General features: G+C 62.4%; 46 protein-coding genes and 1 pseudogene. 22 read left to right on the plus strand and 25 right to left on the minus strand.

Annotation, left to right across the window (positions count from 1 at the left end):
* Positions 1–882 (minus strand): oxygen-dependent tRNA uridine(34) hydroxylase TrhO (gene trhO, locus ACT3UQ_RS16295; protein ID WP_444637557.1); only part of this gene is annotated, 882 nt, incomplete at its 3' end.
* A 165-nt stretch (positions 883–1047) separates the two neighbouring features.
* Here trhO and ACT3UQ_RS16300 point away from each other — a divergent pair.
* Together ACT3UQ_RS16300 and ACT3UQ_RS16305 are read left to right on the plus strand one after the other, a co-directional pair.
* Complete coding sequence (locus ACT3UQ_RS16300; protein ID WP_096283380.1) at positions 1048–1704, plus strand: GNAT family N-acetyltransferase; 657 nt, start codon at positions 1048–1050, stop codon at positions 1702–1704.
* A 91-nt stretch (positions 1705–1795) separates the two neighbouring features.
* Complete coding sequence (locus tag ACT3UQ_RS16305) at positions 1796–4126, plus strand: DEAD/DEAH box helicase (protein WP_105650054.1); 2331 nt, start codon at positions 1796–1798, stop codon at positions 4124–4126.
* Here the strand turns inward: ACT3UQ_RS16305 and ACT3UQ_RS16310 are convergent.
* The 7 genes from ACT3UQ_RS16310 to ACT3UQ_RS16340 form a co-directional block, all read right to left on the minus strand.
* Complete coding sequence (locus ACT3UQ_RS16310; RefSeq protein WP_105553231.1) at positions 4117–4506, minus strand: Rv3654c family TadE-like protein; 390 nt, start codon at positions 4504–4506, stop codon at positions 4117–4119. The two genes, ACT3UQ_RS16305 and ACT3UQ_RS16310, sit on opposite strands and share 10 nt — an antisense overlap.
* The gene (locus ACT3UQ_RS16315) at positions 4503–4838 is read right to left on the minus strand and encodes a TadE family type IV pilus minor pilin (RefSeq protein ID WP_146114046.1); all 336 of its coding nucleotides are present in this window, start codon (positions 4836–4838) and stop codon (positions 4503–4505) included. Before ACT3UQ_RS16315 ends, ACT3UQ_RS16310 begins: the two co-directional genes overlap by 4 nt.
* Positions 4839–4841: 3 nt before the next feature.
* Positions 4842–5024, minus strand: a complete 183-nt coding sequence (locus tag ACT3UQ_RS16320) for a DUF4244 domain-containing protein (RefSeq protein ID WP_105553233.1) — start codon at positions 5022–5024, stop codon at positions 4842–4844.
* A 112-nt stretch (positions 5025–5136) separates the two neighbouring features.
* Complete coding sequence (locus ACT3UQ_RS16325; RefSeq protein WP_105553234.1) at positions 5137–5670, minus strand: type II secretion system F family protein; 534 nt, start codon at positions 5668–5670, stop codon at positions 5137–5139.
* Positions 5667–6218: a type II secretion system F family protein gene (locus ACT3UQ_RS16330; protein ID WP_181150393.1), complete on the minus strand. Its 552-nt coding sequence runs from the start codon at positions 6216–6218 to the stop codon at positions 5667–5669. The genes ACT3UQ_RS16325 and ACT3UQ_RS16330 overlap by 4 nt, the downstream gene beginning before the upstream one ends.
* 141 nt (positions 6219–6359) lie before the next feature.
* A complete protein-coding gene (locus ACT3UQ_RS16335; protein WP_105650058.1) occupies positions 6360–7592 on the minus strand; it encodes a TadA family conjugal transfer-associated ATPase in 1233 nt (410 codons plus the stop codon).
* On the minus strand, positions 7589–8707 hold the full coding sequence (locus ACT3UQ_RS16340; protein WP_444637542.1) for a hypothetical protein: 1119 nt from the start codon (positions 8705–8707) through the stop codon (positions 7589–7591). The genes ACT3UQ_RS16335 and ACT3UQ_RS16340 overlap by 4 nt, the downstream gene beginning before the upstream one ends.
* Positions 8708–8793: 86 nt before the next feature.
* Between ACT3UQ_RS16340 and ACT3UQ_RS16345 the strand changes: the two genes are divergently transcribed.
* The gene (locus ACT3UQ_RS16345; RefSeq protein WP_444637543.1) at positions 8794–10443 is read left to right on the plus strand and encodes a bifunctional 3'-5' exonuclease/DNA polymerase; all 1650 of its coding nucleotides are present in this window, start codon (positions 8794–8796) and stop codon (positions 10441–10443) included.
* 4 nt (positions 10444–10447) lie between these two features.
* On the opposite strand, the gene ACT3UQ_RS16350 is transcribed toward ACT3UQ_RS16345, so the two are convergent.
* Together ACT3UQ_RS16350 and nth are read right to left on the minus strand one after the other, a co-directional pair.
* Positions 10448–11125 carry an NUDIX hydrolase gene (locus ACT3UQ_RS16350; RefSeq protein WP_444637544.1) on the minus strand — a complete coding sequence of 226 codons (678 nt, stop codon included), beginning with the start codon at positions 11123–11125 and terminating at the stop codon, positions 10448–10450.
* The gene (gene nth, locus ACT3UQ_RS16355) at positions 11122–11916 is read right to left on the minus strand and encodes an endonuclease III (RefSeq protein ID WP_258138269.1); all 795 of its coding nucleotides are present in this window, start codon (positions 11914–11916) and stop codon (positions 11122–11124) included. The genes ACT3UQ_RS16350 and nth overlap by 4 nt, the downstream gene beginning before the upstream one ends.
* A 189-nt stretch (positions 11917–12105) precedes the next feature.
* Between nth and acs the strand changes: the two genes are divergently transcribed.
* Entirely contained in the window at positions 12106–14082 is a 1977-nt protein-coding gene (gene acs, locus ACT3UQ_RS16360) for an acetate--CoA ligase (protein ID WP_444637545.1), read from the plus strand.
* Positions 14083–14246: 164 nt separating this feature from the next.
* Positions 14247–14699, plus strand: a complete 453-nt coding sequence (aroQ, locus tag ACT3UQ_RS16365; RefSeq protein WP_105553241.1) for a type II 3-dehydroquinate dehydratase — start codon at positions 14247–14249, stop codon at positions 14697–14699.
* Here the strand turns inward: aroQ and ACT3UQ_RS16370 are convergent.
* Positions 14696–15886 carry a MarP family serine protease gene (locus tag ACT3UQ_RS16370; protein ID WP_444637546.1) on the minus strand — a complete coding sequence of 397 codons (1191 nt, stop codon included), beginning with the start codon at positions 15884–15886 and terminating at the stop codon, positions 14696–14698. The genes aroQ and ACT3UQ_RS16370 overlap by 4 nt on opposite strands.
* A 203-nt stretch (positions 15887–16089) precedes the next feature.
* On the opposite strand from ACT3UQ_RS16370, the gene ACT3UQ_RS16375 reads away from it, so the two are divergent.
* Positions 16090–16767, plus strand: coding sequence for a Crp/Fnr family transcriptional regulator (locus tag ACT3UQ_RS16375; protein ID WP_096257040.1), 678 nt, complete (start codon positions 16090–16092; stop codon positions 16765–16767).
* A 66-nt stretch (positions 16768–16833) separates the two neighbouring features.
* Here the strand turns inward: ACT3UQ_RS16375 and ACT3UQ_RS16380 are convergent, their stop codons facing one another.
* From ACT3UQ_RS16380 to ACT3UQ_RS16390, 3 genes are read right to left on the minus strand one after another with little or no spacing between them, the layout of a single operon-like run.
* Positions 16834–17790, minus strand: coding sequence for an NUDIX hydrolase (locus tag ACT3UQ_RS16380; RefSeq protein ID WP_105568706.1), 957 nt, complete (start codon positions 17788–17790; stop codon positions 16834–16836).
* Positions 17791–17809: 19 nt separating this feature from the next.
* Positions 17810–18286, minus strand: coding sequence for a RidA family protein (locus ACT3UQ_RS16385; RefSeq protein ID WP_105553244.1), 477 nt, complete (start codon positions 18284–18286; stop codon positions 17810–17812).
* A 22-nt stretch (positions 18287–18308) separates the two neighbouring features.
* On the minus strand, positions 18309–18464 hold the full coding sequence (locus tag ACT3UQ_RS16390) for a hypothetical protein (RefSeq protein ID WP_096283344.1): 156 nt from the start codon (positions 18462–18464) through the stop codon (positions 18309–18311).
* A 37-nt stretch (positions 18465–18501) separates the two neighbouring features.
* On the opposite strand from ACT3UQ_RS16390, the gene ACT3UQ_RS16395 reads away from it, so the two are divergent.
* The 5 genes from ACT3UQ_RS16395 to ACT3UQ_RS16415 all read left to right on the plus strand — a co-directional run bounded on the left by ACT3UQ_RS16395 (position 18502) and on the right by ACT3UQ_RS16415 (position 26450).
* Positions 18502–20838 carry a transglycosylase domain-containing protein gene (locus ACT3UQ_RS16395; RefSeq protein ID WP_444637547.1) on the plus strand — a complete coding sequence of 779 codons (2337 nt, stop codon included), beginning with the start codon at positions 18502–18504 and terminating at the stop codon, positions 20836–20838.
* A gap of 116 nt (positions 20839–20954) precedes the next feature.
* On the plus strand, positions 20955–21908 hold the full coding sequence (locus tag ACT3UQ_RS16400; RefSeq protein WP_444637548.1) for a metallophosphoesterase: 954 nt from the start codon (positions 20955–20957) through the stop codon (positions 21906–21908).
* Between the two features lie 170 nt (positions 21909–22078).
* Positions 22079–23899, plus strand: coding sequence for an ABC transporter ATP-binding protein (locus ACT3UQ_RS16405; RefSeq protein ID WP_444637549.1), 1821 nt, complete (start codon positions 22079–22081; stop codon positions 23897–23899).
* Complete coding sequence (locus tag ACT3UQ_RS16410) at positions 23896–25704, plus strand: ABC transporter ATP-binding protein (RefSeq protein ID WP_105568705.1); 1809 nt, start codon at positions 23896–23898, stop codon at positions 25702–25704. The genes ACT3UQ_RS16405 and ACT3UQ_RS16410 overlap by 4 nt, the downstream gene beginning before the upstream one ends.
* A 14-nt stretch (positions 25705–25718) precedes the next feature.
* Positions 25719–26450: a class I SAM-dependent methyltransferase gene (locus ACT3UQ_RS16415; RefSeq protein WP_444637550.1), complete on the plus strand. Its 732-nt coding sequence runs from the start codon at positions 25719–25721 to the stop codon at positions 26448–26450.
* 67 nt (positions 26451–26517) lie between these two features.
* On the opposite strand, the gene ACT3UQ_RS16420 is transcribed toward ACT3UQ_RS16415, so the two are convergent.
* Together ACT3UQ_RS16420 and purD are read right to left on the minus strand one after the other, a co-directional pair.
* Entirely contained in the window at positions 26518–27423 is a 906-nt protein-coding gene (locus tag ACT3UQ_RS16420) for a phosphoribosylaminoimidazolesuccinocarboxamide synthase (RefSeq protein ID WP_444637551.1), read from the minus strand.
* The gene (purD, locus tag ACT3UQ_RS16425; RefSeq protein ID WP_105650070.1) at positions 27423–28709 is read right to left on the minus strand and encodes a phosphoribosylamine--glycine ligase; all 1287 of its coding nucleotides are present in this window, start codon (positions 28707–28709) and stop codon (positions 27423–27425) included. The genes ACT3UQ_RS16420 and purD overlap by 1 nt, the downstream gene beginning before the upstream one ends.
* Positions 28710–28854: 145 nt before the next feature.
* Here purD and ACT3UQ_RS16430 point away from each other — a divergent pair, with 145 nt between their 5' ends.
* From ACT3UQ_RS16430 to ACT3UQ_RS16460, 7 genes are all read left to right on the plus strand, one after another.
* Positions 28855–29838, plus strand: coding sequence for an asparaginase (locus ACT3UQ_RS16430; protein WP_444637552.1), 984 nt, complete (start codon positions 28855–28857; stop codon positions 29836–29838).
* 71 nt (positions 29839–29909) lie between these two features.
* Entirely contained in the window at positions 29910–30290 is a 381-nt protein-coding gene (locus tag ACT3UQ_RS16435) for a sterol carrier family protein (protein WP_444637553.1), read from the plus strand.
* A gap of 4 nt (positions 30291–30294) precedes the next feature.
* Complete coding sequence (locus tag ACT3UQ_RS16440) at positions 30295–30618, plus strand: hypothetical protein (RefSeq protein WP_105553254.1); 324 nt, start codon at positions 30295–30297, stop codon at positions 30616–30618.
* 105 nt (positions 30619–30723) lie between these two features.
* On the plus strand, positions 30724–32247 hold the full coding sequence (gene purF, locus ACT3UQ_RS16445) for an amidophosphoribosyltransferase (protein WP_105553255.1): 1524 nt from the start codon (positions 30724–30726) through the stop codon (positions 32245–32247).
* A gap of 76 nt (positions 32248–32323) precedes the next feature.
* The gene (gene purM / locus ACT3UQ_RS16450; RefSeq protein ID WP_105553256.1) at positions 32324–33466 is read left to right on the plus strand and encodes a phosphoribosylformylglycinamidine cyclo-ligase; all 1143 of its coding nucleotides are present in this window, start codon (positions 32324–32326) and stop codon (positions 33464–33466) included.
* Positions 33467–33598: 132 nt separating this feature from the next.
* A complete protein-coding gene (locus tag ACT3UQ_RS16455) occupies positions 33599–35323 on the plus strand; it encodes a hypothetical protein (protein WP_444637554.1) in 1725 nt (574 codons plus the stop codon).
* A 110-nt stretch (positions 35324–35433) separates the two neighbouring features.
* Positions 35434–35979 carry a VanZ family protein gene (locus tag ACT3UQ_RS16460; RefSeq protein WP_105553258.1) on the plus strand — a complete coding sequence of 182 codons (546 nt, stop codon included), beginning with the start codon at positions 35434–35436 and terminating at the stop codon, positions 35977–35979.
* Between the two features lie 58 nt (positions 35980–36037).
* On the opposite strand, the gene ACT3UQ_RS16465 is transcribed toward ACT3UQ_RS16460, so the two are convergent.
* The gene (locus tag ACT3UQ_RS16465; RefSeq protein ID WP_105553360.1) at positions 36038–36928 is read right to left on the minus strand and encodes a Sir2 family NAD-dependent protein deacetylase; all 891 of its coding nucleotides are present in this window, start codon (positions 36926–36928) and stop codon (positions 36038–36040) included.
* A 193-nt stretch (positions 36929–37121) separates the two neighbouring features.
* On the minus strand, positions 37122–37340 hold the full coding sequence (locus ACT3UQ_RS16470; protein ID WP_096283320.1) for a DUF3073 domain-containing protein: 219 nt from the start codon (positions 37338–37340) through the stop codon (positions 37122–37124).
* Positions 37341–37865: 525 nt separating this feature from the next.
* Between ACT3UQ_RS16470 and ACT3UQ_RS16475 the strand changes: the two are divergent.
* A pseudogene (locus ACT3UQ_RS16475) lies at positions 37866–38021 on the plus strand (hypothetical protein); the annotation flags it as partial.
* On the opposite strand, the gene clpB reads toward ACT3UQ_RS16475, so the two are convergent.
* From clpB to ACT3UQ_RS16495, 4 genes are all read right to left on the minus strand, one after another.
* Positions 38010–40814, minus strand: a complete 2805-nt coding sequence (gene clpB / locus ACT3UQ_RS16480; RefSeq protein ID WP_444637555.1) for an ATP-dependent chaperone ClpB — start codon at positions 40812–40814, stop codon at positions 38010–38012. The pseudogene ACT3UQ_RS16475 and the gene clpB sit on opposite strands and share 12 nt — an antisense overlap.
* A gap of 379 nt (positions 40815–41193) precedes the next feature.
* On the minus strand, positions 41194–42864 hold the full coding sequence (locus tag ACT3UQ_RS16485; RefSeq protein WP_105553261.1) for an ABC transporter permease: 1671 nt from the start codon (positions 42862–42864) through the stop codon (positions 41194–41196).
* Positions 42861–43838, minus strand: coding sequence for an ABC transporter ATP-binding protein (locus tag ACT3UQ_RS16490; protein WP_105553262.1), 978 nt, complete (start codon positions 43836–43838; stop codon positions 42861–42863). Before ACT3UQ_RS16490 ends, ACT3UQ_RS16485 begins: the two co-directional genes overlap by 4 nt.
* A 104-nt stretch (positions 43839–43942) precedes the next feature.
* Complete coding sequence (locus ACT3UQ_RS16495; RefSeq protein ID WP_105553263.1) at positions 43943–44635, minus strand: TetR/AcrR family transcriptional regulator; 693 nt, start codon at positions 44633–44635, stop codon at positions 43943–43945.
* A gap of 219 nt (positions 44636–44854) precedes the next feature.
* Here ACT3UQ_RS16495 and ACT3UQ_RS16500 point away from each other — a divergent pair, with 219 nt between their 5' ends.
* Positions 44855–45391 carry a DinB family protein gene (locus ACT3UQ_RS16500; protein WP_105553264.1) on the plus strand — a complete coding sequence of 179 codons (537 nt, stop codon included), beginning with the start codon at positions 44855–44857 and terminating at the stop codon, positions 45389–45391.
* A gap of 35 nt (positions 45392–45426) precedes the next feature.
* Here the strand turns inward: ACT3UQ_RS16500 and ACT3UQ_RS16505 are convergent, their stop codons facing one another.
* Positions 45427–45837: a YccF domain-containing protein gene (locus ACT3UQ_RS16505; RefSeq protein WP_255248325.1), complete on the minus strand. Its 411-nt coding sequence runs from the start codon at positions 45835–45837 to the stop codon at positions 45427–45429.
* Between the two features lie 149 nt (positions 45838–45986).
* Here ACT3UQ_RS16505 and trmB point away from each other — a divergent pair, with 149 nt between their 5' ends.
* Positions 45987–46847 (plus strand): tRNA (guanosine(46)-N7)-methyltransferase TrmB, encoded by an 861-nt coding sequence (trmB, locus tag ACT3UQ_RS16510; protein WP_105553265.1) that lies wholly within the window; start codon positions 45987–45989, stop codon positions 46845–46847.
* Between the two features lie 42 nt (positions 46848–46889).
* Positions 46890–47492, plus strand: a complete 603-nt coding sequence (locus tag ACT3UQ_RS16515) for a GNAT family N-acetyltransferase (RefSeq protein ID WP_105553266.1) — start codon at positions 46890–46892, stop codon at positions 47490–47492.
* Positions 47493–47505: 13 nt separating this feature from the next.
* Here the strand turns inward: ACT3UQ_RS16515 and ACT3UQ_RS16520 are convergent, their stop codons facing one another.
* A complete protein-coding gene (locus tag ACT3UQ_RS16520; RefSeq protein ID WP_444637556.1) occupies positions 47506–49119 on the minus strand; it encodes an AMP-binding protein in 1614 nt (537 codons plus the stop codon).
* A 274-nt stretch (positions 49120–49393) separates the two neighbouring features.
* Positions 49394–49822 (minus strand): heat shock protein transcriptional repressor HspR, encoded by a 429-nt coding sequence (locus tag ACT3UQ_RS16525; protein WP_105553267.1) that lies wholly within the window; start codon positions 49820–49822, stop codon positions 49394–49396.
* Between the last annotated feature and the right edge of the window lie 72 nt (positions 49823–49894).

Genomic DNA, 49894 nt, shown 5'->3' on the forward strand with positions numbered 1-49894 from the left:
GCAGTCTGGGCACCGGCGCAATTCTTCATCCTTGGCGCAGTCTTCACAGAAGAGACGCAGGTTGCGGCATGTCGGGTTCGCGCAATTCTCGAACTTGTTCGTGGGCCCCTGGCAACCGACGCATTCGCCGATGGTCACCGCATCCTCGGAGAATTCGGTGTGCATGCGCTTGTCGAAGACATACAGGGAACCTTCCCACAGGCCCTTGTCACCGTACTGTTCGCCGTAGCGGACGATTCCGCCCTGCATCTGGTAAACCTCTTGGAAACCGCGCTTGACCATCAGCGCGGAGAGCACCTCGCAGCGAATACCACCGGTGCAGTAGGTGACGATCGGCTGATCTTTCAGGTGGTCGTACTTTCCCGAATCGAGTTCATCCATGAACTCGCGGGTGGTTTCCACCGCCGGAACGATCGCGTCCTTGAACTTGCCGATCTGGGCTTCGAACGCGTTTCGGCCATCGAAGAAGTGAATCTTCTCCCCAACCTTCTCCTTCGTTTCGACCAGTTCGTGGAGCTGCTCGGGACGCAGGTGGACCCCGCCGCCGACCACACCGTTCTCGTCGATCTCGATCTCGCCCGGGGCGCCGAACGTGACAATTTCGTCACGGACCTTGACGGATATACGCGGGAAGTCTTCGGCCGAGCCCACGGACCACTTAATATCCATCTTTGTGAATGGAGGGAACTCGCGGGTAGCCTTCACGTATTTCTTGACGGCAGAAATCTCGCCGCCAACGGTCCCGTTGATGCCGTCCTTGGAGATGATAATTCGACCGCGCAAGCCCCAGCGTTCCAGCAGCGAACGCTGCCACAAGCGGACGGCTTCCGGGTCGGGAAGCGGAGTAAATGCGTAATACAAAACGATGCGATGAATGGCCACCATATAAGGGTAGTAGCTTTTCGGCACAAATCGCCGCGCAAAAGAGCAAAGTCACATTCTCGGTCTCGACCATTGTCCGGGTATCAGCATTGACTATAGTTTCAAGTAAGCAACGATTAGCTCAACGTCAGCTAATTCCTAGGTGAGACAGGGTAGGGTCAAAACATGGCATCAAACGCAAGCGATGAACTGATTGGTACCTGGGTAGACGGCTGGGCAGGCGTCCGTGGATACGAGACCCGCCATGAGGGGCGAGTCCACGCGGCCCTCCGTCACGATACGACCGGGGACTGGGAATACGTTATTTATGAGCCTTCCAAGGAAGAGCTCGCAGCGGTCGCCGAGACGCTTAAAAAGCATCCAAAGCGCCGTCTCACCGCATTCGATGACTCGATCGAGGGACTGCTGCGCACCGCCAGCGAGGTTGGCCTTCAGGTGTCCGCAGACGATGAAGTCCTCATGGTCACCGAATTAGCCGTGCACGACGTCGAAGTACCTTTGCCCGCAGATGGCTTCGTCTTCCAGATCGAACGCGACGGCACCCATGCCTATGTTTCGCTGCATCCAGAAGACAATCAGGAGATCGTAGCCGCTTCCGGCCACGTCTCGGCAGTCGCCGGATTCGCGATCTTCGACCGCATCATTACCGGTACAGATTTCCGTCGTCAGGGTCTTGGAACTTTGATCATGCGCGCGCTTGCCTCACTGGCCCAAGAGCACGATGTGGACGAGGGCCTGCTCATCGCCTCCGTTGACGGCCAGCAGCTCTACGCTTCCTTGGGCTGGACCTCGCTAGGCAAGGTTGTCCTGTTCAAAGGCTAACCGCCACCATTTCTTCGCTGATCGCCGTCGGAATTATTTTCGACGGCGATAAGCTTTTAACTACCCACCGTTGCTCAGAGAGGCTCTAGACGTGAAGTCCGTGCGCGCGTTGCTGGATCCGTTCAATCGGCAAAACGATCCCGAAGCGGTCATCCATCGCAAGTCGGTGGCCGCGAAAGATGAGATCACCGCGCCATGGCCGACCTGGATCCACGACGCGGTCCGGCAAACCTTTGAGGAACTAGGCATTCAGCGGCCCTGGCTGCACCAGGTGCAAGCCGCGGAATCCGTTCATGCGGGAAACCACACGATCATTTCTACCGGCACGGCCTCCGGCAAATCTTTGGCATATCTCATGCCAAGTATTGACCTGCTCTACCGCACCCGAGAGACCGGCCCCAATGATGCCGAGGCCCAAGGGGCCGTCTTGTACATCTGCCCCACCAAGGCCTTGGCGGCAGACCAGTTGGCTTCGGTGCAGGCTTTGAAGGTGCCAGGCGTTCGGGCCTCTAGCTATGACGGCGACACCGACCAAGGAACCCGCAGCTGGGTCAGGCAACACGCGAACTTTGTCTTCACCAACCCGGATATGCTCCATCGTGGCATCCTGTCCAACCATCAGGCCTGGTCGCGTTTCTTCAAACGGTTGCGCTACGTGGTCATCGACGAGGCGCATTCATATCGCGGAGTTTTTGGTGCCCACGTCGCAAACTTGATGCGCCGGCTGCGGCGCATCTGCGCCCACTACGGAAACGACCCGGTCTTCATCGGCGCCTCGGCAACCAGCTCGGACCCGGAAGAATCCTTCTCGAGGCTCATCGGCGCCCCGGCGCAGGCTGTTACCCACGATTTCTCCGCTTCGGGGGAACTAGTCATCGGACTGTGGGAACCGCCCTTGACCGACCGGACTGGTGAAAATGGTGCCCCGCTACGTCGCACGGCGATCGCAGAGAGCGCCTCAATCCTTACCGACCTAATGGCGGACCATGTGCGCAGCATCGTGTTCATCAAATCCCGCCGCGGCGCAGAGACCATTGCGGCACTCACGCGCAAGCATTTGGAAAAGTTCGCTCCAGAACTCAGCGTCCGCTTGGCGGCCTATCGATCAGGATACCTGCCGGCCGAACGCCGCGAAGTTGAAAAACAATTGCGCTCCGGCCAATTATTGGGAGTGACCTCGACATCCGCATTGGAGCTTGGCATCGACATCGCCGGGTTGGACGCGGTGGTGGTCGCCGGATGGCCCGGAACGCGCGCTTCATTCTTCCAACAGATCGGCCGTGCCGGAAGAAGCGGACAAGATGCGCTTGCCATATTTGTCGCCGCCGAAGACCCGCTCGACACCTATCTGGTGCACCATCCCGAGGCAATATTTGAACTCGGAGTCGAAGCGACGGTCTTTGACCCGCATAATAAATACGTACTCAGCGGCCACCTGTGCGCAGCCGCCCAGGAACACCCGTTGCGGCCCGAAGAATTAGCTCTTTTTGGCCCGCAGACCGAAGAGTTGCTGGACTCCTTGGTGCAGCGCGGCTACTTGCGCCGTAGGCCGGCCGGATGGTTCTGGACCCATCCGCAACACGCCGCCTCGATGTTCTCCATTCGGGCAGACGGCGGTGGCCCGGTCGACATTATCGACGCCGAAACCGGAGCGCTGCTTGGAACCATGGATTCGCCGCAAACACATTATCAGGCACACCCCGGAGCCATTTACGTGCATCAAGGAGCCAGCTACCACGTTGAAGAACTCGACGAACAAAATCATGTGGTCGTGGTCAGTCGAGTCAATCCGGATTATTACACCAACGCCCGCGACCTGACAACGGTAGAGGTCCATTCCCAAGAGCGCAGTAGCAAACATCAGGAACTCGGTATATTTTTCGGCGAGGTCACCGTCACCACTCAGGTGGTCTCGTTCCAACGCAAATCGGTAGCCTCCAACGAGGTGCTCTCCGAGGAACCTCTGGAGCTGGAAGCTCGTGAACTCCATACAAAATCTGTGTGGTTCACGCTCACCGAACAGCGGCTACTGGGTGCCGGGCTCACCGTGGATCAGTTCCCGGGGGCATTGCATGCGGCCGAACATGCGATGATCGGGCTGCTTCCCCTGGTCGCGACCTCGGACCGCTGGGATATTGGCGGGGTGTCTACGGCCCTTCATATGGACACCGGCCACCCCTCCATCTTCGTTTATGACGCCCAGCCGGGGGGAGCCGGATTCGCCGAGCGTGGTTTCGAGCGTTTCCTAGATTGGGTGCGAGCTACCCGAGACGCCATCCAATCGTGCGAATGCGCCCACGGGTGCCCCAGCTGCGTGCAGTCACCGAAGTGCGGAAACCGCAATAACCCATTGGACAAAAGCGGTGCCATACTTCTGCTGAGCACCGTGCTGCAGGATATTGAGCCTGCCCATCATCGCTGATCTAAGGGCGGTGCACCGGCCCGGGCTCGCGCCGTAGCCGCGTGCAGCTTCACCTCAAGGGCGACGAAGGTCACCGGCACACTGACGGTTACACGCACAGAGGTTCCTCCGTCCTCCACGGCACATTGCTCAAGTTCGGCTTCGTTGGCCGCCGATACGCTTCGGGCGATCTCGCAGGGGTCCCCGGCGCGTAGACCTCTAGCGGTATCTGCGGCGGCTAGCGCCGCCAAATCGGCGGCAGCCGCCGCTCGCATCGATGCATGGGTCGCGGCCGTCCAAAGGAGCACCGCCGAGGCCAGGATCAGTGCCACCGCCACTAACGCGGTGGCCGTCACCGTTCCATTGCCGCGTTCGCCTCTTGCACTGGTTGGTAGTCTCATTCCAGCGCCACGCTCGCTTCGCCATGGACCTGTACGGGTCCAAGCAGTGGAATGCGCACAGACTTGCTGACATGAACTTCGGAGAATCCCCCACCCCGTGAAATCGCATATGTCGCGTCATCTCCGGCGAGCCTGACCCCGCTTGAATGCACTACCGAGCTTTCTTCTCCGCGTGCCAGTTCTCTGGCCATGGCAGCGGCAGCCTGCTGCACTTGGATCTGCTTCATACCCAACACTCCAAAGCACAACAGTAAGGATAAAAACACGGCAACAGCCGGTAGCAGCACCGCGAATTCCGCCGTGCTGCTACCTCTCTCATCGTTGAAGTTCATTGCCTACAGCGACAGGGCCTTGCTGATAAGTCCCATCAGCATGCCACGCACATCCCCACTGGACAGGATGCTGATCAGCAATCCGGCGAAGGCTACGGCGGCCAGAGTGACCATAGCGAATTCTGCGGTGGTTGAGCCCTCTTCGTCAGCAAGACGCTCGGAAATCATAGCTTCCATACGTTTCATGATTTTTCCTTTCGTTGTTTCCCAAATGCGAAATAATTTGGGCTGGTGCCTTCAGCTTGAGCCACCTGAACGTTTCACGGATTAGGTTCCTTTCAAGCTGGGGATTACTCGTTCAGAGCCCCGGCAACAAGGCAATAATCAGCGGCACCACGCCTAAGGCAATGAATGCTGGCAAGGCGCAGGCGCCCAAGGGAAGCACCAGCCTGGTACCGAATTGCGCGCCCAGCCTTGCGACTCTTTGGCTGCGTTCGCGACGTTGCAGCGCTGCCGCATTGCGCAGCAAGCTCGCCGCCGGGGCTCCGGTGACATGAGCGAAGCGCAAAGCCTTTTCAAGTGGCCGCAACCAATCCGGTGCCGAGTGCCAGGCTTTATCCCACTCCATGTTCATTTCCAAGCATCGTGCGACGGTGCAGAGCTGTGCGCCTTGCGGGACGCCGCGACCCAGCGTGTCCAAAATGTCTTTAATGGGCATCCCCGAATCCAACAAGCTTGCGCTGACATCCAGAATCAGCTCGACAGGCTGAATCTGGATGTCGACGGCCTTGGCTTGCGGACGCTTGATGCTCAGCGTTCTTTCGTGCCTCTCGTGGCTAGAAATAGCCAGCAAGACCGCGGCAACCGCACAGCACAACGCGAAGAACGTCATTGCAGCGCCTGCCGAGTAGTGGTGCGCAGCAGGTACCTGCACCACAGCCGATTGAGCAGCCACAACGCCATCCCGAGGACCACGCTTAGCTGCGCCGCCCACGAGGTGGCTAGGGCACCTGGCACGTCAATGCCTAGAAGAATCCCGGCGCCGAACCCAACCAGTGGCAGCCAGGTCAGCAACTTGGCCGTTGCCTTGGGGCCGGCCATGGCGGCGTCGAATGCTTGCGTTGCGACCAGGTCGGCTTCCAAATCATCGGCCAACCGTTCCAGCACCTCCGCAAGGCTTGCGCCGCTGCGCTCGGAAACCCGCAAGCACCAATGCATTCGATGCACCGACGAGGGATGCGCGCTGTTCGCCGTCGGTTCGGTTGGCGAAGGGCTCCTAGCACCCAGCCGGTGCGTGGCGCGTAATTGGTGAAGCGCCTGGTGCACCGGACACTGGCTGTGTTCGGCGGCCAGCAATGCATCAACGGCGGGGTAGAAAGTGAGTCCGCTGCGCACCAAGGCGGCAAGTTCGCGAATCGTGCGGGCATCTTCGGCCAACATATGCTTCGGCTCATCCGGCCGTCGCGTGGACCCGAAAATACCGTGCTTCTGCCAGGGACGAGCGCCCGTTTCGTTTTTAGCCGTGCCAGGGAACCAAAGCCAGAGTGCCACTGCGCTTAACAGGAGAATCAACATCGCCGTTCAGCCTTCGCTTTGGGCCATCTGCTCGGCGAGCGCCCTGATAGTTGCATGACCGAGTTTCTGTTCAAGAATCGGCAACGAAGCCCGGTCCAGGGGTGCGTGCCGATTGCTGTCGATCGCCGTGATCACGCTCATTTGCCCGTCTCCCGCGGAGTTCAGGATGCCTAGGGCCACCGGACCGCGTTGCCCCTGCTCTCCGCGCGCCATGTGAATAATAAGGTCAAGCGCGCTGGTCGCCTGCAGGGCTGTCGCTTGGAGGTTCCATCCGGCTAGCGCGCCGAGAGCTGCCAGGCGGGCGGGAACCGCTTCGGGGCTATTGGCGTGCAGAGTTCCGGCAGCACCTTGATGGCCGGTATTCATTGCGGCCAAGAAATCTCGGATCTCTGCCCCTCGGCACTCCCCGACGATCAACCGATCCGGTCGCATCCGAAGTGCTTGAACCACCAGATCGCGCAGTTCGATGTTGCCGGCCGCTTCAACATTAGCCGCACGGGTCTGCATGCCGACCACATGTTGGTGGGTGACGTGGAGCTCCTGGGAGTCTTCCACGACAATGATGCGTTGACCCTCGTGAGCCAGCGAGAGCATTGCCTGAAGCAGGGTGGTCTTGCCGCTGCCGGTGCCTCCGGTGACGAGAAAATTCAGTTCCCTTTCCATGATCTCTGCAAGCAACGGATGCCACCAGCACGCGGCGTGTTCCAGTACCCCGGCGAGGTCCAAGGGCTTGGTTTTCTTAACACGGATCGAGATCAGCGGCCCCTGCGTTGCAATCGGCGGGAGCACCGCGTGGACTCGGTAGTGTTTCAAGCTCATGTCCATAAATGGGCTTGCATCGTCTAATCTTCGTCCAGCTAGCGAGGCTAGGTGGACGGCCAGCCTGCGGACCTGTTCGGCCGACCCGAAGACGTATTCGGTGGGTTCCAATCCGCGAGGCGAGTCGGTCCACACCCTGCCCTGCCCGTCAACCAGGACATCGGTCACCTCGGGTTGTTGGGCGAATGGTTCGAGTACCGATAGTCCGGCGACTTCGTCTTGCAGTGCTTTTAATGATTCGGCGGCTCCCGAGGCGCCTAAGGCGGCCCCAGAATCCTGTACGGCCCCGGCGAGGGCTACCGCGTCGAGTTGCCCACCGGTGGCCATCGCCCGCTGACGCACCGATTCGAGGATGCGTTCATCGACTTCGCGACGCGTTGTGTGCCCCACACCTTGCGCACTGTGTTTGCCCGTGCTCATCTCTTGTTCCCCTCGGATTCTGGCAGGAGCCGCAGGTCCGCTAGCGCATGGCGGACTTTTCGAGAGCGCAGCGCGTCAAAGAGCACGCCGCGTTGTATCGCCCGGGAGATCCTCGGCAAGCTCGGAAAATGCCCTAGATACTGTCCCGTCGCAGTATTCGAATTTCGCAGGTTCCTTGGACCGCAGCGGATATGCGCTTCGACCGGTGGCTTGCCGGTATCTTCACAGGTCAAGACCTGCCGGTCAACGAATTGCTCAAGCACCGCACGCTGCGGGTGCACCGCGCGTCCGGTATCGACCACTAGCAGGTCGAAGCCTTGCCTGGCCGCCGCCAATAATCGCACCACCAGTTGTTCATCCAGCTCGCTGGGTGCGGCGCTGGGCGACCAAGTCAAAACCGCGGTGTCTCGCACCGTTGGCAAGGTATCCACCAGCTGGTGCGGTGCCAATGCGCCGCCGGAGCGGCACAGCTCTTCCCAGCCGATTCCCGTGGGCGGATCGAGCGTCACCCGCGGCCACAATCCGGTGGAATGGGGATCCAGATCGATCAGCAGGCTCTTCAATCCGCACAGCGTGCCCGCGTGGGCAACGAGCGCCGCCAAGGTACTGGTACCCAAGCCGCCGGCGAGGGAGCCTAGGGAAAGACAATGCGCCTGGCCTGCGCGCATTCCCCAAAGTCCGAGGTACTCCCCCAACCATTGCTGCGCCCTGGGCAAGATGGCCACTCTGGCACGCGGGATCTGGCTGGCCACCGACCACAGCTGCTGGTCGTCTTCTTCAAAGCCGAGGACAACGTCGCAGAGTCCGGGGAATGCCAGTGCTTCGCCCGCCATATCCGCGCCCCAGAGCACCGGGCCGTTCCCGGGAGCCGGCAGATCCTTGAGCTCGGCACATTGGTGTATGCGCACGGCCGCCCCCAAGGCGATGAGCGCACAGCTTTCGACAAGCCGCTCGTCGTTGCTGACCAGGGTGCAGGCTAGTTCGCCAGCGCCCCAGAGGCGCTCAGGGCCTACCGCGGCCGAGCTCGGCGCATCGCAGGCTTGTTCGGTTGCCACAAACCGCCCATCGATCTTCACCGGCGGTGAGCCGGAGCTGGGAAAAGATAACCAATTCATAGTTGAACGGTGCCATCGTTTCGCTGCTGCCGAGCCGATGCTTGGCAAGCTGGGGATATTGTCCGTCTTCAATGCACAATAGAACAATGAGCATGCTTGCCTTTATCGCCGCTGACCCCGAAGGCTACGCCATCCTCGAACTTCGCCACGCACTAAGTGGCAAGCCAGTATTCCCGGGCCGCCCGGTGTCCAAAGCCCAGTTCCCGGCGGCTGTTCGCACTATTGAAGACGAACATGCCCCACGCTGGGTCATGCTGCGCACCGCGGACTGGATGCCCTCCTTGCTGGCAGCGGGAGTCTTCATTGCCAAGGCGCACGTGCTTTCGCTCACGCAGCGAATCCTGCACCGCAGCCCACTGAGCGCGCAGCAACTGGATGACATCGATCTGGAAAACCCGCACAGCCCAATGGCCAGGCCCAATCAAGACGCCTTATTCGAGACACCCGTCAACGGGGAAAGCCTGGACGAAGTCGTGGCCATGTATGTGCGCCAACGCCAGGCTCTGCCCGAAGAGCCGGCAGCGCGCCGAAAGCTTGAATTGCTCATTCATGCCGAGTCGGTCGGTGCGCTCGTAGCCTGCGAAATGGAGCATGCCGGGCTTGCCTGGAACGAGGCAGATCACCGTGCGCTGCTGCGTGAGAAGCTTGGCCCTGCGGTCGGCGAAGGGGTGCGTCCGGCCAAACTCGCCCACCTCGCCGAGGCCCTCGGACAGGCCTTGCGGTGGCCCGGGCTGAACCCGGATTCCCCGCACGAACTCCTGCGTGCCCTGCACCGGGCAGGTTTTTCAGTCCAGTCGGTGCGGGCCTGGGAGCTGGAACAGCTCAAGGATCCGCTCATCGAGCAGGTCCTCGAATACAAGAAGCTTTCCCGGCTGGCCAGCACGCACGGGGACGCCTGGCTTGACCAATGGGTCAAGAACGGGCGGTTCCACCCGCATTACGTTTTGGGCACCGTCGCCTCCGGGCGCTGGGCCGCCAGCGGCGGCGGAGCCCTGCAGCTGCCCCATTCGATCCGCCAGGTGGTGCGCACCGCCGCAGGACGCACCTTCGTCATTGCCGACGGCCGGCAGCTCGAGCCACGCATTCTCGCCGCGATCTCCCAAGATCGTCGGCTCCAAGAGGCGGGCCAGCAAGATGACCTTTATCAGTGGCTCATCGATGCCAGGCTCGTCTCGGACCGCAACGAGGCTAAATTGGGAATGCTCTCGGTCATCTACGGCGGCGGTGGCGGCACCTCCGGTGCGGTGGGCGTGGCCTTGAAGAAAAACTTCCCGCAGGCCATGGCGTATGTGGATCAGGCTGCGAAAGCAGGCGAGCGCGGCGAAGGAGTTCAAAGCTGGCTAGGCCGCGGCTGCCCACCGGCAGATGAAGGTTGGGTGCAAGCCCAGCGAGCTACCCAAGATGAGGCCGGGCAACGAGCCGCCGATGCCGCGGCACGGTCGCGTGGCAGGTTCACCCGAAATTTCGTGGTGCAGTCAACCGCCGCCGAGTGGGCGTTGGTGTGGATGGGCCATGCCCGTCACCTGATTCGCCAGGCCGGATGGGCCCAGTCCTGCCAGCAGGTGTTTTTCGTTCACGACGAGGTCGTTTTCGAGTGCCCGGTAGAACTGGCCGATCGCCTCGGTGAGTTGGTGCGCCACGCGGCGCTGCTCGCCGGACGCACGCTCTTTGGCGAGCACAGCCCAAATTTTCCGGTCAGCGTCGCTATCTCGCAGAACTATTCCGAAGGCAAATAGCCGCTTACTTCAGCTTGATTTCGCGTTGCGCGTTCCAAGGTTTGTTCCAGCCCAACTCGGCAAATAAACGATCGATCACAATCGCGGTGAATCCCCAGATCAGGTGTCCCTCGTATTCGAAGGCCGGGGATTTGAAGCGTTGCGCACCGCGCTGCACCACCGCGGTCAGCCGGTTATGCGGATCGAGCAGGTGCGTTACCGGCGCCCGAAAGACATCCGAGCTTTCGCGCAGATCCGCCGCATAGAACCTGGATTCGGTGTGCCACCAGCCCACCACGGGGGTGACCAAGAAGCTAGAGACCGGAAGCTCGGTTTCGGTCAATTGGCCAAGTACTTCAATCCCTGAAATATCAACCCCGGTTTCTTCCCACGCCTCACGCAGTGCCGCAGCGCTCGCCGAACCATCGTCGGGGTCTATCCCGCCGCCGGGGAAGGCGATCTGCCCGGCATGTTTGCGCAGCGTGGAGGCGCGCTCCACAAAAAGCAGGTCTAGCTCCTCGGGCTTGGCCGCCTCGTGCACGCCCCGCCCGGTGGCCGACCCGAATAAGATGAGCACCGCCGCCTTGCGCACGCTGTTGGCGTCCATCTGGTTGAAAACCCAGTGTTTCGGAAGTTTTACCGTAGAGCCCATTTTTTGGGCATGCGTGGCGATGACTTTTTCCAGCTCGGCACGTGCACTCATGCGTCCAGTCCGTATCCTTCGGCACGCAGTTCCCGGCGGGTGGACCCCTCGAGCATTTTCTGCAGCAATTCTTCGCGTCCCGGAGCGAGCTCATACTTCAGCAATTTCTGTGCCTTCGCCGGAATCTCCTCGCCAATCCCGGAGGACGGGCAGAGCTTTGCCAAGACGCAGGCGCCACAGGCCGGCTTGCGGGCATGGCAGACTCGGCGCCCGTGAAAGACCACGCGATGGCTGAGCATGGTCCAGTCGCGCTTTTCGAATAATTCGCCCACGGCGTGCTCAACTTTAACCGGGTCGGTTTCCGCGGTCCAGCCAAAGCGGTTGGCGAGCCGGCCGAAGTGCGTGTCCACGGTGATGCCCGGGACGCCGAAGGCGTTTCCCAACACCACATTCGCGGTCTTCCGCCCCACCCCGGCAAGTTTAACCAGATCTTCGAGCCGTGCAGGGACCTGGCCGCCGTGGCGTTCCACCAGCGCTGCCGAAAGCCCCAGCAGGGAATCTGTCTTGGCGCGGAAAAATCCGGTGGGCCGGATCAGTTCTTCAAGTGCCCCGCGTTCGGCCTGGCTCATCGCCAGCGCGTCGGGATACCTTGCGAAGAGCCGTGGGGTGATCGAATTGACTCGGACGTCGGTGGTTTGCGCGGAGAGCACCGTTGCCACCAGCAGCTCGAAGGGATTCTCGAAATCCAATTCGGCCACCGCATAGGGGTATGCCTCGGCCAACAGGCGGTGCATCTTCCGTGCCCGCCGTTTGAGTCCGATCTCTGATTCAACTTTCACTTTTGCTGCCACGAGATGATCGTGTCATGAGCCGGGGAAAATATCACTGTTTGCCTGCATTTCACCGCGTCGAAATGACCGCTCGGCGCACAAAATGCCCGTTACTGGCCCCGTCAGTGACACAAACCACAGGCTCGGCGTTCGAGCGTGTAACTTTGATCACAGAGTAATTTTTGTTTAACCGAAAGGACGCGATCACCGGTGAGTGACTCCAAGACCCTGGACAACCTATCGCATGAGACTCGTGCGTTTGCCCCTAGCAAAGACTTCAGCGACCAAGCCATCGGCTCGGCGAGCCAGTACGCGGCAGTAAGCGAAGACCGGTTGGGCTACTGGGCGCAACAGGCACGGAGCGTGTTGACTTGGGACACCGATTTCACCGAGACCTTGGATTGGTCCGAAGCACCGGTGGCCAAGTGGTTCGTCGGCGGCAAACTCAACGCGGCCTATAACGCATTGGACCGCCACGTGGAGAACGGCCTGGGCGAACGGGTTGCCATTCATTTCGAAGGCGAGCCGGGAGACACCCGCAGCTACACCTACGCGCAGCTGACCGAAGAGGTGAAGAAGGCGGCCAACGCCTTCGAATCCTTGGGCGTCGCCAAGGGCGACCGGGTGGCCGTCTACCTGCCGATGATCCCCGAAGCGGTGATCACCATGCTCGCCTGCGCGCGCATCGGCGCGATCCATTCGGTGGTCTTCGGCGGTTTCTCCGCCGACGCGCTGCGCTCCCGCATCGATGACGCGGACGCCAAGCTCGTGGTCACCGCGGACGGCACCTGGCGCCGCGGAAAGCCGTCGCCGCTGAAGCCTGCGGTGGACGCCGCCCTTGAAAAGCCCGGCCACACCGTGGAAAACGTGCTGGTGGTCAAGCGCAACGGCGAGCCAACCGAATTCGGTGCACTGGACAAGTGGTGGGATGACGTAGTCGGCACCGCCGCCACCGAGCACACCGCGGTAGCCCACGATTCCGAGCACCCGCTGTTCGTGCTCTACACCTCGGGCACCACCGGCAAGCCGAAGGGCATCGTGCACACCACCGGCGGCTTCCTGGCCCAGGGCGCGGTCACCCACCGCGACACCTTCGACCTGCACCCGGAAACCGATGTGTACTGGTGCACCGCGGATATCGGCTGGGTCACCGGGCATTCCTACGTCACCTACGCCCCGCTGATCAACGGCGCCACCCAGGTGATGTACGAAGGCACCCCGGACACCCCGCATCAGGGTCGCTGGTGGGAACTGATCGAGAAGTACAAGGTCTCCATCCTCTACACCGCGCCGACCGCGATCCGCACCTTCATGAAATGGGGACGCGAGATCCCCGACGGCTACGACCTCTCCAGCCTGCGCGTGCTCGGCTCGGTCGGCGAACCGATCAACCCGGAAGCCTGGATGTGGTACCGCGATGTCATCGGCACCAACGACGGCAAGAACGGCGAGCGCAAGGAGCACCCAACCCCGATCGTGGACACCTGGTGGCAGACCGAAACCGGGGCGCATATGATCACCCCGATGCCTGGGGTGACCGCCACCAAGCCGGGCTCTGCGCAGGTCGCCGTGCCGGGGATCAGCATCGACGTGGTCGACGAGGCCGGCGTTTCGGTGGCCGACGGCGAGGGCGGCTTCCTGGTCATCCGCGACCCGTGGCCAGCCATGCTGCGCGGCATCTGGGGCGACATGGAGCGCTACAAGGAGACCTACTGGTCCCGCTTCGAGGGCATGTACTTCGCCGGCGACGGCGCCAAGAAAGACGAGGACGGCGACATCTGGCTGCTGGGCCGGGTGGATGACGTGATGAACGTGTCCGGGCACCGGCTGTCCACCACCGAGATCGAGTCTTCGCTGGTCGCCCACCCGTACGTGGCCGAGGCCGCGGTGGTCGGCGCCAAGGACGAGACCACCGGCGAGGCGGTTGTCGCGTTCGTGATCCTGCAGACCGAACCGCCCGAAGGCGAGGATGTGGTCGCCACGCTGCGCGCCCACGTGGGCAAGGACATCGGCCCGATCGCCAAGCCGCGCCACATCCTGGTGGTCCCCGAGCTGCCCAAGACCCGCTCGGGCAAGATCATGCGCCGCCTGCTCAAGGACGTGGCCGAGGGCCGCGAGGTCGGAGACGCGACCACGCTGTCCGACGCGACCGTGATGACGCAGATCGCGCAGTCGATGAAGAAGTAGCGAGCTCCGGCCCCCAGGCCGGGATCCACGGGCCGCCGCCTGCGCCACCGCCAACCGGTTCAACCGGCAACGGAGTGCGCCAGCGGCGGCCCGTTTCGTTTTTAGCTGGCGCATAAACGTTCATGAAGCGCCGGAGCAAACGCGAGGTGTATTAGATTGTTTCCATGTCTGAAAACGCTTCGCGCACCATCTTGTTACTCAACGGACCGAACCTGAACCTGCTAGGAACCCGCGAACCCGAAATCTATGGCCATGAAACGCTCGCCGATGTCGAGGCGCTGGCGCAGCGCACCGCGGCGGGATACGACCTCACCGTGGAGGCCTTCCAGTCGAACCACGAGGGCGTGCTCATCGATGCGATTCACGAAGCGCGGCTGACCAAAGCCGGCATCATCATCAACCCGGGCGCCTACACGCACACCTCGGTGGCCATCGCCGATGCGCTCAGCGGGGTGTCGCTGCCGGTGATAGAGGTCCATATTTCCAACGTGCACCGGCGTGAGGCATTCCGCCATCACTCCTACGTCTCCCCCGTGGCCGCCTCGATCATCATCGGCGCCGGGACCAATGGCTACCGGCTCGCGGTCCAGCAGCTGGCGCATATCCTCGGCCGCTAGCCGCCGATGCATTCACCGGTCTTGATCGAGGTGGTGCGGTCCCCGGCCGCCTTGAGCGCGCGTTCGATCTCCTCGAGGCTCAGCGCGAAGCCCACCTCGTCATTGCCTCGCGACTTGGCGAAGATCATGCCTACCGCTTCGCCGGAATCGTTGACCATGGGACCGCCGGAGTTGCCTTGGGCCACCTTGGCCGTCAGCTGGTAAACCGAGAGTGCGGCGGGGTTCTCGCCATAGATATTGGCGATGGACACCGTGGCGCGTGAGGCGACTACCGCGCCGCGCACCTGCAGCGGCCCGCCGGAAGGATAGCCGATGAAGGCAGCCTGCTCGCCGCGGCCCAGGTTCTCGTCGGCGAGCTCCAGAGGCTGCGCTTCCATCCCGTCGACACGCAGCACCGCGATATCGGCTTCCGGATCAAAATAAACTACTTTTCCGCGGTGAAGTTGATCACCCTCGACCTCCACCGTAGCCGCGCTCAAACCTGCCACCACGTGGGCATTGGTCATCACCAATTGGTCGTCGATGACGAAGCCGGAACCGGTGAGGTTCACACCGCATTGAACGGCCGTCCCGGAGATCTTTGCCACCGAACTCACCGAGGCCCGCTGCAGGTCGTTGGCGGACCATTCGCCTTCCTCGACCGGCTGCACCGGCGGGGCGAAGGGATCGAGCAGGGCGGGGATGGTTTCGGCCATGACCGCCGAACGCGCCGAGGAGATTGCCGAGTTCACGAATTCGGGTGTCATCCCACGGATCGAGGCGATCATTTTCGACTTGTCGATCTCGCTCGAAAGCCGCGGAATACCCATGCTTGACGTGGAAAATGCCAGTGCGCCGATGATTGTGGCGGTAATGAAAACCGAAAGCACGCCACCGGCCAAACCGTCTGCGGCACGCAGGAAATCGAAGTTCATCCAGCGCCTGATGCGGGTGGCGATTACCCTGCCCAGGGCCTGGCCCAAAATGATCAGCACGGCGGCCGTGGCGACCATCAGAGCGACCCGCCACCAGGGGTTTGAGGCGAAGGTCGAGACCAGCGGAATGGCGAAGAATGCGGCAATGCCTCCGGCGATGAGCCCGAGCATGTCGCCGACCGTATAGAGGAAGCCGCGACGGATTCCGGCAATAAAAAATGAAAGTAAAACTACACAGATGGCAACGTCTAGCCAACTGAATACTCCGAGCACCGAGACCCCACTTCATTCACAAACTTACTATTAACCCAAGGTACCCTTAGAAGCTGATGGATTTCTGCGAGAATATTCGCGAGTTTTTGTATGACGAGCGTGATTCTCAACATTTCTTGGTTAAACCACGTGTGGAAACTGTCACATTGTTACCGAATACGGCACAATGAAGTGAGCGCTTACTACTGTTGACAGGAGATTTAATGGATATCGAGGTACTGCGCCGCGCGCCGCTTTTCGCGTCGCTTGGTGATGAAGTATTCGCCACGCTAACCGAAGAATTGACCGAGGTCGATCTGTCTCGCGGTGCATCAGTGTTCCGCGAAGGCGATCAGGGTGACCGTCTCTACTTCATCGTCTCGGGCAAGATCAAGCTTGGACGCACTTCCGCCGACGGACGTGAAAACCTGATTGCCGTGCTCGGCCCAGGTGAACTGTTCGGCGAAATGGCGCTGTTCGATCCACACCCGCGCAACGCAACCGCAACCGCCGTGTCGGAGACCCGACTAGCTGGTCTGAGCCATGAAAACATGCGCAAGGCGATCCTGAACTCCCCGGAGGTCTCGATCCAGTTGCTGCAGGCTTTGGCTGCGCGTCTGCGTCGCACTAATGAATCCCTAGCCGATCTGGTGTTCTCCGATGTTCCTGGCCGTGTGGCTAAGGCGCTATTGGACCTCGCTGACCGTTTCGGTCGCCCAGCCACCGATGGCATCCTGGTCGCTCACGAGCTGACCCAGGAAGAGCTAGCCCAGCTGGTCGGTGCCTCCCGCGAAACCGTGAACAAGGCCCTGGCCGAGTTCGTGCAGCGCGGCTGGCTCCGTCTGGAAGCCCGCGCCGTCGTGATCCTGGACATCCAGCGTCTGCGTCAGCGTTCGCGCTAAGCACCGCTGAGCAAAAGGCCGGACAACCCTCGCGGGTTGTCCGGCCTTTTGCTTTTGACCGTTGGACTAGTGGCCCGGTTCCGCCTGCCAAGGACGCGTCGATTCGACCCCGAGCGCGCTAAGCACTTCGAGATAATAGGTTCCGTCACGCACCAGCAGGTCCGGATGCTGCACATCCAAGGTGCGCGCTCGCGACAGGTAGGCGACCGCACCGTGGGCATCGGCCATCCGCTCCAGCATCTGCTCGACCGCTGGGCTGGTTATCTGCGACAACCTCAGGCCAACGGTGCTCGGCTGGCCAATGCGGTCTCCCAGCTCGCTGGTGGCTCGCTGGGCCATGATCTGCTCGGAGCTGCACCATTGCGCCCATTTGCCCTTCGCGCGCAGCAGGCGGGGCTCCTGGTGCACGGGAACCGTTGCGGTGAAGTACCAGGTGTCGAATCGCCGGAAGGCGAAGTTGGGACTCAGCCAGTGGCTGACCGGGCGCAGAAGGTCGGTGCGCAGGCCGAGCCCGCGTCGGCGAAGAAATTCCTCGAAGGCCAGGTCCTGTCCGGCGATGGCTTCGCGGGCGGACATCCATTCCTCGGGATCGTTCATTTCGACAACCGACTGTTCGTCGGTTCCGGCCAGCAGGATCCCGGTTTCTTCGAAAAGTTCGCGGATGGCGCACACCAGATGGGCTCGAACGAGCTGCTGGTCCAACACGTCCATGCGCTTGGACCACTGCGAAAGGTTCGGGCCGAACCACTTGTACTCCACGCGGTCTCCCGCTTCGACGCTGCCTCCGGGAAAAGCCACACTCCCGAGAGGGGACTCGCCGGGGCGGTAGCCCAGGAACGTTTCTACTCCATGCACCCCGTCTTGAACCAGGCAGACCGAGGAAGCACGGCGTGCGGTGCGCGGGGTCCGCGAACCGAAAGTGAACCAGTTTTCCGCCGCTGGAATTTGATGCGGCGGGAGTTCTACGAGGCGACGCGAAACTCCGGTGCGCGTCGCGGACGGACTTGACCGCCCTTGGCGCACACCGGAATCGCGTTGTGGACTACTCAAATTCGGCGATGACCTCAACCTCGACCGGAGCGTCCAACGGCAGAACCGCCACGCCTACGGCCGAACGTGCATGCACGCCAGCCTCGCCCAGGACATTTCCGAAGAATTCCGAGGCCCCGTTGATGACCCCAGGCTGGCCGGTGAAGGACGGGTCCGAGGACACGAATCCAACGACCTTCACGATACGCTTAATGCGATCTAGGTCACCAATTTCTGCCTTGATGGCAGCCAGTGCGTTCAGTGCGCAAGTCTGCGCCATGGCCTTGGCATCTTCGGCCGAAACCTCGGCGCCGACCTTGCCAAGAGCTGAGAGTTTTCCATTAATCAGCGGAAGCTGGCCGGAGGTGTAAACGTAGTTGCCGGTGGTGATTGCTGGCAGGTAGGCCGCGACCGGCTTTGCCACCGCTGGCAAGGTCAGATCGAGCTCTGCGAGGCGTGCTTCGACACGCGAGGAAGTAGCTTCTTGCATGGGGTTTTACTCCTTCTGAAAGTTAGGCTTTTGGACGCTTCATGTAGGCCACTGGATTGGTGCCGTTGGGGCCGGGAACGATCGCTACGAGCTCCCAACCATCGTCACCCCACTGGTCCAGAATCTGCTTGGTTGCGTGGATAACGAGCGGCAAAGTGGCGTATTCCCATTTAGTCATACTCGATACGTTAGCGCGTCCTTGTAAACTAGTAGGTATGGCAGCCAAGAAGTCACCCTTTTTTGATACAGCTACCACTTTGGGAAAGATCGTTGCGTTCTTCGGAATCAGTGCCCTTTGTGGCGTGCTGGCCGCGGGCATGCTCGTTCCCGTGGCAGCTATCGCAAAAACCGGTTTGACCACCGGAAATAATATTGTAAGCGCGCTTCCGAGCACATTCGAGAAGCTTCCCATTCCCGAGCCCTCGCAGGTCTTGGACTCCGATGGAAAGCTGATTGCGACGTTCTATGAACAGAACCGCGATCCGGTGGACCTCAAGGACATTTCTCCGTTCATGCGCAAAGCAATTGTTTCGGTGGAGGACGAGCGTTTCTACGAGCACAGCGGCATTGACCCCAAGGGCATTGCCCGTGCGGTCATCAGCAACGCCACCTCTTCTTCGCGTTCCGGTGCGTCCACGCTGACTCAGCAGTATGTGAACAACTTGCTGGTCAATAACCAGATCTTGACCGGAGCCGACGAGACGACGGTATCGGGCAACAAGGACTACTCGGACAAGATCCGCGAGCTGAAGTACGCGGTAGCCATTGAAAAGGAAATGTCCAAGGACGAAATCCTCGAAGGCTACCTGAACCTCGTGTTGTTCTCGGGTCGTGAGTATGGCGTGCAGGCCGCCGCGCAGCGCTTCTTCTCCGTGGATGCCAAGGACCTGAACCTGCAGCAGTCGGCGATGCTCGCCGGCATGGTGCAGTTGCCTAACGTCTACAACCCAATCAAGAACCCGGAACGCTCCTTGGATCGACGCAATAAGGTGCTGGGCAACATGTACCGCACCGGCGCGGTCACCAAGAAGGAATACGACAAGGCCGTGAAGTCCAAGTTGGGCGTGGATCCAAGCTCGTCGGCTTCGGGTTGCATGGCTGCCGACGACGCGGGCTACTTCTGCGACTACATCACCAACTTGGTTCTCAAAGACAAGAACTTCGGCAAGACCAAGGAAGACCGCGAAAACCTGCTGTTCCGCGGCGGCTTGGTTATCAAGACCACGTTGAACTCCGCGTTGAACAAGAAGGCCGCCAAGGACGCCCGCGAGGCCATTGATCCTGATGCCAAGTCGAATGATGATATCTACGCGTCGCTGGTTTCGGTTGAACCGGGTACCGGAAATATTCTGACCATGGCGCAGAACACCACCTACGCCCCAGAATCCAAAGAAACCGGCAGCCGGACTTTCTATAACTTCGCGGTAGAAAGTCGATTAGGTGGAGCGGGCGGATTCCAGGGTGGCTCGACAATGAAACCATTCACCACCCTTGCTTGGCTCCACGAGGGCAATCACATGTACGACAGGATCAACGCTAAGAAGGAACTCTTCACCGCTGGCGACAAATGGCGAGCCTCTTGCCTTCCAAGTGGACAGACCTACACTGCAAAGTGGGAACCAAAGAACGCTTCGCGTGGCTTCTATCGCACGATGACGGTGGATACCGGCCTGTACTGGTCAATTAACTCCGCCACCGTTCAAGAAGCCAAAAAGGTCGATCTCTGCACCATTGCTGACTACGCAACCAAAATCGGGCTGATCGATCAAAAGCCAGTGGGTGGCGAGGGACCTGCACCTATCAATCCTGCCAACCCTTCATTCGTTATTGGGACTGCATCGGTAACCCCGCTGGCGCAAGCGGCGGCCTTCGCCACATTCGCCAACAAGGGTGAATACTGTGAGCCACGGGCCATCACCTCGGTCGTCGATAAGGACGGCACCAAGTACAAGGTGCCTAAGCAAGATTGTTCCCAGCAAATCAACCCACAGTACGTGGCCGACCTGAACGGTACGTTGAAGAAGATTGCGACCAACCGTGTCTCCAAGGGCCAGGTTGCCGGACCGATCGCCGGCAAGACCGGCACAAATAACGGTGCTACTTCAACTTGGTTCGTCGGTTACAGCACGGGCATTTCGACTGCAGCTTGGGTTGGCCGCCTTAAGGGGCAGGGCGAAGAACAAGAGAAGAATTGGCTGCACGGCAAGATGATCAACGACGAGCGTGCTCCGAAGATGGTTGACTCCTCGACCTATGCGGCTCCATTGTGGGTTGACTTCATGTCCAAGGCAGTTCAGCAGTACGAGCGTAATTCCTTCGGTTCGGTCAGCAAGGCACCCAAGCCAAAGCCAGCTCCGAAGCCAAAGGAAGACGACGACGAGGACAAAAAAGAAGATTCGAAAAAGGAAGACTCCGAAAAAGAGGATTCCAAGGAGTCCGAAGACGACAAGTCTGAAGCCACCGGCAATGGAAACGGTAATGGCAACGGAAACGGCCAAAACAAGTCGAAGCCGACTACTCCGGCCAAGCCCGGAGGGGATTCGGACGACTAGGTAGTCGCCGAAAGGCCGCGTTCAACTTTGGTTGAACGCGGCCTTTCGGTTTAGATTGGCACTATCACCAGACCCGAACGGGTCTGTTCCCTTGAAAGGACAATGACGGACCGGTCATGGTTGAACACACTAATTTCTCTTCGGCATTCGGTCGAGCCACCGGCACGGCAGCACTGCTTGCCGGCGGCGCCGTCGCAGCAGGCGCGGCGGTGCTTGGCTACGGACTATACGAAACCCAGAAATTCGGGCTCCGTCGCGAAACCGTCAAGGTGCTTCCCCGCGGCGCGCGCGATATCCGCGTGCTCCACCTCTCGGACATCCACATGATCCCCGGCCAAGCCCTCAAGCGACGCTGGCTGCATCGGCTCGCCGACGAGCGCCCCGACTACGTGATCAACACCGGTGACAATCTCAGCCACCGCGATGGCGTTCCGGCGCTGATCGACGCGCTGAAGCCATTGATGGCATTCCCCGGCGCCTTCGTGCCGGGCTCGAATTGCTACTACGGGCCGCGCATGAAGAACCCCTTGCGCTACCTCAGCGCAAGCTCCGGCACGCCAAACCCTTCGAGCCGTGACAAGCTGCCCTTCGAAGAGATGCACCGGGCCTTCGGATCCGCCGGGTGGGTCAACATGACCAACCGGGCTTACTCCACCGTGCTCAACGGAATCCGGCTTGATCTGACCGGCATCGATGATCCGCACCTGGATCGCGACCAATTCGCTGGATGGCCGCAAGGTTCGGTCACCGGATACCAGGCTCCGCACGTACGCATCGCGCTGACCCATGCCCCCTACCAACGAGTGCTGGATCAGCTCACCGAGGCCGGGGCGGATATCATCTTCGCCGGCCACACCCACGGCGGACAGGTATGCATTCCGGGATACGGCGCCCTGGTGTCGAACTGCGATTTGCCGACGTGGCGAGCCCGCGGGCTGACCGAATGGGAATATGCCGGGCGCACCGTCCCGCTGAACGTTTCGGCGGGCCTGGGCCACTCCCGCTTCGCACCATTTCGCATTGCCTGCCCGCCCGAGGCAGTACTGCTCACGCTCACCGCAAGGGACTGATCATCCATTCCTTCAGGCCCCGCACTTGGTTCAAGTGCGGGGCCTGAAGCCGTCTCTGAGCCAGCAACAAATAATCTATCCACTAGTGATTATTTGATTGAATTTTCCCAACTACTGACTGTAGGCTGTAGTCCGGTCGATATTGTTATTGGTGATGGTGGGGAACTCTCATGGCGCGACAACAAAACTCAGAAGCAGCTGAAGCGGTGTCGTTGACAACCACCTTAAAACGGCTGGGGCCGTTCGTCCGCCCGATTCTTCCGCGGCTTATCGGCGGCTTCCTCTGCGCCTTGGGCGCAGGTATTGTCGCCCTCGTCATTCCACAGGTCCTCGCCTGGCTGGTGAACAACGTCCTGGACAGCGATGGAACGAACAACGCAATCTGGATCGCCATGGCGATTGTCGGCGCCTTGGGTTTCCTGGAAGCGTTGTTCATCTTCCTGCGCCGCCAATTCGTGCTCAACCCGGCGGCAGGGCTGGAAGCGCAGATGCGCATCCGCTTCTACAAGCATCTGCAGCGCCTGCCCGTGGCTTTCCACGAGCGCTGGGGCTCGGGCCAGCTGCTTTCCCGCTCGATGTCGGATCTGTCGCTGCTGCGCCGCTGGCTCGCCTTCGGCGCCATGATGCTCGTCGTGGACACGGTCACCGTGATCACCGGGCTGGCGCTGATGTTCTACCACTCGTGGATCCTCGGACTGCTCTACCTGCTAGGCGCCATCCCCATCTCGATCAAGGCCTACCACTTCCGCAACAACTACCGGGCCGCGAGCCGGCTGAGCCAAGACCAGGCCGGCGACCTGGCGACCGCCGTCGAAGAGTCCGTCCATGGCATTCGCGTCATCAAGGCCTTCGGCCGCGGCCCCCACGTGTACGCCGGATTCAGCGAGCAGGCCAAATCGCTGCAACAGACGGAAATCAGCAAGGCCAAAACCCTGGCCAGCTTCCTGATGGCCGTCGTCGCAATCCCCGAAACGATCTTGGGGCTGGGCGTCTTGATCGGCATCTCGCTGGTTGCCGGCGGGCAGCTGAGCATCGGCTCGCTCGTGGCCTACTTCGCCATCGCAGCGGTGATCGCAGGCCCGGTGGAAGGCATGGGGATGCTGCTGGGCATGACGCTGAGCACCAAAACCGCACTGGACCGCCACTTCGAAGTGATGGACGCTTCCAACGACATCGTCTCCCCCGCCCAGGCGAACTCCCCGGCCGAACGCAGCGGCGAAGTACAGCTCAAGCACGTTCGGTTTGCCTACCCCGATGCCTCCGGGCGCGGGCGCCCCATCCTTGCCGATATCGAGCTGACGATCCGCGCCGGGGAAACCATGGCGCTGGTCGGAATCACCGGCTCGGGCAAGTCGACACTGCTGAACCTGATCCCCCGACTGCATGAGGTGAGCGCCGGGCAGGTACTGGTGCACGGGCAAGACGTGCGCGAATGGGATCTGGAAGAGCTGCGCGAAGAAATAGCCGTGGCTTTCGAAGACACCACCCTATTCTCGAATTCGGTCCGCGAAAACGTGCTGCTCGGTGCCCCGGCGGATTACAGCCCCGCGCAGCGCGAAGCGCTCTTGGCGCAGTCCCTTGACGTGGCGCAGGCGCACTTTGCCTATCAGCTGCCGCAGGGGGTCGATACGCTCATCGGCGAGGAAGGCTTGTCCCTGTCCGGCGGCCAGCGCCAGCGTCTGGCCCTGGCCCGCGCCATCGCCGCCCGGCCCCGGATCCTGGTCCTGGACGATCCGCTCTCCGCCTTGGACGTGCGCACGGAGGAAGCCGTCACCACGAAGCTGCGCGAGGTCCTGGAGGGCACTACCACCTTGGTGGTGGCTCACCGGCCTTCCACCGTGATGCTCGCCGACCGGGTGGCCCTGCTGCGCGATGGGCGCATCGACGCGATCGGCAGCCACACGCACCTGCTGAGCACGAACGAACATTACCGATATGTGATTGCCAGCCTGGATGACGAAGCACCGATGAGCGAAGAGGTCGCCCGATGAGCCAACCACTAGGTGTCACCGAAGAGGACAACATCAACCTCTCCGGCGCCCAACGCAAACGAGTACGCCGCCGTTCCTTCAGGCTCCTGGCGACGCTCGCCATGCCGCAGAAGAAACTCTTCATTCTCACCGTGGTGCTGGTGCTGGTTTCCAATGCGGCCCGCGTCGTCCTGCCTATCCTCATTGCCTTGGCCATCGACTGGACGCTGCCGCAGGTCCGCGAGGGTAACTGGGGCGCGCTGGGAGTTTCGGGCGGCGCCTACATTGTTTGCGCCATTCTGGCCGGCGTCCTGCTGGCCTGGTACATCAATTGCGCCGCCCGCATTTCGCAGGCCATGCTCTTGGATCTGCGGCAGCAGGTCTTCCGCCACACCCAGCGGCTGAGCCTCGAGTTCCATGAGAACTACACCTCGGGCCGGATCATCTCGCGGCAGACCTCGGACTTGGAAACCCTGCGTGAACTGCTAGATCAAGGAGTATCCGAACTCGCCTCCTCGTGCGTCTTCGTAATTTTCACGCTGGCCACCATCTTTATCCTGGATTGGCGCAGCGCTTTGGTGCTGTGCATCGCGGCCATACCGGTGGCGATCCTCTTCTTCTGGTACCAGAGCCGTTCCGAGGTGCTCTACCGCGAGTCCCGCGTGGTTTCCGCGAAGGTGATCTCCATGTTCGTCGAAACGATGACCGGCATTCGCGCGGTCAAGGCGTTCCGCCGAGAAGCGGCAAATGACGAAAACTATGCTGAGATCGCCGAAAAATATCGGGTCAACTCGGTGCGCTCCTTCAACTTATTCGGCATTCTCCAGCCGGGCCTGGTGCTCATTGGAAACCTCACCGTCGCGGTATTGCTCGCCTACGGCGGCTTCCGCATTCTGGATGGGACGCTGGCCGTTGGCGTGATGGTGGCGCTGCTGCTTGCGGCTAAACGCGTCTTCCAGCCGGTCGAACAGATCGCCATGTTCTACTCCTCCTTGCAGTCGGCCACGGCAGCCCTCGAAAAGGTCTCCGGGCTCTTGGAAGAGGAACCTAGCGTCAGGGAACCGCTGGCACCGCGCAGTATCGAGCAGGTCAAGGGAGAGATCGTCTTCAGCGACGCGGTCTTCGGCTACGGGCAAGGGCCGATCATCATGGACCGCTTCGATCTGAAGCTTGAAGCCGGGCAAACGGTGGCGGTGGTTGGGCAGACCGGTGCCGGCAAATCCACGCTCGCAAAACTCATTTCCCGTTTCTACGATCTGCGCTCGGGCAGCCTGGAAATCGATTCGGTCCCGATCAATGAGCTCTCGAATCAGGAACTGCGCCGGCATGTGGTGATGGTCACCCAGGAAGCGTTCCTGTTCTCCGGGACGGTTGCCGAGAACATTGCGCTCGGCAAGCCCACCGCGACGCTCGCGGAGATCCAGGATGCGGCTAGGGCGGTGGGCGCCGATGAGTTCATCCGCGAACTTCCCGAAGGCTATGAGACCGACATGAATAAGCGTGGCGGTCGCGTCTCCGCCGGGCAACGCCAGCTCATCTCCTTCGCTCGCGCCTTCTTGGCCGACCCGGCCGTGCTGATCCTGGATGAGGCCACCAGCTCGCTGGACATTCCTTCGGAGCGCGCGGTGCAACGCGGCCTGCAGCAGCTGCTGGGGAACCGTACGGCGTTGATCATCGCCCACCGGTTGTCCACGGTGCAGATCGCCGACCGGGTGCTGGTGGTGCACGATGGGAGAATCATCGAGGACGGCTCCCCGCAACAGCTGATCGCGGACGAGGGACGTTTCGCTTCGCTGCACAAGGCGTGGAAGGACTCGCTGGTCTAACCGGCCGCAAGCACATGGCAAACGAATTGGGCGACTTCCTTCCGGCCCCGAACCAGGGGGCGGACCCGGAAGTCTACGAGATTGAAAATAGCGCGCTGGATCGAACCGGGGTGCTCTTTGCGCGCTTGTGCTCCCTGGCGCCCTGGGCGGGCAAGGTCCTGCTGGATTTGGGATGCGGCAGCGGCTATTGGCTCCCCAAATATCTCACCGAACATGGCACGGTCCTCGGGGTGGAACCGGATCTGCGCCTGCTGGACGCCGCACGGGCGCGTAGTTCGCGGGTTCAGGTGCTGCACGGTTCTGCCGAACATCTTCCGCTAGCGGATTCCAGCGTCGCGGTGGTGCACGCGCGCTTCGCCTATTTCTTCCCTTCCGCGAACTACGACTGCACCGCCGGGCTCCGCGAGGTCCTGCGTGTCCTGCGCCCCGGCGGGTCGCTGCTGGTGATCGACAACGACCACCAGCACGGAGAATTCGCTTCACTTTTGCGGCAGAGCCCTTGGGCGTCGGATCAGGGCGAGGACGACTACATCCGGCGGTGGTGGGCCGCGCAGGGAGCCCAACGCCATGAGGTGATGAGCAGTTGGAGCTTCGACTCGGCAGAGGATCTCGCCAAGGTACTTCACCTTGAATTTCCGGCGGATCTGGCTCGCGACTGGATCGCGCGGCATCCGTTGGCGACCGAGTTGAGCTACGGCTACGTGCTGTATCACGTACGCAAGGGCGCAGCCGAGCTGGGCGGCTAGTTCTCTGCTTAGCGAAAAGGCCGGGGCGAAGGAATTTCTCCTTCACCCCGGCCTTTCGTTTTTGCCCTTAGCCGGAGAATTTCTCCCCGGTCAAACGCTCATAGGCGTCGATGTACCGGGCGCGGGTCTTTTCCACGATCTCTGCGGGCAAGGCCGGCGGCTCTGCCCCGGAATTCTTGTCCCAACCGGCTTCCGCTGAGGTCAACCAGTCGCGCACGAACTGCTTGTCAAAACTCGCCTGGGCCTTGCCCGGTGCGTAGGACTGGGCATCCCAGAAACGCGAGGAGTCGGGGGTGAGCACCTCGTCGCCGAGCGTGATCTCGCCGTTGCTCGGATCGGCGCCGAATTCGACCTTGGTATCGGCAAGGATGATGCCGCGTTCACGGGCGATCTGCTCGGCACGTTCGTAGAGGGCGACGGTCTTCTCGCGCAAGGCCTCGGAGACCTGCGCGCCGACGCGTTCCACCGTCTGCGCAAAGGAGATGTTCTCGTCATGCTCGCCAACCTCGGCCTTGGCCGAAGGGGTGAACAGCGCCGGCTGCAGGCGTGAACCGTCAACCAGGCCCGCGGGCAACGGCAGCTCGCATACGGTCGAGGAGACCTTGTATTCGGCCAGACCCGAGCCGGTCAGATAACCGCGGGCAATGCACTCGATAGGGTACATCTCAAGCTTCTTGCAGACCATTGCCCGGCCGGCTACGGCCGCCGGCACCTCGGTGGAGATCACGTGGTTGGCGAATTCGCCCAGCTGCCCGAACCACCACAGGCTCAGCTGGGTCAGCACCTTGCCCTTATCCGGAATCTCGCTGGTCAGCACGAAGTCATAGGCGCTGATTCGATCCGAAGCGACCACCAGCACCCGGTCGGAGTCCGCGAAGCTCACCCCGGCCGGCAGGTACAGGTCGCGCACCTTGCCCGAATAGAAGTGGTCCCAACCGTCGAGGGAAAGCGTTTCGGTCTGGAATCCTGCCATTACTTGTTTTCCCCGTTCACTACGATTTCTCCGCGTTCGGCCTTCAAGGCGATATCGCTGCGTGATTGGGCGCCGCTCCAGCTGATCTTGGAGACACCCGCGTAGGCGTTCGCCCGGGCGGCGGCAAGGCCATCGCCCAACGCGACGACCGCCAAGACTCGGCCACCGGCTACGGTGATATTGCCCTCGGCGTCGGTGCTGGTGCCGGCATGCATCACATGCACCTCGTCAACCTGGTTGGCTGCTTCCAGCCCTTCGATCACCGCACCCTTGACCGGGGCATCCGGGTAATTCTCGGCGGCGATGACCACGTCCACGGCGGTTTTCGAGGACCAGCGCAGCTGCTCGGCGTCGTCGAGCTTGCCGTTCGCCGCGGCGAGCAGAATCGCGCCCAGCGGGGTCTTCAGCCGAGCCAGAACCGCTTGGGTCTCCGGGTCGCCGAAGCGGGCGTTGAATTCGATGACGCGGATGCCGCGCTTGGTGATGGCCAGGCCGCAGTACAGCACGCCGGTGAACGGGGTGCCGCGCTTTTCCATTTCGCGCAGTGTCGGGTAGGCGACGCGGTCCATAACCTCGTCGACAAAGCCTTCCGGAAGCCATTGAAGCGGTGAGTAGGCGCCCATGCCACCGGTGTTGGGGCCTTCGTCGTTGTCGAAGATGCGTTTGAAGTCCTGAGCTGGGGACAGCGGGACGGCGTGCTTGCCGTCGCAGATGACGAACAGCGAAACTTCCGGGCCATCGAGGAATTCTTCGATAACCACGGTGCCGCCGGCGGCAAAGCAGAGCTCTGCGTGGGCCAGTGCCTCGGCACGGTCTGCGGTCACCACAACCCCCTTGCCAGCGGCCAGCCCGTCGTCTTTGACCACATAGGGTGCGCCGAAATCGTCAAGGGCGGCTTCGGCTTCGGCAGTATTCGTTGCCACATGCGCCATGGCGGTGGGAACCTGCGCGGCGGCCATGACGTCCTTGGCGAATGCCTTGGAGGCTTCCAGCTGTGCCGCGGCGCGGGTTGGCCCGAAGACGGGAATCCCGGCTTCGATGAGCGCATCGGCAACGCCGGCGGCCAGTGGCGCTTCGGGCCCGACGATTACCAGCTCGCTGGCTAGCTCGCGGGCTAGCGCCAGGACCGCTTGCGGGTCCTGCGCGTTGATCTCATGGGTAGTGACGTCCTGTGCGATTCCGGCGTTGCCGGGAGCGCAATGAACCTCATTGACGTAGGGGTCTGCACTAAGTGCACGGACAATTGCATGCTCACGGCCGCCTGGGCCAATCACCAGTACCTTCACTGCACCGAGTTTACCGGAGAACCACGCACGATTAGTGGTCTGTGACCGGGCGATGAAAAGTTGCCCAGAGCGCCGCGCAAACCCCGGGGCGCCTTGCCTCCACTGGGAAAGCCCTCCGTGCGGGCCTGCGCCTAGACTTGGCCTCATGGGTTCGGCGATAGACATCACACAGTGCAGCGAGCTGCTGCGGATCACCCGCAATTCGGTGATCGAATCGCGGCATTATGGCGCAGCGGTAGTTCTGGATCCGGCCGGGCAGGTTCTGGAGGCCATCGGCGATCCCGAAGCCTTGGTCTTTCCGCGATCCGCGCTGAAGCCTTTTCAGGCGATCGGTTCGCTGCGCGCCGGGGCGGCGTTGGAATCCGCGCAACTGGCGCTTGCCTGCGCCAGCCATCTGGGAACCGAACAACATCAGCTGCTCGCGCGCAGCGTGCTCGACTCGGTGAAGCTGGGCCAAGAGCATCTGCAATGCCCGGCCTCGTGGCCCGGCGATTCGGCCACCCGCTCAGCGATGGCCGCGCGTGGCCAAGGCCAGAACAAGCTTGCATTCAATTGTTCGGGCAAACATGCCGCATTTCTCGCGGCGGCGGCGGCCAGCGGCGAACCGCTCGGCAGCTATCTGTCACCCGAGCATCCGGTGCAGCTTTCGGCCTCTCGGGCGATGGAAGAATTCTGCGGGCCGATCACTTTCCTGGGCGTCGATGGCTGCGGGGCTCCGGCACCGCAGATGTCGCTGCGGTCCCTGGCGGAGGGGTTTCGAAAGCTGGCGGCATCCCCCGACCCGGCTGCCCGGTCGGCGGCCAGCGCCATGCGCGAACACCCATGGGCGGTACGCGGTGCGGGCAGCCCCAATACGCTGGTCATCGAGTCCACCGGAATCATCGCCAAGCTCGGTGCCGAAGGGGTGCTGGGCATGTCCGCCCCCAACGGGGTCAGCGTGGCGGTAAAAATCCTTGATGGCGCTTCGCGCGGAATCGATGTGCTGGCGTTGGGCCTGCTGGCTGCCCATGGTGCGCTGAGCATGCGGAAGCTGGAAGAATTATCAGACCGGCTGAGCAGCGCGGCGCACACCGCCGGGGCGCGTGCTGCCGGGGTTCGCTACCTCGGCCGGGACTTCGCGGCCCGCTAGCCCCGCCGAAAACGAAATCCAGGGGCGGAATATGACATTTTTTCGTCATCCAAGGAAGGGAATTTAACGCCATGGCGATCAAGCGAAGAATCGACGAGCTCTCCGGTCGCGCCGCGCTGCGCGAATGGGCTGAAAACGCGGAAATCCAAGGGAAAACAGCCCGCCCAACGCTGGCCATGGCGGTACGTTTCGCCTTGGAAGAACTCGCTTCGCGGGCCGAGGGAAACTCGGTTGAGGTGCGGGTTCCGCCCTTTGGTGTGACCCAATGCATTGAGGGCCCCCGCCATACCCGTGGTACACCGCCAAATGTGGTCGAAATGCCCGCCGAATTATGGCTTTCACTGGTCACCGGGCGCACCGACTGGGCTGCGGCAGTGCAATCGGGGCAATTGCACGCCTCCGGACTAAGGGCAGACTTGTCGGCACACCTGCCGCTAATTGAGTACCCTTAAAGCTATGGAGCAACACCCCGCTACCCCGCCATCCGCCGACCAGCCAATCCAGGTGCAGGTTCATTCGGCACCGCGCTTCTGGCCAATAGTCCTCGCCGGCGCCGTACTCGGCGCCTTGGTAGGCGTAGTCATTGGCTTGATTGGCGAACCGTCCATGGATTACACCGTGGGATCGGCCGTCGGATTCTTCGCCATGTTCTGCGCGGGACTTGGCACCGGGCTAGGCGCGCTCGCATATGTAATTATCGATCGCGTCACTTCGCGCAAGACCACCCCAAAACTGGCGGTGCCCCTGGCCGGGGACACCGGCAGCGAGCGACAAGGCTAGGCGCCCTCCCCTTCCCAGGAAGGCAAGCGGTGGCCGCGCACCTGGTCGCCGTTCACCACATAAACGGTCGGTGTCGACCAATAGATACATGAGAGAATAATTGACATGGCGCGTGGCGATGGATTCCTGAATCATGACTTGCTTCCCAACGAAAAAGGGCCGCAGGACGAATGCGGCGTTTTTGGTGTCTGGGCACCTGGCGAAGAAGTTGCAAAACTAACCTATTACGGGCTGTACGCGTTGCAGCACCGCGGACAGGAGTCCGCGGGCATCGCAACCAGCGACGGCGCGCGAATCAACGTATACAAGGATATGGGCCTGGTCTCCCAGGTCTTCGACGAAAACACGTTGAACTCGATGACCGGCCACCTGGCCGTGGGGCACTGCCGCTATTCGACGACCGGCGCCAGCCACTGGGCCAATGCGCAGCCGACCCTGGGCCCGACCCAGACCGGCACCGTAGCCCTGGCGCATAACGGCAACCTCACCAACTCGGCGCAGCTCGCCGAAATGGTCGAGGCCAAGCAGGTCTCCGAGGGCGGCAAGCTGCGCGGCGAAATTGCCCAGGGCAATACCACCGATACCGCGCTGGTCACCGCCCTGCTTGCGGGCAAGGAGGGCCAGAGCCTCGAAGAGACCGCGCTCGAGCTGCTGCCCAAGATCGAGGGCGCCTTCTGCTTCGTGTTCATGGACGAAAACACCATGTACGCGGCCCGCGACCCGCACGGGGTGCGTCCCCTGGTCCTGGGACGGCTGAACCGCGGCTGGGTGGTTGCCTCCGAGCAGCCGGCCCTGGCCACCGTGGGCGCGTCCTTCATCCGCGAGATCGAACCGGGCGAACTGATCGCCATCGACGAGACCGGCATCCGCTCCACCCGCTTCGCCGAAGCCACCCCGAAGGGCTGCGTCTTCGAGTACGTCTACCTGGCCCGCCCGGATGCGACCATCGCCGGTCGCTCGGTATACGAAGCCCGCGTGGAGATGGGCCGCCAGCTGGCCCGCGAAAACAGCGCGGACGCGGACATCGTCATCCCGGTCCCGGAATCCGGCACCCCGGCGGCCATCGGCTACGCCGAGGAGTCCGGCATTCCGTTCACCCACGGCTTCGTGAAGAACGCCTATGTGGGCCGCACCTTCATCCAGCCCTCGCAGACGCTGCGCCAGCTGGGCATCAAGCTGAAGCTCAACGCGCTGGAGACAGTACTGCGCGGCAAGCGCGTGGTGGTCGTGGACGACTCGATCGTGCGCGGCAACACCCAGCGTGCGGTGGTGCGCATGCTGCGCGAGGCCGGAGCCGCCGAGGTGCATGTGAAGATCTCCTCGCCACCGGTGAAATGGCCTTGTTTCTACGGCATCGACTTCGCCACCCGCGCGGAGCTGATCGCCAATGGCGCGGCCGTGGACGAAATCGGAAAGTCCATCGGCGCCGATTCGCTGGCGTACATCTCCGAGGACGGCATGATCGGGGCCACCGCGCAGCCGCGCGAGAAGTTGTGCACCGCCTGCTTCACCGGCGACTACCCGATCCCGCTGCCCGGTGATGAGCGCCACGGGAAGAACCTGCTGGAGCAGGCAAATCAGAGCGGTTGCGAGCCCGGCCCGGATGCCGAGCTCGAAGCAACCCTCTAGTCACCAATCCATCACCCACCTCGTTGCAAGCGGCACCGGCTATCCGGTGTTCACGACAGAAAAGGATCCATCTGCCATGAGCGGCACGCAAGAGCAGCCAACCTCCATCACCTACGCCGGAGCGGGCGTCGACGTCGAGGCCGGTGACCGTGCCGTCGAGTTGATGAAGGGCGCGATCAAGGCCACCCACACCACCGGCGTGGTCGGCGGAGTCGGCGGATTCGCCGGCCTGTTCGACGTTTCCTTCCTCACCGGGTACAAGAAGCCCTACCTGGCCACCTCCACCGACGGGGTGGGCACCAAGGTTGCGATCGCGCAGAAGCTGGACATCCACGACACCATCGGCCAGGACCTGGTGGGCATGGTGGTCGATGACATCGTGGTGGTTGGCGCCAAGCCGCTGTTCATGACCGACTACATCGCCACCGGCAAGGTCGTTCCGGAGCGCATCGCGGATATCGTGCGCGGCATCGCCGAAGGCTGCAAGCTGGCCGGCACCGCCCTGGTGGGCGGCGAAACCGCCGAGCACCCGGGCCTGCTGGCCGAGGACGAGTACGATGTGGCCGGTGCCGCCACGGGCGTCATCGAAGCCGATCAGCTGCTCGGCCCGGAGCGGGTGCAGGCCGGGGATGTCGTCATCGGCATGGCCTCCTCGGGCATCCACTCCAACGGCTATTCGCTGGTGCGCCGCGTGATCGCGCACGCCAAGTGGGAGCTGGAGCGCGAGGTCGCCGAATTCGGCCGCACGCTGGGCGAGGAGCTGCTGGTTCCGACCCGCATCTACACCACCGCCTGCCTGGACCTGATCGGCGAGCTGAACGACGGGGAGAACTTCGGGGTGCACGGCTTCAGCCACGTCACCGGCGGCGGCCTGGCGGCCAACCTGGCCCGCGTGCTGCCCAAGGGCCTGATGGCGCGCGTGGACCGCTCCACCTGGTCACTGCCCGCGGTCTTCTCCACCATTGCGGCGCTGGGCAATGTGCCGCAGCCGGATCTTGAGCGCACCCTGAACCTGGGTGTGGGCATGGTCGCGGTGGTCGAGCAGAACGTCGCCGACCGCGCGGTGGCACTGCTGAACAAGGCCGGCATGGGCGCCTGGATCATGGGTTCGGTCGAAAACCTCGAGCCTTCCGCTAGCTCCGCCGGACTGGACTTCGTCCAGGGCGCCAAGGGCGTGGACGGCGGCGCGGTCCTGCTGACCGGCAACTACGCCAAGTAGCATTCGAAGCATCCCGCAAAAGGGGGCGAAACGGCACCAGCACGGTGCCGTTTCGCCCCCTTTTTTGCCCGCTTATCCACAGCTTGCCCGCCGCCTGCCGACACCGGCCCATCGTGGTGCATGCTGGGGCACATGAGTACGCATGCAGCCACCGCCCAGGCGCTGGACCTGCTGGCGAAAGGCGTCAGCCAGGTCGAGCGGGCCACGCGCGCGCTGGCCGGGATCGACCTCGCACCGGGCCACGCCGCGTACTTCGCCTGGCTGACCGAGCGCTGCGCGGCCGAGCTTGCCCGCAGCCAGATTCATGCGGCCGACGCGCTGCGCTCCAGCGGCGCGCATCAACTAGACGAGCGGTCCCTGCAAGCTGTTGCCGAGGCCGGCCCGGCCCCCACCCTCGAAACCCTTGAGCAGCTTTCCGGCCAGCGGGCCAGCGGGCGCGCTCACTTCACGGACTGCACCTCGATGTACACCTCATGGCTCCAGGTGCCGGTCTCCGCTGCCAACTACCGGCTCGCCCAGGCGGACGCGCTGATCGCGCGGGTCACCGAGGACGGGGTACGCCATGGTCCGGCCTACCCACGGCTGTCCGCCGAATTCAGCGGACGGGAAACCGATCCCCGCCTAGTGGCCCAGGCCGCCAGCAAACTCCGCGGCGTGCACAAGGACCTGCCCTCCGCCGCGCAACGCGACCAGCTCGAAGGGCAGGCGGCCACCCTGCTTCGCCAAGAGCCAGCTACCGCCCTGACGCACCTGGGCACGCTGGTCCAAGAGCAGGTCGGCACGCAGCGCCCGCCCCAGGCGCTCGTCGCCGAAGCCGGGATATTCCGCAAGGGCATGCGCAACGGCCTGGTGATCTATCAGCTCAAGGTGCTGCCCCATGAGGCGGAACTCATCGAATCCCTCCGCACGCAGATCGACAATCCGGCGACCATCGCCGGCAACCGGCAACAACTCGCGCAGCTGACCGCGCGGACCTACGCGCAGGCAGGCGGCGGCGCGTCGTCCAATTCCGCTCCCGAGCCCGGGGCGGTGCCCGCGCCACCCCCAGCAACCACGCCGTGGGACGATCCGGAAACCATGCCCCGCTGGGCGCAAGACGGTGCCCCCGAAGAGCAAGGGTCCCCGGCGGAGAATTCCGGCGACCAGTCCGCTGCCCACGCAGGGCCAGGAAACGCGGAATCCGAGGCTCCGGCTCCCGCGGATCATGCCGCGGCGCCGGCAGCCCTGCCCGGTGATTCCTTCTACCCACAGACCTTCGAAGACCTCACCCCGGCGATGCGGCACCTGACCGCACTGCTCAGCGCGCTTCGCTCCACCGGCGCCACGGGAAAGAAAACCACCGGCATCGTCACCCCGCAGGTCGTCGTGCATCTGGACTTCGCCAAAATGATCGCGGGCGACAAGAGCTACGCGATCACCGAAAACGGCATTCCGCTCTCCGATGCCGAGGCCCGCACGCAGATGTGCAATGCGGGGATCCTCCCGGTGGTTTTTAATGGCAAAGGACAGATACTCGATGTCGGCCGGTCCGAACGGCTCTTCCCGCCGCATATGAAACGAGCCCTGATTGCCCGCGACCGTGGCTGCCTGTATCCGGGATGCACCATGCCCGCGGGGCGCTGCGAAGCGGACCACCTCCTGCCGTGGGAGGAGGGCGGCGAGACGAGTGTTGAAAACGGGGCGATGTTCTGCCCCCGGCACCACCACGCGCGCCATGCCGGGCTCTTCAAAGTCATCATCCGCAAAGACCGGCCTCCCGCGGTGCTTTTGCCCCGGTCGCTGGACCCGCCGCAACTCCCCCGCCGGAATACCTACTGGCTCTCGCCCGCGGAGGTTCTCGATTCCCACCCCGGCTAGCCCTGGAGCGATGGTCCTACACCTCGCTCAAGCCACGGCACTAGTCCGGGGTGCCTCAGCTCGATTCCTCTAGAATCGGTACGACGGCGCCTACCGAAATGGAGCGTGGGATGCACGAACAGCACCCGGAGCCCGGATTGGCTCGGGCCAGCAAACGGCTGGTTCCGCTGTTCGCCATCTATCTGGTCTTGCTTGGTTGGATGGTGCTGTGGAAGCTGGAGATTCCGTTCGTCGGTTCCGGATCGCTGCGGCTCATTAAGCTCGTGCCGTTCGTCGCTTGGGCCGAGTCCGGCTCCAGTGCACCAGTCGAAGTTGGACTGAACCTTGTCCTGTTTATGCCCTTCGGCCTCTATCTGGGCCTCTTGGCTCGCGCTTGGCATTGGCTGCACGCAGTTGGCTTGATGGCCGGGGTCAGCCTGGCCTTCGAGATCATCCAGTACGTTCTCGCGCTGGGGAGTTCCGATGCCACCGATGTCATTGTCAATACCCTCGGTGGCCTGACCGGATACGTCCTCGCTGCACGACTGGCAAGGAGCGCACGACCGCGTATTTGGTGGAAGATATCGGTCCTCTGCACGGTTCTCACCGTGATTCTGGTGCTGCTCACTGCCCTCTTCATCCTGTCCCCTGTGCGTTATGCACCGTTGGGCGCGTAGCCAGGATCATCGACGACGAGTACGGATTATCCCCAGCCGCGAATTTTGCCTTCGGTGGCTAATCGAGCTGTCGCATCGCATGAGACAGCGGCACCCGCCAACGCCACGTGGCTTTCTCCTCGCCGCGCACGTGGCCATTGGTTACCAAGGCGACCGGTAATCCGCGTTTGACGAAGTTCAGCAGGATCTTGTACCCGCTCATCACCGCCAGCGATGAGCCGAGCACCAACAACCCGGTAGAAGCCTCCTCGAGCTGTGCCATCTGCTGCTTGCGCTCCACCGGCACGCTCTCGCCGAAGTACACCACATCGGGTTTCAACGCCAAGGAGCCGCAATTTTCACACCTAGCCATGATGAACCGGTCGACCCAATACTGCGGCAGTTCCACATCGCCATCCGGGTTGATCGCGCTGGGGTCGATTTCAACGGATTCGATGTAGCCGACATTGAGCTCCTGCAGGCGGATGTCGAAGTGTTGGCGGTCCTCGCTCTGGCCGCAGTCCAGGCAACGCACAATCGAAAGGTCGCCATGCACCGGGATCACCGTTTTTGATCCGGCCCGATGGTGCAGCCCGTCAACGTTTTGCGTAATGATTCCACTGATCCGGCCGGTATCTTCCCAGCCCACCAGCCGGCGGTGAATTCCATTCGGTTCGGCTTGGAACATGTGGCGCCAGCCCACGAACCCGCGGGCCCAATAGCGGTGGCGTGCCTCAGGACGGTATTTGAATTCCTGATAGGTCATCGGACGGTGGCGCTGCAGCGAGCCGTTTGGTCCCCGGTAGTCGGGGATCCCGGAGTCGGTGGAAACTCCGGCACCCGTCACCACCAGCACATTGCCTCGGTCGAGCATTGCCTGCACGCCGGCTCTGGCGTCTTCTTCCGGGGAAGGATCCGCTTGCTGCTCCACGATGCGTTGCATGGACCGGATGGCCGAGTGGTGGGCCATTTGGATGGAAAGCTCTTCGGGGGTGCTCACGTTCTGACCTTTCGGAGCATTCGGGGACGACAAAGGCCGCAACGACCTTGAAGCTAATTTAGCTTAGTCGCTGCGGCATGTCGCAAAAATGTACTGAAGAGCTGCACAACTTCATATGAAGGCAGGCACCCGAGCCAATGACTCTCGGTTGAGTAGCTGAGGATTAGTCAGCGTCGTCGTCTCCGGAGTACTTCTTAGTCAGCTCGTCGTAATCAGACTCTTCGTCGTCATGCGATGAATTATCAGGCTCCAGATTCTGGGCATGATAATCGGACCGGACACCAAGCTCACGCTCTAGTGCCGTAAGGTCAGTCGAGGGCGAGTAGTACTTAATATCTCGCGCTTGACGCTGTGCTTTAGCCTTTTGACGGCCGCGCCCCATGGCGTGACCCCCTCTTTTCAGTAGAGTCGGGAGGTGGTCCACCTAACAGGTGAAGGCCCCCGAATATGTGATCAGTTCTTTCGTAATTAAAGGTTAACACGATTCGACGGCGAGCGCTGAACGCAACACGTGTCAGACCCGTTAGACTGTCGATTAGTCCAACGACTATTTAGTGAGCTTGCTCCCTTTCAAACCAAGGCGAACCTTCAAGGAGCACTACAGGTGGTGGAAAAAGATCTACCCGAGCCGCAAGCGGCATTACCGCCATTGCAGCCCGAACCGGAGAAGCCCAAACGGCAAATCGGCCAGTGGGTTTTACTCGTCATCGCCGTTTTAGCCCTAAGCGCTGCGGTGGTATTCGTTGTACTTCGCTTTATTACGCCAGCTACGCCAGAGGCGAACAATGTGGAGCGGAATCCGAGCCCCGGCCTGGATGGAATTATCGCCGCGTCCATTCCACCGGAACAACTCATCCTCGGCGACTGCCTTCGCGGCTTCGAGTCTCCGCTTGCAGTGCAGACCGTAGTGACCTGTGATTCTGCACATAATGCTCAGCTCATCGGTTCCTTCGAGCTAGTCGGCGAAGAATACCCGGGCTCTAACGAGTTGCTGACCGAGTCCGAGTCGCTGTGCAAGTCGGTTTCCTTGGACCCCAGCGCCGGCCTCGATTCAACTTGGACGTATCACTTCTCCCGTCCGTCGGAAAGCACCTGGACGCAAGGAGACCGCCAGGTCTCCTGCTTCCTGAGCCTCTCCGAAGGCAATGTGCGCAACTCGCTGCTTCCAGAGAACGAAGAAAGCTAAGCCCCGCAGATTTTCAATAGCCGTGGCCGGTGGTTTACACCCGCCACCAATATATACGAATCCCTGGCAATAAGGTTGCGGCGCCACACCCCGAGCGACCCTGAGCCGGTCGCCCTCCGGATCGAGACCGACCTTGACGGTATCCCCATCCTGGATGCTTCCACCGAGAATCTCCCGCGCTAGCCGGTCACCGATTTCTCGCTGGACCAGCCGGCGCAGCGGACGGGCGCCGTAGGCCGGATCATAGCCAGTCAAGGCCAACCACTCTCCGGCGGATTCGTCCACATCGAGGCTGAGCCGGCGTTCGGACAGCCTTTCGGCCAGCAGGTCGATTTGCAGCTTCACGATATTGCCAAGCTGCTCGATGCTCAACGGATCGAAGATGATGACCTCGTCCAAACGGTTCAAGAACTCCGGCTTGAAGGACGCGTTGACCACGTTCATCACCGCAGACTTCTTGTCTTTGTCCTCCATGGTTGGATCCACCAGGAACTGGGAACCCAAATTTGAGGTCAGGATCAAGATCGTGTTCCTGAAATCCACGGTGCGTCCCTGCCCGTCGGTCAAGCGGCCGTCGTCCAGCACCTGCAGCAGGATGTCGAACACCTCCGGGTGCGCCTTCTCCACCTCGTCGAGCAGGATGACCGAGTATGGTCGACGGCGCACCGCTTCGGTGAGCTGCCCGCCCTCTTCGTATCCCACATATCCTGGAGGCGCTCCGACGAGTCGGGCGACCGAGTGCTTCTCGGAGTACTCGGACATGTCAATCCGCACCATGGCCCGTGGGTCGTCAAAGAGGAAATCGGCCAGCGACTTGGCCAGCTCGGTCTTGCCCACACCGGTAGGCCCAAGGAACAAGAAGGACCCGGTGGGGCGGTCCGGATCGGCAATCCCGGCACGTGTGCGGCGCACCGCGTCGGAGACCGCCGCAACCGCTTGCTGCTGGCCGATCAGCCGCTGTCCGATGCGCTCTTCCATCTGCAGCAGCTTCTGGCTTTCGCCCTGCAGCATCCGCCCAGCGGGGATGCCGGTCCAGGCCGAGATGACCTCGGCAATATCGTCCGCCGTGACTTCGTCAGCCACCATGGTGTGTTCCGCGGTGTTGCCGGCTTCGGCTTCGGCCGCTGCCTCAAGTTCGCCTTGCAGCGTCGGAATCTCCCCGTACAGCAGGCGCGAGGCGTTCTCCAGGTCCCCCTCACGCTGGAACTTTTCGGCCTGCGAGCGCAGGTCGTCCAGTTTCACCTTCAGGTCGCCGACGCGGTTCAGCCCAGCCTTCTCCGCGTCCCACTGAGCGTTGAGCGCGTCCAGCTTTTCCTGCTTGTCCGCCATGTCGAAGCGCAGTGCTTCCAGCCGTTCGATCGAGGCAGGGTCGCTCTCTCCGGAGAGCGCCAGCTCCTCCATGGTCAGCCTGTCGACTTCGCGGCGCAGCTCATCAATCTCTTCCGGTGCGGAATCGATCTCCATGCGCAGCCGGCTCGCGGCCTCGTCAACCAGGTCGATGGCCTTATCCGGCAGTTGCCGCCCGGAGATATAGCGGTTGGACAGCGTGGAGGCGGCGACCAACGCCGAGTCGGCGATGGAAACCTTGTGGTGCGCCTCGTAGCGCTCCTTCAGGCCGCGCAGGATCGCGATGGTGTCGTCCACGCTTGGCTCCCCCACGTAGACCTGGGCGAAGCGGCGCTCCAGGGCCGGGTCTTTCTCGATATTCTCGCGGTACTCATCCAGCGTGGTCGCGCCGATGAGCCGCAGCTCGCCACGGGCGAGCATCGGCTTGAGCATATTTCCGGCGTCCATGGCGCCTTCGGAGGCCCCGGCGCCGACCACCGTGTGGATTTCATCGATAAATGTGACGATCTGCCCGGCGGAGGACCTGATCTCTTCGAGTACCGACTTCAGCCGTTCTTCGAACTCGCCGCGGTATTTGGCGCCAGCGATCATGGACCCGAGGTCCAGGGAGATCAGCGTCTTGCCGCGAAGGGACTCCGGTACGTCACCGGCGATCATGCGCTGGGCGAGTCCTTCGACGACGGCGGTCTTGCCTACGCCGGGTTCACCGATCAGCACGGGGTTGTTTTTTGTGCGCCGCGAAAGCACCTGAACGACGCGTCGGATTTCCTTGTCGCGGCCGATGACCGGATCCAGTTTGCCCGCGCGTGCCAGCGCCGTCATATCGGTGCCGAACTTTTCCAGCGCTTGGAAGGTGTCTTCCGGGTTCGGATTGTCGACCTTGCGGTCCCCGCGGATGGTTGGCAGGGTTCCTACCAGCAGCTCGCGGGTGGCTCCGGCATTGCGCAGGGCTTCGCCGGCCTTGGTCTGGTCGGAGGCCAGCGCGATGAGCAGATGTTCGGTGGAGACATAGGTGTCCCCCATATTGTTCGCGATCTCCTGGGCGGTGCTGACCGCTTGGAGCAGCTGACGCGAAAATTGCGCTTGGGCCACCGAGGATCCGGAGTTGGCCGGCAGTGCATTGATGGCGCTGCTTGCCTCGACGGAGAGGGCGTCAACGTCCAGTCCTGCGGTTTTCAGCAGCGCCACGGCGACCGAGTCCCGTTGATCCAGCAGAGCCTTCAACAGGTGAGCCGGTTCGATCTGCGGATTGCCCGCGGTCGACGCATTCATCCCGGAAGCAGATAGTGCCTCTTGGCTTTTGGTAGTGAGCTTGGTGTCCACGCGCATCCTTTCTCTCTGAGGGTGAACCCATAAACTTGAGTGTACTTAACTCAACTCTACTCTTCATATCGATATTCCGCGGTTGCGAAATATTTTTCGAGAAATTCGCGTCGCGACGCAAATAGCTTGCCTCGAGGTATCGCCGGCAGCCCAGGCACGGGCAGACGGTGCGCGGCCCACCCCCAGCTCCGGTACACGCATCGGAGCACAATGCACTCCATGATTGTTCGGCCCCAGCACCGCGGCCTGGCGCGTGCCCCGCGAAAGCAGCCTCGCACGGCAACGGGCTGAGCCGCAGATTTTTAGCTCATGGCTCGTGGGCCGATGGGCAACCGATGCGGTTCAGCCGAGGCGAGCGCGCGACTCCGCGATACTGCACCTAGCCGGTCGGCACGTCACGCCGGCGGAATCCGGCGAAGCCAAGCGCGAACAAGAGGACGGCGACCCCCGCCAGCCCGAGCATGTGCCCGAGCTCCGGTTGCTCGGTGAACGCGGCCGGCAGCCAGTAGAAGGGCGAGATTCCGTGCACCCAGTCCGGCAGGTCCCGCAGTAGCCCGCCGAACATGCCGATCACGAAAGTGTAGATTAGCAGCACCCACCCGGCGCCCGACGCCCGCGGGATCCACGCATACAGGACCGTGGCGAATCCCAGATAGCTGGCCAGGGCCACAAGGTAGGGCCACAGCACCCCGGTATAGTCAGCGAACGTCTGTTCCGCGTAGCCAACGGATGCCGCGCCTAGCCACATGGCCCAGATGCTGACCGCGGCAAGCATGCCGGTACCCAGTGCCGCGACCAGCAGTTGGGCGCCGAACCAGCGATGCCGGGATATCGGCTTGGCCAGCGCGATTTCGGCACGGCCGGCGCCTTCCTCCACCTTGGCCCGCTGCCCCATCACGACGGCGTATGCGGCGCAACACAGCATGGCGAACATGATCATCACCCCGAGGAAGGCCGTGGTGAACTGGCTCGGATCCGCACCGAACACCGCGGCGAAGACCGGATTGCTCTCCGGGATTTCGGCGATCATGGAGGTGATGTCCGGCAGCAGGGTGCCCGAGGCGAACCACATGAGGCCCAACCCTATGGCGCTCCAGCTGAACGCGGTGCGCTGCTGGAGCCAGGCGAGGGTGGCCGGCCCGCGCAGCACCGCCCGGGCATCGGACCGGCCCGCGCGAACCGCAATCAGGCCCCCGCCGAAGTCGCGGCGTGATCCGAGGAAGGCGCCGACGAGGAGGAACACGAAGATGGCGACGAGGCACAGCGCGGCCGGCCACCACCGCACGTCGACGAAGGGCCGCATCTGCTGCGGCCAGGCGATCGGGGAGAACCACGACAACGCGCTGCCGTGCCGCTGCTGGATATCGCCCGCGGCGCGGAGCATGAAGGCAAGACCGAACGCCGCGAGGCTGATGCCCACCGCGCCCCGGCCGTGCTCGGTCACCTGCGCGGCCACCAAGGCGATCGCGCCGAACACCATGGCGCTCAGCCCGCTCCCGGCGGTCAGTGCGAACGAGTCGGCCAGAGCCAGTTCCGCCCCGCCCACGCCGGAGAGGACGAGCGCAGAGGCGAGCGCAATGACGGCGTTGACGGCGCACAGGGTGATTGCCGCCGCGACCGCGGGCGCGTGCCGCCCGACCGTCCGGGCGAGCACCAGCTCCGAGCGTCCGCTCTCCTCCTCGCCACGCGTGTGCCGCACGATGTGCAGGATGCTCATGATCGCGAGCCCCATGACCATCCAGGTGATGCCCTCGTTGGCGATGGCGACGCCCACCGTGTAGTTCTCGATGCCGTACCCCGGTCCGCCCATGGCGATGCCGCTCGGGGTCTGCATGATCAGCGCGCGCCCGGCTCGCGCCTGATCGCCCAAGGCGCCAAGCGCCACCACGAAGTACGCGTAGAAGAATACGATCGACGCCGTCCATACGCTCAGCCGCACGCGGTCCCGGCGCAGCATGAACCGCACCAGCGCTCCGGTTCCGGCCAAGGCCGATCCGCGGGCCGAACGCTCCGGCGCAGCGGCCGTTGCGGAGGCGAGGTGGGCATTCATCGCGCACCCGCGCCCTTGGCGCCCTCCGGCGATCCGCCCACCGCTGCGGTGCCAGGGTCGAGCACGTCGCCGTAGTGGCGCATGAACAGGTCCTCCAGCGACGGCGGGGTGGCGCTGAGGCTGCGCACCTCGAGCGCGGTGAGCGCCGTCAGCACGGCGCCGATCTGCGCGTTGTCGGCATCGAAGGTGACCCGGGTGGCGCCGGCGAAGGCCGTGGCGGCCAGGTCATGGACCCCGGGCAGCGCGGCGAGCGCCGACGGGTCCGCGCCGACCACCGCGCTCACGCTGGTGCGCGTGAGGTGCCGCAGCTCCTCCAGCGTGCCGGACTCGACGTCCTTCCCGTTGCGGATGATCGTGACGGTGTCGCAGACCTTCTCGACCTCGGAGAGGATGTGGCTGCTGAGCAGCACGGATTTGCCCGCGGCTCCGGCCTCGCGGACGTACCCGGTGAACACGGACTCCATCAGCGGGTCCAGCCCGGAGGTCGGCTCGTCGAGCACGTACAGCTCCGCGTCGGCCAGGAAGGCCGCAACCAAAGCGACCTTCTGCCGGTTGCCTTTGGAATAGGTGCGCGTCTTCTTGCGCGGGTCCAGTTCGAAGCGCTCCAGCAGCTCGGTCTTGCGGGCTTTGAGCCGGCGCTTGTCGGCGCGGCCACCGAGCCGGGCGAGGTAGTCGATGCACTCGCCTCCGGTCAGGTTGGGCCACAGGCTGACGTCTCCGGGCACGTAGGCGATGCGCTGGTGCAGCTTGACGGCGTCGCGCCACACCTCGCCGCCGAACAGTCGGGCGGAGCCCGCGTCGGCCCGCAGCAGCCCGAGCAGAACGCGCAGGGTGGTGGATTTGCCGGCCCCATTGGGCCCCAGGAAACCACGGATCTCCCCGGGCTGCACACTCAGGCTCAGCCCGTCCAGGGCCCGCACCCTGCCGAAGGACTTGGACAGTTCGTGGATCTCGATAGCTGGTGTCGTGCTCATGGCTCACTCACTTTCACATGCCTGTCGCAGTTGTTGCTACTCAGCGCGCCCGGGCCCGGTGCCACCGGCGGCCCAGGGCGCAACGCGGACGCTGCCGGCTCCCGCTAGGGCGGGGTGGACATGTAGCTGAGGCAGTCCTCCAACGCACGACGGGAGGTGAGATAGCCCTCGGTGAACAATTCCAGCATCGGCAGGTAGCTGCTGCTCAGGTAGCCGCGGACGATCGATGCGAGGTCGGATGGGTCCGCCGGTGGCTTGAGCGTCACCTCCAGCAGCAGCGCGCCGAGCGCGGAAAGCGTGAGGTAGCGCGCCCGCGCCGCTTCGTCCCGGCTGGGCACGATCACCCCCGCGGCGACGCCCTCGCGGCTGTAGCCCACCGCGTCGTCGACCATATGGTCGATGAACTCCCGGGCCAGCGGGCCGCCGTCCTGCATGGACCGCAGAACGTACCCGAGGACCGCCGCATTCTCCTCGGCGGCCGCGAACATGTGCATGAGGCTCTGGCCCGCGGCGGCCTCGGCGACGTGCTCGCGCTTGAGCCGGCGAATCGTGGCCAGCATGTTCTCATCGCAGGCGTCGCGGAGCTTGGCCTTCGAGCCGAAGTGGTGCATCACCAGGCCGGCGCTCACCCCGGCGTCGGAGGCGATGGCCCGCACCGAGGCGCCGAAGCCCTCTACCGCGAACCGGTAGGCCGCCGCATCGCGGATCCTGGCGCGCGCGGTCAGGTCGCTGCTACCCGGCGACGACGCGGACGACGTGCTTCCCGCAGGGTCTTGCCCACCCTTAGCTGAACGCATGTTCAAGATTCTAGTCCTGTGTTCAGCCCCGTGTACAGGTCCTGCTGGTCTTCGGCTCGCGGGGATGCCGAAGGGCCTGCGCGCGATCTTTGGCGTGGCTCGGTCTGCGGATGGCGAGGCCGTGCTCAGGCAAGGCGGGGCCTATCCACGTTGCCATTCCGCCAAGGTATCGCAGGCCACGGTCTTGACCTGGCTAGCAAAACTGGCACAGTATGTCGCATGACCAATCCAGATGCCCCAAATCACTACCGCCAAGACCCAGCCGAGCTGGTGGACGTGTTCATTGGGCAGCATCGCCAGATGCTGCTCGGATATCTCGATGGGCTGACCGAGTCCGAGGCAAGGACACATTTGGTTGCCTCGAAGACCACGCTGCTCGGGTTGCTGAAGCATGCGGTGTTTGTTGAACGGGTCTGGTTTGGCGAGGCAGCCACCGGGGCCTCGCGCGCTGAACTCGGTATTCCGCAGTCCCCGGATGAATCATTTGACCTGGCGCCAGGGGACACTATCGCCTCGGTAAGCCGGGCTTATCGACAAGCGGTAGCCCGCTCTCGCCAGATCCGCCAAGGCCTGGCGGATGATGCGGTGCTTTCCGGAAATCGGCGTGGTCCGCTCTCGCTCGCCTGGATACAGCTGCACCTGCTGCGCGAGCTCGCCCAACACTGCGGGCATGCGGAAATCCTTCGCGAACAGCTGCTCGGCGCACGCACCGAAAGTTGCAGAAGTCTCGTGAAGGCAGCAAGGCCGACTCCCTGAATAATGGGAATCGGCCTTGATATTGCTCTTGGATTTTAGCGGCGGACGTTGCCGATGAAGTAGTCGGAAGGAACGATTTCCTTGCCCAGCGGCATCAAGGATACCGGGATCATCTTCAGGTTGGCGATGCCCAGTGGGATGCCGATAATTGATACGAACATCGGGATCGCGGTGAGCACATGGCTGATGGCAATCCAGATACCGGCGAAGATCAACCAGATGACGTTGCCCAACGTCGAAAACGCGCCGACCGGCCCGCGGTCAACGACCGTGCGCCCAAATGGCCACAGCGCGTAACCGGCAATTCTGAATGACGCGATGCCGAAAGGAATCGTGACGATCAACAGGCAGCAGATGATACCGGCTAGGACATAGCCCAACGCCAGCCAAAGTCCTCCAAAAACAAGCCAAATGATGTTCAATAAACCGCGCACTAGATCTGTCATACTTCTAGGATGCCTGTTCGAGGCGGCTATTCGCCATAGGGGAACACCCGGAACGCCCCCTAGTATTTCTCGATGCCCGCTTCGCGGGTGTGCAACGCCCTATAAATTCCAAGTTTGTGCCGGCCGGTACTCGGCTAGGATTAATAATCATGAGCGAACGTAGCGAAGAGCAGCCTGCAGTCACCGGCAAGGCGGCCAAAGACCCATCTTATTTCCGTGCCGAACCGGTCTCTTTCGTACGCAGAGGCAATCGGCTGCAAGGACGCCGCGCAGCTGCTTGGGACCGCAACGCCGATCGCTACGTGATCGAGCCGCCGCGTAAAATTGCAGATACTTCGGTGGCAGACGACTTCCGCTTGGATCCCGAGCAGGCATTCGGACGCGTCGCCCCGCTGATCGTAGAAATCGGCACGGGCTTGGGCGAATGCATCGCCAATGCCGCCAAGGATGACCCCGAGCGCAATTACCTGGCCGTCGAGGTGTACCTTCCGGGATTGGCCCAGCTGATGCTGAAGGTTGAATCATTCGAGTTGGAAAACGTTCGCGCGGTGCAGGCCAACGCGCCAGAAGTACTCGAGGTCATGCTCGAAGAGAATAGCGCCGATGAGCTCTGGATCTTCTTCTCGGACCCTTGGCACAAGCCGCGTCATCACAAGCGCCGCCTCATTACCTCCTCATTCCTGGACAAGGTCGCGCGCGTGCTGAAACCCGGCGGGACACTGCGCTTGGCCACCGACTGGTCGAACTATGCCGAGCAAATGCGCGAGGTGCTGGAAGCTCACCAGGCTTTCGAAAACCAGTACCCCGGCAACGCTGCCGGGGAGGAAAGCAACCTGACCAAGGTGCGCCGGAACGGCATGGAGGGCTTCGACCCTGAACCGGAATTTGTCGATGACCGAGGTGGCTGGGCACCACGATTTGAGCGTCGCATCCTCACCAGCTTCGAAGGCAAGGCCTTGAAAGCGGGACGTTTGGTCTTCGACTTGGCCTTCACCCGAGCCGCCAAGTAGGTCTTAGTTTCGCAGGGCCATGATTGCAATAGACTTGCAGCCATGGCCCTTAGCGCATCCCCCACCCTAGAATTCGCCGGTGTCCGGCTCGAACAGCTCGACCCGAAGCATGCGGCAGATCTCAGCGCTCTGGTGGCCCGCGACGGGCTGGACCAGGCCTGGTTCGCTAAGACCCCTTCGGCGCAAGCCATGTACTCCGAGATTGAGCGGCGGCTGGCCCTGCAGGGCGAAGGCAAGATGGCCCCGTTCGCAATTCTCGATCTGCAAAGCAACAAAGCAGTGGGCGCGACGACCTACCTCAACATCGATGCGGTCAATCGTCGGGTGGAAATCGGTTCAACCTTCCTGGGACTTGCCCACCAAGGCACGGGCATCAATGCCGCCGCGAAGTACCTATTGCTTCAGCGCGCCTTCGAAGAGCTCGACTGCATCGCCGTGGCTTTCTGCACGCATTGGCATAACCGGCAGTCCCGGGAAGCTATCGCCCGGCTAGGCGCCAAGCAAGATGGGGTGTTGCGCAATCACATGTATGACGCTCGCACCGGCACCTTGCGAGATACCGTGGTTTTCTCGATTTTGCCGCACGAATGGCCCAGCGTGAAGCAGGGGCTCTTGGCGCGTTTAGCCAAGCACGACCGCATCTAGGCTCCCGCAGTCCTTAGCTGAGCAGGGATTTCGCCGCGTCTTCGCGCAGTTGCACCTTGCGAATCTTGCCGGTGACCGTAATCGGGAACTCATCGAGGATCATCACATAGGCCGGGATCTTGTAGTGCGCCAATTGCCCTTCGGCGAAGTTCTTGATGTCTTGGACCCCAAGGGGCGTTTTGCCAGCCTTCATCTTGATGCAGGCACAGATCTCTTCTCCATATTTTTCATTTGGCACGCCCACCACGGAGACATCTTCTATATCGGGATGCCCGAATAGGAACTCCTCGATCTCCCGCGGGTAGATGTTCTCTCCCCCGCGGATCACCATGTCCTTGATTCGCCCGACGATGGTGCAGTAGCCGTCCTCGCGCATCACCGCGAGGTCTCCGCTATGCAGCCAGTTCTCCGAGTCGATGGCTTCTTCGGTTTTCGCCGCGTCGTTCCAGTAGCCGAGCATTACCGAGTAGCCTCGGGTGCAGTACTCGCCGGGTTGCCCGCGCTCCACCGTCTCGCCGGTTGCCGGGTCCACGATCTTGACCTCAAGGTGCGGATGCACCCTGCCGATGGTTTCCGTGCGAGCCGCCAAATCGTCATCGGCACGCGTCTGGCAGGAGACCGGACTGGTTTCGGTCATCCCATAGGCGATGGAAATCTCGGTCATGTTCATCTCCTCGAGGCAGCGGCGCATCACCTCGACAGGACATACCGAACCTGCCATGATTCCGGTACGCAAGGTGCTCAGGTCATGGGTGCCGAAGCTGGGATGATTCTGCATGGCGATAAACATGGTGGGCACCCCATAAATCCCCGTGCATTTTTCCTCGGCGATGACTCGCAAGGTGGTTTCGGCATCGAAGCTCGGGGCGGGAATCACCATAGTGGTACCGTGCGCGGTGCATCCGAGATTACCCATCACCATGCCAAAGCAGTGATAAAACGGCACCGGGATGCAGAGCCGATCTTCCGGTCCAAGCCGAATGGTCTGGGTGACGAAGAACCCGTTGTTCAAGATATTTCGATGGCTGAGCGTTGCGCCTTTCGGATATCCGGTGGTCCCCGAGGTGTATTGAATATTAATCGCTTGATCCGGGGCCGTCTGCGCCAGGCGTTGCGCGACCTGCCCCGCTTCCACGCCCTGTCCGCCGTGGATTAGTTCGGTCCAGTCCTCGGTGTCGAGGTAAACCACCCGCTCAAGGGTTGGGGTGTCCACCGCGCAGCGTTCGACCATGTCTCGATAGTTGCTTGTCTTGAAGCGGGACATGGTGATCAGCATTCGCAGGCCACTGTGATTGACCGCGTAGGAGTATTCGTGGCTGCGATATGTCGGATTGACGTTCACCAGGATCACGCCGATTTTTGCGGTGGCATATTGCGTGAGCGTCCACTCGGCGCAGTTCGGCGCCCAAATGCCCAGCCGGTCGCCTTGCTGAAGGCCCGCCGCGAGCAGACCGCGTGCGAGGTCGTTGACCGCCTGGTCTAGCTCATTCCATGACCATCTTCTTCCGCTGGCGACCTCCACGAGCGCTTCACGTTCACCGTACTTGGCGACGGTACGCTCTAAATTTGCGCCGATGGTTTCGTCGAGAAGCTGTGCACCTGTTTCGCCCTGGGCATATGATTTCATGCGCGCACCGGCAAACCGGGGGTCGCGGAAACCGAAGGTGCCGGCTGAAAGTGCGCCGTTGCTGAAAGATGTTCCTGCACGAAGCTCTCCGTTCTCAAAACAGTCCTGCTGCACTATTTTCTGGTCCGGAACGGTGCTCCGGTGTGCAACTGCGCGATTCACGAAAGGTGAGGTGGATCACGTTATTCTGAGACTAATCCGGATGCTGGCAAATGGCCAGTTGAAATCGGTGAGAGGCGCCGTCGAGGGTGCGAGAGGTACGCGGAGCGCGGGACTAGCGGCCGATGGCGCGGCGGGTGGTAAATAGGGTGACGCTTGGCTCGCGGCGTGCCGGGCGCATGCCACGGGCCATGGACACCACATCTCCGGCGGCCGTACCCGCGGCGAAGACCCGGGTTTGGCCTTGCTGGACCGCGTGCAGCTCATCGCGCAGTTCGGCCACTTGGCCCTGGAGGTGGGCTACCTGGTTTTGCAGCTCGATGATGCGTTTAATGCCTTCGAGCGAAACGCCTTCCTTGCTCAGCAGCTGCACCTGGCGCAGCAGCGAAACATCACGTTGAGAGTAGCGACGCTGCTTGCCGGCTTGGCGGCTTGGAGAGACCAATCCGATGCGGTCATATTGCCGCAGCGTCTGCGGATGCATGTCGGCTAGTTGCGCGGCGACTGAAATGACGAATACAGGTCGCAAGAACTCGTGGGCCATGAAATTCAGTCTCCTTACTTCCGCTGCTGGGGATACATCCATTGTCCACCGCGGCGTGGCCCCGAAGGGGGG

The organism is Glutamicibacter sp. AOP12-B1-11 (assembly GCF_052379245.1).
Taxonomy (GTDB): Bacteria; Actinomycetota; Actinomycetes; order Actinomycetales; family Micrococcaceae; genus Glutamicibacter.

What these genes read in the sequence shown, in the direction of transcription:
- ACT3UQ_RS16375 (WP_096257040.1), top strand. Translation starts at nt 16,090, where the DNA reads ATGGATATCGAGGTACTGCGCCGCGCGCCGCTTTTCGCGTCGCTTGGT.
- ACT3UQ_RS16340 (WP_444637542.1), bottom strand. Translation starts at nt 8,707, where the DNA reads ATGAATTGGTTATCTTTTCCCAGCTCCGGCTCACCGCCGGTGAAGATC.
- ACT3UQ_RS16385 (WP_105553244.1), bottom strand. Translation starts at nt 18,286, where the DNA reads ATGCAAGAAGCTACTTCCTCGCGTGTCGAAGCACGCCTCGCAGAGCTC.
- ACT3UQ_RS16490 (WP_105553262.1), bottom strand. Translation starts at nt 43,838, where the DNA reads ATGAGCACGACACCAGCTATCGAGATCCACGAACTGTCCAAGTCCTTC.
- ACT3UQ_RS16300 (WP_096283380.1), top strand. Translation starts at nt 1,048, where the DNA reads ATGGCATCAAACGCAAGCGATGAACTGATTGGTACCTGGGTAGACGGC.
- trmB (WP_105553265.1), top strand. Translation starts at nt 45,987, where the DNA reads ATGAGCGAACGTAGCGAAGAGCAGCCTGCAGTCACCGGCAAGGCGGCC.
- ACT3UQ_RS16420 (WP_444637551.1), bottom strand. Translation starts at nt 27,423, where the DNA reads ATGGCAGGATTCCAGACCGAAACGCTTTCCCTCGACGGTTGGGACCAC.
- ACT3UQ_RS16410 (WP_105568705.1), top strand. Translation starts at nt 23,896, where the DNA reads ATGAGCCAACCACTAGGTGTCACCGAAGAGGACAACATCAACCTCTCC.
- ACT3UQ_RS16350 (WP_444637544.1), bottom strand. Translation starts at nt 11,125, where the DNA reads ATGAGTGCACGTGCCGAGCTGGAAAAAGTCATCGCCACGCATGCCCAA.
- ACT3UQ_RS16515 (WP_105553266.1), top strand. Translation starts at nt 46,890, where the DNA reads ATGGCCCTTAGCGCATCCCCCACCCTAGAATTCGCCGGTGTCCGGCTC.
- ACT3UQ_RS16335 (WP_105650058.1), bottom strand. Translation starts at nt 7,592, where the DNA reads ATGAGCACGGGCAAACACAGTGCGCAAGGTGTGGGGCACACAACGCGT.
- ACT3UQ_RS16495 (WP_105553263.1), bottom strand. Translation starts at nt 44,635, where the DNA reads ATGCGTTCAGCTAAGGGTGGGCAAGACCCTGCGGGAAGCACGTCGTCC.
- ACT3UQ_RS16525 (WP_105553267.1), bottom strand. Translation starts at nt 49,822, where the DNA reads ATGGCCCACGAGTTCTTGCGACCTGTATTCGTCATTTCAGTCGCCGCG.
- ACT3UQ_RS16320 (WP_105553233.1), bottom strand. Translation starts at nt 5,024, where the DNA reads ATGAAACGTATGGAAGCTATGATTTCCGAGCGTCTTGCTGACGAAGAG.
- ACT3UQ_RS16315 (WP_146114046.1), bottom strand. Translation starts at nt 4,838, where the DNA reads ATGAACTTCAACGATGAGAGAGGTAGCAGCACGGCGGAATTCGCGGTG.
- ACT3UQ_RS16325 (WP_105553234.1), bottom strand. Translation starts at nt 5,670, where the DNA reads ATGACGTTCTTCGCGTTGTGCTGTGCGGTTGCCGCGGTCTTGCTGGCT.
- ACT3UQ_RS16430 (WP_444637552.1), top strand. Translation starts at nt 28,855, where the DNA reads ATGGGTTCGGCGATAGACATCACACAGTGCAGCGAGCTGCTGCGGATC.
- ACT3UQ_RS16415 (WP_444637550.1), top strand. Translation starts at nt 25,719, where the DNA reads ATGGCAAACGAATTGGGCGACTTCCTTCCGGCCCCGAACCAGGGGGCG.
- ACT3UQ_RS16345 (WP_444637543.1), top strand. Translation starts at nt 8,794, where the DNA reads ATGAGCATGCTTGCCTTTATCGCCGCTGACCCCGAAGGCTACGCCATC.
- ACT3UQ_RS16440 (WP_105553254.1), top strand. Translation starts at nt 30,295, where the DNA reads ATGGAGCAACACCCCGCTACCCCGCCATCCGCCGACCAGCCAATCCAG.
- ACT3UQ_RS16460 (WP_105553258.1), top strand. Translation starts at nt 35,434, where the DNA reads ATGCACGAACAGCACCCGGAGCCCGGATTGGCTCGGGCCAGCAAACGG.
- ACT3UQ_RS16505 (WP_255248325.1), bottom strand. Translation starts at nt 45,837, where the DNA reads ATGACAGATCTAGTGCGCGGTTTATTGAACATCATTTGGCTTGTTTTT.
- ACT3UQ_RS16470 (WP_096283320.1), bottom strand. Translation starts at nt 37,340, where the DNA reads ATGGGGCGCGGCCGTCAAAAGGCTAAAGCACAGCGTCAAGCGCGAGAT.
- ACT3UQ_RS16465 (WP_105553360.1), bottom strand. Translation starts at nt 36,928, where the DNA reads ATGGCCCACCACTCGGCCATCCGGTCCATGCAACGCATCGTGGAGCAG.
- ACT3UQ_RS16390 (WP_096283344.1), bottom strand. Translation starts at nt 18,464, where the DNA reads ATGACTAAATGGGAATACGCCACTTTGCCGCTCGTTATCCACGCAACC.
- purF (WP_105553255.1), top strand. Translation starts at nt 30,724, where the DNA reads ATGGCGCGTGGCGATGGATTCCTGAATCATGACTTGCTTCCCAACGAA.
- ACT3UQ_RS16330 (WP_181150393.1), bottom strand. Translation starts at nt 6,218, where the DNA reads ATGTTGGCCGAAGATGCCCGCACGATTCGCGAACTTGCCGCCTTGGTG.
- ACT3UQ_RS16405 (WP_444637549.1), top strand. Translation starts at nt 22,079, where the DNA reads ATGGCGCGACAACAAAACTCAGAAGCAGCTGAAGCGGTGTCGTTGACA.
- ACT3UQ_RS16310 (WP_105553231.1), bottom strand. Translation starts at nt 4,506, where the DNA reads ATGAGACTACCAACCAGTGCAAGAGGCGAACGCGGCAATGGAACGGTG.
- purM (WP_105553256.1), top strand. Translation starts at nt 32,324, where the DNA reads ATGAGCGGCACGCAAGAGCAGCCAACCTCCATCACCTACGCCGGAGCG.
- ACT3UQ_RS16435 (WP_444637553.1), top strand. Translation starts at nt 29,910, where the DNA reads ATGGCGATCAAGCGAAGAATCGACGAGCTCTCCGGTCGCGCCGCGCTG.
- ACT3UQ_RS16485 (WP_105553261.1), bottom strand. Translation starts at nt 42,864, where the DNA reads ATGAATGCCCACCTCGCCTCCGCAACGGCCGCTGCGCCGGAGCGTTCG.
- aroQ (WP_105553241.1), top strand. Translation starts at nt 14,247, where the DNA reads ATGTCTGAAAACGCTTCGCGCACCATCTTGTTACTCAACGGACCGAAC.
- ACT3UQ_RS16400 (WP_444637548.1), top strand. Translation starts at nt 20,955, where the DNA reads ATGGTTGAACACACTAATTTCTCTTCGGCATTCGGTCGAGCCACCGGC.
- ACT3UQ_RS16395 (WP_444637547.1), top strand. Translation starts at nt 18,502, where the DNA reads ATGGCAGCCAAGAAGTCACCCTTTTTTGATACAGCTACCACTTTGGGA.
- ACT3UQ_RS16520 (WP_444637556.1), bottom strand. Translation starts at nt 49,119, where the DNA reads ATGAAATCATATGCCCAGGGCGAAACAGGTGCACAGCTTCTCGACGAA.
- ACT3UQ_RS16455 (WP_444637554.1), top strand. Translation starts at nt 33,599, where the DNA reads ATGAGTACGCATGCAGCCACCGCCCAGGCGCTGGACCTGCTGGCGAAA.
- ACT3UQ_RS16500 (WP_105553264.1), top strand. Translation starts at nt 44,855, where the DNA reads ATGACCAATCCAGATGCCCCAAATCACTACCGCCAAGACCCAGCCGAG.